Source organism: Streptomyces sp. NPDC006235, assembly GCF_040613735.1.
Classification (GTDB): Bacteria; Actinomycetota; Actinomycetes; order Streptomycetales; family Streptomycetaceae; genus Streptomyces.
Window position 1 is genome coordinate 112,666 of sequence record NZ_JBEXSR010000018.1, and the last position, 40,743, is coordinate 153,408.

Below are 40,743 nucleotides of genomic sequence, written 5' to 3' on the forward strand. Positions count from 1 at the left end.
GGAGTTCCCTGCTGGTCAGCGAGTCCACGCGTGCCACGAGCCGGCCGGACGGGTCGGCCAGGGTCAGCGAAACCGTGTCCGGACCCGTCGGCGTCAGCCTGACCCGCAACTCCGTGGTCCCCGAGGCGTGCAGGCTCACTCCGCTCCACGCGAACGGCACCCGGACCGGGCTCGTGCCGGGGGACTCGGCCAGCAGTGGCGCGTGCAAGGCCGCGTCGAACAGCGCCGGGTGGAGTCCGAAGCGGTCCGCTTCCGGCGCGTGCGACGCGGGCAGCCGGACCTGCGCGAAGACGTCGTCGCCGCGCCTCCACACCGCGTCGACCCCCTGGAAGGCAGGCCCGTAGGCGAGCCCGGCGTCGGCGAGGGCGGCGTACGCACCTGTGAGCTCCACCGCCTCGGCGCCCTGGGGCGGCCACTGGGCCGGCACCTCCCCGGGAGCGCGGACCCGACCGAGCTGCCCGGAGACATTCCGGGTCCATGCAGCCACGGACTCCTGTGGCCCCGTCTCATCCGATCGCGAGTAGACGTCGACCGGCCGCCGGCCCGAGCCGTCGTCCCGCGCTCCCACCACGACCTGGACCCGCACCCCCGCGGAACCGGACAGGACGACGGGCGACAGCATCACGAGTTCGTCCACCGTCCCGCAGCCCACCTCCTCGCACGCTCGCAAGGCCATCTCCACGAACACCGTCGCCGGCACGACGACCCTCCCGGCGACGACATGGTCCGCGAGCCACGGCTGAGTCGCGAGGGACAACAGCCCCGTCAGCACCGTCCGGTCGGTGTCCGGCACCGGGAAGGCGGGCCCCAGCAGGGCCCCGGCGCCGGGCGTCGCCGGGCGCGGCGCGTCCAGCCAGTACCGCTGCCGCCGGAAGGCGTACGTCGGCAGATCCACGCGGCGCGCGCCGGAACCCGCGTACACCGCCGCCCAGTCGACGGGGGCCCCGGCCACATGCAGGCGCGCCACGGCCGACAGGAGTGTCTCCGGTTCGTAGGCACCGCCACGGGTGGCCACGGCGAGAACGGGGCCGCTCGTGGGCGCGTCGGTCAGGCAGTCGGTGGCCGCCGCGGTGAGTACGGGCCCGGGACCGAGTTCCAGGTAGGCGGACACCCCGTCGTGCGCGAGCCGGCGCACGGCGTCGGCGAAGCGCACGGGCAGCCGGGCGTGCCGCGCCCAGTATTCGGGCGAGCAAAGTTCTGCGGGATCGGCGAGCCGGCCCGTCACGGTGGAGACGATGGGAATGCGCGGCGGGCGGAAGGTCAACTCGCTTGCCACGACCAGGAAAGCGTCGAGCATCGGCGTCACCAGGGGCGAGTGGAAGGCGTGACTCACGCGCAGCCGGACGGCCCTGCGGCCGCGTGCCTCGAAGCCGGCAGCGATCGCGAGCACGGCGTCCCGTTCCCCGGAGATCACCACCGCACGGGGCCCGTTGACGGAGGCGACGGCCACCAGCGCCTCCAACCCCGGCAGCGCTGCGGCGACTTCCTCCTCGGTCGCGTCCAGCGCCACCATCGCACCGCCGTCGGGCAAGGCCTGCATCAGCCGGCCGCGCGCGGCGACGAGTGTCGCGGCGTCCGGCAGATCGAGCACGCCGGCGACATGCGCGGCCGCCAACTCGCCGACGGAGTGGCCCACAAGCCGGTCGGCCCGCACGCCCCAGGACTCCAGCAGCCGGAACAGCGCCACTTCGAAGGCGAACAGGCCGGCCTGGGTGAAGTCCGTACGGTCCACCAGAGCCGCTTCCGGCGAGCCCGGCTCTGCGGACAGCACGGCGCTCAACGGCTGGGGGAGACGGTCGTCCAGGTACCTGCAGACCTCGTCGAAGGCGTCGGCGAAGACGGGGAAGGCGGCGCGCAGTTCGGCGCCCATCCGGGGGCGCTGGGCGCCTTGCCCGGTGAACAGGAAGGCCGTGCGGATCTCCTGGTCGGCCAGTCCTCGGACGACTCCCGGGGTGTCCCGGCCCCGCGCGAAAGCGCCCAGCTCGTCCAGCATCCGGGCGCGGTCACCGGCCGGCACGAACGCGCGGTGGGGGAGGGCCGAGCGCGACACCGCCAGCGAGTGGGCGATGTCGGCAGGTGACAGGCCCGGCCGGTTCGCCGCCTCGTCCGCCAGCCGTCGGGCCTGGGTGCGCAGGGCGGTCTCGTCGGCGGCGGAGAGCAGCCACGGAACGGCGGTGGCGAGCAGCCCGGGACCGGGCGGCGCCGCGGCTGCCTCCCGGGAGACAGCCGTCTCCTCCTCCGGCGCCTCCTCCAGAATCACATGCGCGTTGGTCCCGCCGATCCCGAAGGCCGAGACCCCCGCACGCCGGGGCCGGTCCGAGACCGGCCAGGGCCGGGGCGCGGTCAGCAGTTCCACGCGGCCGGCGGACCAGTCGACGTGCGGCGTGGGCGAGCCGGCGTGCAGGGTCCGGGGCAGTTCGCCGTGCCGCAGGGCCTGCACCATCTTGATGACGCCGGCGACTCCGGCAGCCGCCTGCGTGTGCCCGAGGTTGGACTTGACCGACCCGAGCCACAGCGGCCGCTCGCGGCCCTGTCCGTACGTGGCCAGCAGGGCCTGCGCCTCGATGGGGTCGCCCAGCCGGGTGCCCGTACCGTGGGCCTCCACCGCGTCCACGTCACCGGCGCGCAGCCCCGCGTCCGCCAGCGCCCGCGTGATCAGCCGTCGCTGTGCCGGGCCGTGGGGCGCGGCGAGCCCGTTGGAGGCGCCGTCGGAGTTCACGGCGGAGCCGCGGAGCACGGCCAGGACCGGATGGCCGTTGCGTCGCGCGTCGGACAACCGCTCCAGCAGGACGAGTCCCACGCCCTCGCCCCAGGCCGTACCGTCGGCCGCCGCCGAGAACGACTTGCACCGCCCGTCCGGCGACAGCCCGCGCTGCCGGCTGAAGGCGAGGAATGGCTTGGGCGTCGCCATCACCGTGACCCCGCCGGCCAGCGCCAGCGAGCACTCGCCCGAGCGCAGCGCCCGCGCCGCCCAGTGCAATGCCACCAGCGAGGACGAGCAGGCGGTGTCTACCGTGATCGCGGGACCGCGCAGACCGTAGACGTAGGAGATCCGCCCGGAGGCCACGCTGCCCGCCGAGCCCAGACCGAGGTGCGCCTCCAGGTCGTGGGGGCGGGAGAAGCGGGCGGAGTAGTCGCCGTACATCACGCCCACGAACACGCCGGTGTCGCTCTCGCGCACGGACGCCGGGGCGATCCCGGCCCGCTCCCACACCTCCCAGGACGTCTCCAGGAGCAGCCGCTGCTGCGGATCCATCGCGAGCGCCTCGCGCGGCGAGATCCCGAACAGCCCGGCGTCGAACTCCGCTGCCCGGTGCAGGAACCCGCCGTGTCGCGTGTACGACGTGCCGATCCGGTCGGGATCAGGGTCGTACAGGGCGTCCAGGTCCCAGCCGCGGTCGGCCGGGAACTCCGAGATCGCGTCCCGCCCCTGTGACACCAACTCCCACAAGTCCTCGGGAGAGTTCACGTCACCGGGATACCGGCAGCCCATGGCGACGATCACGACGGGATCGTCCTCGGGAGACCGGTCCGTTCCGCCGCAGGGCTGCGGGCGCGCCATGGGCCCGCCCTCGAAGAGCGCCCCGCGCAGATGCCGGGCCACCGCGGCCGGCGTCGGGTGGTCGAAGACCAGCGTCGACGGCAGGCTCAGACCGGTCAGGGCGCCGAGCCGGTCCACCAGTTCGACGACGCCGACGGATGTCATGCCGAGATCGGTGAACGGACTGTCCGCGTCGGGCAGATCGCCCGGTGCGCGTCGGCAGACCCCGGCCGTTTCGGCGAGCACCGTCTCGCGCAACGCGCGCTCCTGGTCGCCGCGCGAGAGGGGCAGAAGCCGCTCGCGCAGGGCCGCCGGGGCGGTGCCGGGCGCGGCCGGGGCGGCCGGAGCGGGGGCGGTCAGCTCGTGCCGGGCGATCTTGCCGGACGCGGTGCGCGGGACGGCCATGATCTCGCGGATCTCGGCCGGCACCTTGTAGTCGGCCAGCCGGGTCCGGCACTCGGCGAGCACCTGCCGTGCGTCGAACCCGTCCGGACCCGGTACGACGAAGGCGACCGGCACCTCGCCGAGCACGTCGTGCGGCACCCCCACGACCACGGCCTCGGACACGCCGGTGCACTGCGCCAGAGCCTGCTCGATCTCCGTGGGGTGGATGTTCTCGCCGCCGCGGATGATCAGCTCGCTGACCCGGCCGGTGAGCCGGAGATGGCCGTGCTCGACGCGGCGGCCCAGGTCGCCGGTGCGGTACCAGCCGTCCCGCAGCGCGGCGGCCGTCGCCTCGGGCTGCTCGTGGTACCCGGTCATCAGGCCGGGCCCCCGCACCCAGACCTCGCCCTCGGCCCCGTCCGGGACGTCCTCACCGCTGCGCGGATCGACGACGCGTACGTCCACGCCCGGCACGGGCGCGCCGCAGGAGCCGTCGACCCTCGGCCCGTCGGGACGGTTGACGGCGATCATGCCGCAGGTCTCGGTGCTGCCGTACGCGTCCAGCAGCGGCGCCCCGAGGGTCTCCTCCACGGCCGCGCGCAGAGCGGGACCACTCGGCGCCCCGGCCACGAGGCACAGCCGCAACGCCGGCGGGGCCTCGCCGCCCGGGCCGAGCAGCCGGTGATACGTCGCGGGGACACCGGCCAGCAGGGTGAACGGCCCGCCGAGCCCCGCGTGCGCGGTGAGCAGCTCCTGCCGCAGACCGCCCGGAGGCAGAAGGTCACCGGCGATCCGGGCGCTCGCGCCCACGGCCGTCACGCCCAGGATCGCCAGCGAGTGGCTGAAGCTGTGGAACAGCGGAAGCGGCCAGAGCAGCCGGTCGTCGGGCGAGAGACCGAAGACCGGCGCGTAGCAGGCGGCCACGGACCACAGCGCGGCCCGCTGCGTGGACAGCACGCCCTTGGGCCGGTGCGTGGTGCCGGAGGTGTAGAGCATCCAGGCCGGATCGTCGAGGCCGAGTGTGTCGATCTCCGCGTCCTCGTCGCTCTCGGCGTCGCTCTCGGCCGCCTTCCGGAACGACCGGGCGCCGTCCGGGACCGGTCCGCTCCCGGTGACCAGGGCGCCCAGGCCGTCGTACGGCGGTCCCAGGCGCCGCAGTTGTGCGAGGTGCGCGGCGTCGGTGATGACGAACGCTGCGCCGCTGTCCTGGAGGAAGTGGGCCAACTCGGCGTCGGAGGAGCGCGGGTTGAGCGGGACGCCGACCATCCCGGACCGCAGGACGGCGAGGCAGCTCTCCACCGTCTCCACGCGGTTGCCGAGACAGATCGCGACCCGGTCGCCGCGCCGCAGTCCCGTCCGGGTGAGGTGGACGGCCAGGGAGCGCGTGCGCCGCTCCAGCTCGGCGTAGGTGACGCTGCGCGCGGAGTCGGAGTAGGCGACCCGCTGCCCGGCCATCTCGGCGTGGTTCCGTAACAGCTCGGGCACCGGCCGTATCAGCTCGTCACGCCTCATGTCTCCGCCTTCCGAACCCTCGCGCCGCAACGATGTTGAGCCTATGCGAACGGGGCTACTCGTACGGTCCGCCGCAGTGACACGCGCGGCAGCAAGGAGGTACCCCCATGGCCAGCAACGGAGCACACGTGACCACCGTCGAGAACCCTGTCCCCGCGCAGGAGCTCGCCGGGATCGTCGGCCACCGCTTCATCTACACCTACGCCAACGGCTGGCAGTACGAGATGTACGTGAAGAACCCGACCACCATCGACTACCGGATTTACTCCGGCATGGTGGGCGGCCGCTGGGTCAAGGACCAGCCGGTCGACCTCGTCCAACTGGACGACGACCACTACAAGATCTCCTGGAACGAGCCCACCGGTACGTCGGTCTCCGTCAACGTCATGCCCGGCAAGCGCCGCCTGCACGGCGTGATCTTCTTCCCGCGCTGGGTCGAGGAACACGGCGAACGCACTGTCCTCTACCAGAACGACCACCTCGACGAGATGCGCAAGTACCGCGACGAGGGCCCGACCTATCCGATCTACGTCGTCCCGGAATTCGCCAAGATCACCCTCTTCGAGTACGTCGGCCCCGACGACGACACGGTCGTCTCCACGGCCCCCGGAGACCTCCCGCCGGGCTGGTCCGACCGCACCAACTGAGCCCAAGGCGTTCTCAGCGGTGGGGCGGCGGGTACCTCGGGAGTGTCGCGGATGTCCTCGGCGGTCATCCGGAACCCCTTTGGGTATGCGTCGCGCCGGGTGCGGCGGTCGGGCTCGCTCGTGCGCCACATGTACAGGCACTGCGGGCACTGCAGCACGTCCCAGACGCCCGGGACGGGGAGCTGAAGACCAGGTCGGCGCTCTGGTGGGCGCAGTGGGGGCAGACGGTGGCGGTCGGGTCGGCCATGTCCGGTGTCCTTTCCGGGTGTTGGTGCATCGGTGGTCAGCGGCGGGCGGAGAGCCGCTGCAGCCGGGTGAGCCACTCGGCGGCCTCGGGCAGGTCGTGGACCTGGGTGCTTCGGGTGCAGAGGCTTCCCCTGGCCCACGGCCTTCGCCCGCTTCTCCCGGCAGCGGTCCGGGGAGACCCCGGCGGCCTTCCGCGACCGGGCCCGGGGCGGCCCGCGATGAGGGCGCGCGCCAAGGCGCCTCAGGCAGGAGGCCGGGCGGCCTCCAGGTCGGCGATGCTGCCCGACATGATCGTGCGCACGTGCTCGGTGATGTGCTCCGCCGGCCAGTCCCACCAGGCCACCGCCAGCAGCCGGGCGACGTCCTCGTCGCTGTAGCGGGTGCGGATGAGGCGGGCCGGGTTGCCGCCGGCGACGCCGTAGTCCGGCACGTCGCCGGTGACCACGGCGCCGGAGGCGATGATCGCCCCGTGCCCGATCCGCACGCCGGGCATGACCGTCGTGCCGTGGCCGAACCAGACGTCGTGGCCGACGACGGTGTCCCCCCGGTCGGGCAGGCCGGTGAGCAGGTCGAAGTGTTCGGCCCAGGAGCCGCCCATGGTGGGGAAGGGGAAGGTCGAGGGGCCGTCCATGCGGTGGTTGGCGCCGTTCATGAGGAACCGCACTCCGGTGCCCAGCGCGCAGAACCTGCCGATGACCAGCTTCTCCGGCCCGTAGTGGTAGAGCACGTTGCGCGTCTCGAACGCCGTCGGGTCGTCCGGGTCGTCGTAGTAGGAGTACTCCCCGACCTCGATCAGCGGGGACTTCACAAGTGGCTTGAGCAGTACCACCCGGGGCTGCTCGGGCATCGGATGCAGGACTGTCGGGTCGGCGGGCACGGGCATGGGGGAGGGGTCCTCATCGGTAGCGGCTGCGAGGCATCACTCCCGGCCTACCGGGCAGGGAGACGGTGTTCCGGTCCGTGTCCATCGAACGCCTCAGGGAGCTTTCGTGTCCACAACCGACAGGGATGCAGCCGCCGCGCCGGACAGAGGGGACGACACCCCGCTGCGGCGTGCCATAGGTCCCAGACTCCTGATCCTGTTCGTCATCGGCGACATCCTCGGCACCGGCATCTACGCCACCACCGGTCAGGTCGCCGGCAAGGTCGGCGGGGCGCTGTGGCTGCCGTTCGTCATCGGGTTCGTCGTCGCCATCCTGACAGCCGCCTCGTACGTCGAACTCGTCGGCAAGTACCCGAAGGCGGCCGGAGCCGCGCTCTACACCCAAAAGGCGTTCCAGGTCCCCTTCCTGACGTTCATCGTCGCCTTCATGGTCATGTGCTCGGGCCTGTCCTCGGCGAGCGCGGCGGCCCGCGCGTTCAGCGGCGACTACCTGTCCGAGTTCACGGACTTCCTTCCGCCCACCCTCGTCGCGATCCTGTTCATCCTCGCCCTGGCGGCCCTGAACCTGCGGGGCGTGTCGGAGTCCGTGAAGACCAACGTGGTCCTCACCGTGGTCGAACTGACCGGCCTGCTCGTCATCCTCACGATCGGCGCCTGGGCCGTCCTGACCGGTGACGGCGAGCCCTCCCGGCTCGGCGAGTTCCAGGCCGAGGGCAGCGGTTACGCGCTGCTCACCAGCGTGCTGGGGGCGACGGCCCTGGGCTTCTTCGCCTTCGTGGGCTTCGAGGACTCCGTCAACATGGCGGAGGAGACCAAGGATCCCGTACGGACGTTCCCGCGCGCCATCTTCATCGGCGTCGCCGTCACCGGCACCATCTACGTCCTGGTCGCCCTCGTTTCCTCGCTGCTCGTCGACTACCGCGTGCTGGAGGACTCCAGCGGCCCGTTGCTGGAGGTCGTCAAGGCCGGCGGGATCGACTTCCCGCCCAAACTCTTCGCCCTGATCGCGCTGTTCGCGGTCACCAACTCGGCACTGATCAACATCATGATGGCGTCCCGCCTCTGCTACGGCATGGCGAACGAGCGCATCCTGCCGCGTGCCCTGGGCCGCGTACTGCCCCGGCGCCGCACCCCGGTCGTCGGCATCGTCTTCGTGTCGCTCCTCGCCATCGGCCTGGTCTCCACCGGGGAGATCGAGGGTCTCGGCGACACCACGGCCTTCCTCCTGCTGTGCGTCTTCGCCGTCGTCAACATCGCCGTCCTCGTCCTGCGCCGGGACCGCGTCGGGCACCAGCACTTCCGTACGCCGACCGCCCTGCCGGTGCTCGGTGCGATCACCGCCCTGATCCTGGCCAGCCCGCTGTCCGACCGGCCCGCGGAGGTCTACGTCCGGGCGGGCGTGCTGGTGGCCATCGGCATCGGACTGTGGGTGCTCAACAAGGTGGTGCTGAAGGTACGCGGCGAGGCGTGAACGACCGCGACCGCTCGGCCGTGTCCCGTGGAACGGCACCGGGCCACCACGGCTCCCGCGCGACGGCGGCGGGAGCGTGATGGCCCGGCAGGGGGTGTTTCACGGTGGTTCAACGGTCCGGGATGGTCAGGCCCCGGTCAGCGGGTGAACGTGACCCGGTGTTCCTTCAAGGCGCCGCAGTTGGAGCCGAACACCTGCACGTACACGTTCTTGATGCTGCCGCCCCAGTCGACGCAGTGGCCCTTGCCGTAGACGTAGGTCGGTCCGGCGAAGGACGTGAAGCGCCCGGCGTCCTCGTCGTACTCCTCGGTGTCGGGCACGGAGATCCAGGCGGACATGTCCACGGCGGTGCCGGGGCTGTTGCGGATGGTCGTGACGCAGTTCTTTCCGTTGGCGGCGTTGTACGTCAGGTAGACCGTGCCCAGGGAGCCGACGGCCGCCGAGTTCACGGTCTTGTAGGCGCTTCCGCAGACCTTCTGCGGAGTGGTGTTGGGCGCGGCGGAGGCGGGTGACGCCAGGGCGGTCGTGGTTCCCACGGTCAGCGCCGCCAAAGCCGACGCGGCCAGGACGGAACGGGTGAATCGCATATTTCCCCCTTGCAACTCTTCGAGTGGTTGCTCCTGCATGATGTGACCCGCCGGACACTCAAAGGGTTGTGCGTCAGTTCGCGGGAAAATCAGGCGAGTTGGGGAGCACGAGCGCGCGAGAATCCCGCTCGGCGGGCCGGGACCGGGTGGCGTCGAGCGGCAGGGGCCCGAGGATGCCCACGCTCGCCGCGTTTAGTCACGAGTCGCTTACAGCGCACGCGAGATCCCGAGGATCTGCTCAGGGGTGTCACACATGCTGCACATCCCCCTTCCAAAGTCTCGTTAGCGTTACGGCTCGATCCCACGTGCGAACGTGACCAGGTCGCGGCGGGCGAGCCGCCGACACAGCCAGATCGGGAAGACCACACATGGACTACTGCTCCTCGTGCCGTCGGCACCTCAACGGCGCCTTGGTCTGCCCGGGGTGCGGCGCCTACGCCCCGGACATCGACCCCGCCGCCGACGGCCGTACCGGCCCGGCCGCATGGGAGTACCCGGCCGCCTCCGGTGCGTGGCGCGCCGAGAACGTGTGGGACGACGGCAGCGTGTGGGACACGAACCGCGCCGGCACGCGGGAGCTGCCCCTCGCACACACCGGATCGTCCGGCGGCCGCCCCGAGAGCCCCGTCGCCCACCCGTCCGGCGGCCACGAGCCCCTGGGGCTCAGCTCGTCCGGCGGCCACGAGCCCCCGGCCACCGACCCGTCCGACGGACACGACGCCCCGGAGGCCGTGACCGGAACCGACGGCTACCAGGCCCCGCAGCAGGGGCGCGCGGCGCGGCGCCGTCAGATGGCCCGCTGGAAGAAGAACCAGCGCCGGGCCGTGGTGGCGACCGCCGTCGCGCTCGTCGGAGGCGGCCTCACCGTCGCCGCCATGAAGGGTGACTCGACGAACGGCGTGCCGTCGGCCGCGGCGCCCGGGGACAGGACCATGGGCGGCGCCGACGGTCAGGCGCCCGAGTACACCGAACCGACGTCCACCCGGAGCGACACCGCGCGGTCCGCGGCCACGCCCACCACTCCGCCGCACGCCGGCCGCACCTCGCAGCGCGAGAAGCCCCGGGCCACCACTGCGCGCAGCACACCGGCGGACCCGCGGACGGACGCGGCAGCAGCGCCCCGCGAGCTGCCCAGGACGACGCAGCCGAGGACCAGCGTCCCGGACACGGTCGACTCCGTCACCGGCGGCGCCGGAAAGTCCACGTCGACGGTGACCGAGCAGCGGACGACCCCGCCCGCGGCCGGCACCGGCAAGGACTCGCAGCAGGCCACGTCCCCCGACACGACCCCGGCCACGGCGAGCCCCACCCCGGCCGCGACGCCCCCCTCGAACTCCGGTTCCGACTCCAACTCCAAGGAACTCTGCCTGCTCGTCATCTGCCTGGGCTGAGTAGTTTCGGACGCATGGCAGACGAGTGCTTCCGGCATCCGCGGCTCGCCGCGGTCTACGACCCGCTCGACCCCGACCGCGCCGATCTCGAACCGTACCTGCGCATGGCGGAGGAGTTCGGGGCGCGCCGGGTGCTCGACATCGGCTGCGGCACGGGCGTGTTCGCGCTGCTGCTGGCGGAACGCGGCGTCGACGTCGTCGGTGTCGATCCCGCCGGCGCGTCCCTGGACGTGGCCCGCGGCAAGCCGGGCGGCGAGCGGGTGCGGTGGATCCACGGTGATGCGACGACCCTCCCGCCCCTGACGGCCGACCTCGCCACGATGACGGGCAACGTCGCCCAGGCGGTCGTCGATCCCGAGGACTGGCGGAGGACCCTGCGAGGGGCCCGTGCGGCCCTGCGGCCCGGCGGCCGTTTCGTGTTCGAGACGCGGGTGCCGGCCCGCCGTGCCTGGGAGGAGTGGAACCGTGAGGCGACGTACACCGTGACGGACGTCCCCGGTGTGGGCGACGTCGAGTCCTGGGTCGACCTGCTCGATGTGCGCGGGCCGCTGGTGACGTTCCGCTGGACCTATGTGTTCGCCGCGGACGGGCAGGTGCTGACGTCGGAGTCGACACTGCGCTTCCGTGAGCGGGACGAGGTCGAGTCGGAACTCGTCGCGCAGGGCTATGCCGTGGAGGACGTGCGCGACGCGCCCGACCGGCCGGGACGGGAGTTCGTGTTCGTCGCACGGCGTCCGCGAACAGCCCGCTGACGCGGGCCCTGCCGCCTCCGCGCGAGCGGAGTGGCGCCCGTACAATCCTGGCGACCAAATCGGGGGCGTCGGCAGCGGGGGAGTCCGCGTGGAAACCATCATCGTGCAGTTGCCCGGCCCCGCCCAGTGCGGCGGGGACGACCCGGGCAGGCCCGACCTGATCCATCTCGGGCCAGGGGACATCGCCGACTTCGGCCGCGGCACGTCCGGCGGGGCGGGAGTGCGCATCATGCTGACCGACCCCGGGATCTCGCGCCGCGCCGGGCAGTTGGAGGCGGCCGGGGACTACTGGCGGCTGTCCAACTTCAGCCGCAGAGTGTCGTACGTCGTGGAGAACCTGGAGGGAGCCGGCGAGTACCTGACCGTCGCCCCCGGGCGGCTCGGCGCGCCCGTGCCGTTCGAGTTCTCGCGCGTGGTGCTCCCCGCCCTGTCCGGCACCGCGGCCTTCAAGGTGTTCGCACCGCAGCACGCCTACCTCGGCGAGCAGGCCGCGCCGGGCGGCGGGGAACTGACCGTCCACCCCTTCGCCCTGGACCCGACGTCGAAGTACTTCCTCGTGCTCGTGGCCCTGTGCGAACCCCGGCTGCGCGACCCCTCCGACTCGGCGCTGCCCGGGGTCGGGCAGATCGTGGAGCGGCTGCGGCCGCTGGAGACCTGCCGGGACCTGACCCGCTCCGCGGTCAACTACCACATCGACTACCTGGCCTTCGCCAAACTGCGCCTGGACCTCGGTGAGGAGACCGCGACCGGAGCCGACGGTGGCCGCACCGGAGCCAAGCGCTCCCGGCTCGCCTCCGTCGCCCTGCGCTTCGGCCTGGTGCGCGAGGAACACCTCAGCCTGCTGCCGTCCCGCGCAGCCGGCCGCCTCACACCCCAGGAGGCCGGCGCATGACGAGACCCGACGTCCCGGACGACATGGCGGACGACCTGGAGATACCCGGGCCGCCCCGCCTCCCGGAGGGTTTCCGGATCGACGGCTGGGAGGTGGGCGCGGTCATCGGCTCCGGCGGCTGGGGGACCGTGTACGAGGCCCGCACCGTCGCCGACGGAACGCCCGTGGCCGTGAAGGTGCTCCCGACCGGCGCACTCGGGCCCGGGCAGCGCGCCGCGCTCGGTGAACTCGTCGAGCGCGAGGTCCGGTTCAGCGCCGAGGCCGACCACCCCCACCTGGTGCGGACCCACGCCGTGTGCACCGTCGAGGCACCGGAACTGCCCACCCTGGACGGCGCGTTCGCGCTGGTCATGGACCGTGCCGAGGCGAGCCTGAAGGACGTCCTGGACACCGCTGTCACCGGGGGGCCGATCGACGGCGCCGACCGCGTCCTGCGAGGGGTCGCCGCCGGACTCGCCCACATGCACGACGCCGGCTGGGTGCACGGCGACCTCAAGCCCGCCAACGTCCTGCTGGGCCCGGCCGGGCAGGTGTGGCTGGCGGACTTCGGGCTGGCCGCCGAACTCGACGGCACCCACGCCCATCTGCCGCCGCTCGGCACCCTCGACCACCTGCCGCCCGAGTGGTGGTCCCAGCGCACCGGCACCCAGGGCGCCGTCGTCCGGCCCACCGCCGACATCTGGGCGTTCGGCGTCCTCGCCCACCAGGTGCTCGCCGGCGGGCTCCACCCCTTCCCCGGCGCGACGGCCCGGGCCCGTTCCCTCGCCGCCCAGGCCTACGCACGCGGCACCGCACCCCTGCGGCTCGACGCCGGCCTCGATGACGGCCTGCGGCGGTTGATCGCCGACTGCCTGGCGCCGGACCACACCACCCGGCTCCCGCACACGGCCCGTGACGTCGCCGCCCGCGTCGAGGACCTCACCCGCGGTCCGCACCCGAGCCGGCGACGCCTGGTGCCGGCCGTGGCGGCCGGGCTCGCCGTGCTGACCGCCACCGCACTCGCCGGGGCGGCACTCCTCGGCGGGTTCGGCGACACCCAGGACGACGACCGCGACCGGGGCGCCCCCGCCCCCGTCGCCGGCACACACAGCCCCGTCCCCGGGGAGATCCCGGAGAACTCCGACGTCCCCGAGGCGCTGCGCCCCGTCATCGCCCGCGCCGCCCACCGCTGCACCGACGAGGAGATCACCCCCGCCCTCCTCGCCGCGCTGCTCAAGGCCGAGAGCGGCTTCGACGTGAACGCCGCCCGCCCGGAGAGCGAGGAGTACGGCATCGCCATGTGGACGCCGTCGGTGTTCCGGGCCTGGGCGGTGGACGGCGACGGGGACGGCGACAAGGACCACATGTCGCCGCCGGACGCGATCGCCACCATGAGCCTGTACGTGTGCTGGCTCGACCAGCGCTTCAAACAGGAGGGACTGCCGAAGAAGGACCTGCCCGCGCTGGTCGCGGCCGGCTACCGCACCAGCGACCGCACGGTCATCGAGGAGGGCGGCGTCCCCGCACGGGTACGCCCGCACGTGGACAAGGTGCTGGGCTACCTCGCCGCCTACGAGCGCTGACCTCCCGAGCCGCACTCCGTGACGTCCGGCAGGCGGTTGCCGGGTGAGCTGATGTAGATGCTGGAGACGTAGCCGCCGTACTGGGGCAGATAAGCCCACCACTCGTTGGTGTAGGGCGGCACACTGACCACCTGGCCCCGCACCTGACAGCCCACCAGCACCTCGACCCCGGCCGGGAGCCGCGTGACCCGGGCGTCGTCCGTGGCCGGGCCCTTGCGGACGTTCACGGACTCGCCCCAGGTGCCGAACCAGGTCCCCGCTGGCCGTACCCCGCCCGGCACGTTCAGCGAGCGGGTCAGCCGCCCGAGGCCGGTGTACGCCTTCCCGTACGGCGTGCCGGCCGGATGCAGCGTCAGCACGGCCACGATCGTGCGGTCGTCGGCGCCCACCGTGCCGGTGGTGTGCAGTGCCGGGCGGGTGAGGTCCACGGCGGCGGCCCTGGTCCCGGGAACGGTGGCCTTGGTCCCGGGAACGGCGGCCGGCTCCGGCTCGGCCGCCGTTTCCGAGGCGCCGCACGTCCCCTTCGCGTACTCCCCGGACCAGCCCTGCTTCACCGCCCATGGGCGGTCGAACGAGCCCGCGATGCCGAAGTGCTGGTCGAAGTGGCCCGAGGCGCAGCGTGTGGAGCGGCGCAGGTTGTCCATGACGAAGTCGCGGACGGGGGCGGGCGCCCTGTCCAGGAGGTGGCGGTAGATCGCGACGGTGTCCCGGGCCGACAGGGCGGTGTAGCCCCAGTAGCCCTCGTACCCGGCGGGCGGCGGCGCGGTGTCGCGCAGACCGAGCCGGGCCGAACACGGCGACCCCGGCGGTGACGCCGTCCGGGACCAGAGCGGCCCGTGCCGAAGGGGCGGCCGTCCCCGGCCGGGGGACCGCGGCCGCACCGCCCGTGAGCGACGCGACCGTCACGAGGGTCGCGAGCGCGGCGGCGCCGCGCAGGAGCACACGCATGGTTGCCCTTTCCGAAACGGGACGACCTGGGGGTCGACCCTGATAAATGTCAGGTGTCGCCGGCCTGGTGACCGTCCGTACGGTCACCCCTGTGAGCGATGCGCCGGCCGGACCGCCGGCTCGCCCGCGCACGACCACGACATCCGCCGACACACACGAAAGAGGGGGCTCATGAGCCGCCGATCGCTCAGGACACTGCTGGCCGCCGGGGGCGCCGCCGCGGTGATGGCGCTCCTCCCGACCGCCGCCCACGCCACGCCGCACTCGGGCGGCAACTACGGGGCCTACGGGAACGAGGGGCAGTACCCCACCATGAACTACTGCTCGGGCACCTTCCGCCAGGTCGGGGCCACCAAGTACGCCGAAGGCATGGCCCTGAAGTACTTCTACTCCGAAAAGTGCGGTTCCTTCGCCCGGATCGAGAACTCCCGGCCCGGCTGCGCCGCCGTACTCCAGCGTTCCGACAACGGCGTGGGACGGGTCGACGGCTGGGTCTCCGAGACCGTCGACTCCGGCATCACCTACGCCTACACGCAGATGGGCAACAACCTCAACGGCCGCGTCTCGCGCGCCCTGCTCTCGTGCGACGGCCACGACCTGACCCAGACCGGCTGGTACTGAGCCGCACACACGCCACAGGGGGCGGCCGGTGCTCCGGTCCGCCCCCTGTGGCGCAGGGTGCGTCAGCAGTCCGGGACTCCCGCGATCTTCTGGCCGCCCCGGATGTACAGGTTGTTCACCCAGGCGATGTCACTGCCGGCGAACTCCTGGACCGCCGTCCACCAGTTGTTGGTGCCGACGGCCGGGTCGCGCACGGTCTGGCCCTGCGTCTGGCACACGGCGTCCGCCCACCACTTCGAACGGACCGCGAGACGAGGGGAGTCGGAGGTCGGCTGCTGGCGCAGGTTGACGTCGGTGGCCCAGACGTAGACGTCGGTCAGGGTCGGGTCGCCGCCGTTGGCAGCGGCGGCCGGGGCCGCCTGGGCGGTGGTGGCGAGGCCGCCGACGGCGAGCGCGGCCACGGCGAGGCCCAAGGCGGTACGGCTGATCATTCGCTTCATGTGTCTGTCCCCCGTAGGACGATGGTGTGGTCGGGCGTGGTCATGGTCCGGGTCAGCAGCGCGCCGAGGCCGGCAGGTCGCCGTACTCGTTGCCCTTGAGGTAGACGGCGCTGACGTAGCCCTCGAGGAGCTTCACCCAGACGTCGTTGGAATAGCCGTTGTCGGTGATGCGCTCGCCGCGGGTCCAGCAGTAGGCGCCGAGCGGCTGGCCCGCCGGAACGGTGGCGAGGATCCCGTGGGAAGTGCCCGGGCCGTAGCGGACGTTGACGGCCTCGTACGGCACGACCGCGTACGGCGCGGCCATGACGCGGGCGCCGCCCTGCTCACCGGCGGCGGACGCGGCCGCGGTCCCCGCGGTGAGCGGGCCGAGCAGTGCGAGCGCCCCGGCGCCGACGAGCGCGGCCCTGGCGAAGATGCGAGTGGACATGTCGAGTTCCCCCTGAGGTGTGGCCGACGCTCAGAACTGTAGGGAGAGCAGGGGCGACGCGGTCCCTGACAATTGTCAGGGTCGCGCAGGCCAACAGGGGTACGGGCGAGGGCACTTGGGCTGCCGGACGCGAGCCGCGCGATACGGCCGAAAACCGCTCGACGACCACACCCGCCGCTGTCTACGATCCACGCGCGGCATCGCGTGTCGGTCACCGGCCGGGTGAGGCATGGAGGCGCCGCGAAGATGCCCGTGGAGGCATTCAACCGTGTCTGTCGAGTTCAATCACACCATCGTCCTGTCCCGTGACCGGGAGAAGTCCGCCCGCTTTCTCGCGGAGATCCTGGGCCTGGAGGTCGGGGCACCGGCCGGGGTGTTCCTGCCGGTGACGACCGCCAACGGCGTCACGCTGGACTTCCTCACCATCGATGCCGACATCCCCATGCAGCACTACGCGTTCCTCGTCTCCGAGGACGAGTTCGACGAGGCCCTCGCCCGGCTCGTCGCGGCCCGGATCCCGATCCAGGCCGACCCGCACGGCAACCACCCGCGCAAGATCAACCGCAACGACGGCGGCCGGGGCGTGTACTTCCTCGACCCGGCGGGCCACGGCCTGGAGATCATCACCCGCCCGTACGGCGCGGACCCGTCCTCACCGCTGAACGGCGTCACTGAGGACGTCCCCGGGGCGATCTGAGCCGGCCCGGGCCGGGGGCGTTCGCCGACCGGCGAGCTGCCCCGGCCCGGGGTCGGCCGGTCAGGCGCCCTGCGTGTGCGCGGGCCGTCTCAGCGCTGGTAGAGACCCACCAGCGTGCCGTCCGCGATACGGCGCTTCTCGACCTCCTCGTGCACCTGGTCCGCGCGGGGCGCGTCGGGCAGGACGCACGGCTCGGACAGGGCGTAGAGCCGGAAGAAGTAGCGGTGCGCGTCGTCGCCGGGCGGGGGATGCGGGCCGCCCCAGCCCCGCTGCCCGTAGCCGTTCACGAGTTCCGTGCCGCCCGGCGGGCAGTGCCCGGCCTCGACGCCGTCGCTGTGCGGGTCGATGCCGACGACGACCCAGTGCGCGAAGGTGCCCGACGGGGCGTCGGGATCCTCGCAGAGCAGGACCAGCTCGGCCGCGTCGTCCGGTACGCCGCTCCAGGTCAGCGGCGGAGAGACGTTCGGTCCCTCGTACGCGTACCGGCGCGCGATGAAGGAGTGGTCGTTGAACGCGTTGCTGCGCAGTTCGATGCCGGTCATGTGCCCCGGGGTACCCCCGCGGGACCCGGACATGCGGTTCGGGACCGATGGCCTCGGGTACCCGTGAGCCGTCCGTAACGCGCCGGAAAGAGGCAGGGGACGGAGGACCACGAGAATGTCTCCCCTGGCAGAAGACCCCGCGGCACACCCCCGGGAGGACCGCCGCGCCCCCGCCCGCACCGCACGGCTGCGCAACCGCATCCCCGAGCCCGACGAGGAGCCCGACCTCCTTGGCCAGTACCTCACGCAGATCGCGGCGACACCGCTGCTCACGGCGGAGGACGAGGTCCGGCTCGCCCGGCGGATGCAGGCCGGCGTGCGGGCGCTGGAGGAACTGGAACGGGCCGACGCCGGTGAGATCGACCTCGCGCCGGAGCGGCGCGGAGAGCTGGAGGAGGCCGCACGGGACGGGCAGGCCGCCAAGGACCACATGGTCCGGGCCAACCTCCGGCTCGTCGTGTCGATGGCCAAACGGCACGCCCACCGGGGGCTGCCCCTGCTGGACGTCATCCAGGAGGGCAACCTGGGGCTGATCCGGGCCGTGGAGAAGTTCGACCACACCAAGGGCTTCAAGTTCTCCACGTACGCGACCTGGTGGATCCGCCAGGCGATCGAGCGGGGCCTGGCCGCGCACGCGCGCACCGTACGGCTGCCGATGCACGTCGTCGAGCAGCTCCAGAAGGTCGCCAAGATCGAACGGCGGCTGCAGCTCGACCTGGGCCGCGAACCGAGCGTCGACGAAGTGGCCCGCGAGAGCGGCCTCGCCGCCGACAGGATCGGCTGGCTGCGCCGCGTCGGCCGGCAGGCCGTCAGCCTGGACACGCCCGTGGACGAGACCGGCGAGACCGTCGTCGGCGACCTCATCCCCGACACCGAGGTGCTCCAGGCCCCGGAGGTCGCCGAGTACCAGGCCCTCGCCGAGGAACTGCACGAGGCCGTCGGCACGCTCGCGCCCCGCGAGGCCATGATCCTCAGCCTCCGCTACGGCCTGCACGACGGCCACTCCCGCAGCCGCGACGAGGTCGCCCGCCGCGTCGGCCTGACCCGCGAACGGGTCCGCCAGCTGGAGAAGGAGTCCCTCGCCCGGCTGCGGGCGCCGGAGAACCGTGACCGCCTGATGGCCTGGGCGGGCTGACTCCCGGCCGAGCCACCACCCAGGTTCACCCACCCCTCAGCGTCAGCGTCAGCGAGCCGTCCGGTGCCGGTGTCACCGTCACCCCGTCGCTGATCCGGTCGAGTGTCGTCCGCAGCCATGTGCGGTCCTCGCGGGACGCGGGCTCCAGGCGCATCCGGCGGGATCGGAACGGGACCATGCGCAGGCCCGCAAGCCGTCCGCTGTCCGCCTCGACCGCGGCGAGGAACGCGAGGCGCAGGTCGTCGCGGTACTCCTCGTAGCCGGTGATGCCCTCGTAGTCGTCGATGAAGTCGCCGCAGCCGTACAGGATCAGCCGGTCCCGGTACACCTCCAGCGGGCGGGGGTGGTGCGAGGAGTGGCCGTGGACGACGTCGACCCCGCCGTCCACCAGGGCGTGCGCGAAGCGGACCTGTTCGCGGGGCACGCGGAACCCCCAGTTCGTGCCCCAGTGCACGGACACGACCGTCAGGTCACCGGCCCGGCGGGCCCGCCGGACGTGCCGCAGTACGGTGCCGGCCGCGGCGGGCGAGAGCTCGGGCACGTACGCCACACCGGGCCGGTCCGCCGTCGCCGCCCAGCCGGACGGGATGCCGCTGGAACGCGCGCCGAGGGCGAAGACCAGCAGCCGGCGGCCCCCGGGGAGTGCAACCGCGGCGGGCGCGTACGCCTCCGCGGCGTCACGTCCCGCACCCGCCGCCCGCAGACCCGCCCGGGCCAGCGCGTCCAGCGTCTCCAGCAGACCGGGGCGGCCGAAGTCCAGGACGTGGTTGTTGGCGAGGACGGTCACGTCGGGCCGGGCCACGGCCAGGGCGGGCAGGCCGGCCGGGTGCATCCGGTAGTGGATCTCCTTGTCCGGGGCGAACGTGTCCGCGGACGTCACCGACGTCTCCAGGTTCACGATCCGGGCGTCCGGGGCGACCTCCTCCAGCACCCGCAGCGCCTCACCCCACGGCCAGGACGGGCCGACGGGCGCGGGCACCGGGCCGTGCGCCGACTCCGCCAGCCGGACGTAGGACCGCGCGTCCTCGACGTACGCCTCCCGCAGTGCCGGATCACCGGGGTGCGCCAGAATCTGGTCGACGCCGCGCCCGAGCATCACGTCACCGCACAGGAACAGCGTCACGACGCCGCCGCCCACACCTCCACGGTAGGCGCACCCCGGACGGCGGGGTCAGGCGTCGACCGTCACCGCGCACGACCACCCGTACGGGCCCGGCCCGATCCGCAGCTCGTCCCACGCCACCGCCCTCGGGACCGCTCCGGTGATCTCCACGTCCGCGAGGCCGGTGACCGCCAGCCGTACGTCCAGCCCGCCGTCGGCCTCGTCCGCCTCCACGTCCACCGGCACCTGGCCGTACACCTCCAGCCGGAAGATGACCTCGTCCAGCAGCGAGGCGAGCAGGTCGTCGTCGCTGGCCTCGGCCAGCCGCACCCGGTCCACGGCGGTCGGACGCACTCCGGAGACGTCCGCGAAGCACTCCACCATCGCCAGGACGGCCTCCGCCAGACAGTGCTCCCGGCACGAGGCCCACGCCTCGATCCGGATGTTCTCCGGATGCGGCACCGCCCGGTGCCCGCACTCGCCCGCCTGCCGTCCCTGCCCGTCGTCGCCCCTGTCACCGCCCATGAACATCGACTGCCCGAGGCTGCCCCACCCATGCAGCGACCGGCCCGCCGGTGGATCAGACGGGCTCGTCCGCGAGGTACGGCGGCGCCGGGTCGTACTGGATGTAGCGCCGCACGGCCCGCGCGTGGTCCCGGCCGTGCAGCCGCCCCACCAGCCACAGCGCGCTGTCGATACCGGCCGAGACGCCCTGGCTGGTGACCAGGTTGCCGTCCACGACGTAGCGGACGTCCCGGACGACCGTCACGTCGCCGCGTGCCTCGAGGGTGTCCTCCCGGCTCCAGTGCGTGGCCACCCGCCGCCCGCGCGCGGTACCCGCGGCGTGCAGCAGGAACGTGCCGGTGCACACGCCGTGCACCCACGCGGCCCGCTGCGCCGTCTTCCCGATCCAGTCGGTGACCACCGGGTTGTGCAGCTGCGCCTCGCGCGCGCCCCGGCCGCCCGGCACGTGCAGCACGTCCAGCGGCGGATGATCGTCGAGGGTGTGGTCGGGCAGGACGCGCAGGCCCTTGTTGCAGCGCACGGGGCCGGGGTGCTCGGCGACGAGCACGGCCGAGTCGGCGCCGTCGCGGAGCATGGCGGAGACCGTGAAGACCTCCCAGGGCCCCACGAAGTCGAGCTCCTCGGCGTCCTCGAAGACCAGCAGGCCGTAGGTCGTCATACGGGTTCCCCTTTCTGTGAGACGTGGTGGGCGTTCCTACGAGACGTGGTGCGCGTCGGCGGTTTCCGCGGTGGAGCGGAAGCGGGCGCGGTAGTCCGACGGCGCGATGCCGAGCCGGCGGTGGAACGTGCGGCGCAGGGTCTCCGCGGTGGTGAAGCCGTAACGGCGGGCGATGGCCTCGACCGGTTCGTCCCCCTCGGTGAGGGCGCGCTGGGCCGCCTCGACGCGCACCCGCTCGACGTACGCGGCCGGCGGCACGCCCAGTTCGGCGGTGAAGCGGCGCTGGAGGTGCCGCGGGCTCAGCCCGGCGTGCGCGGCGAGGCCGGTGACGTCGTGCCGGGCGCCCGGATCGGCGTGGATCGCGGCGACGGCGGCCCGCACCGGGTCCGTCGCCGGCTGCCGCGACCACAACGCCACGCTGAACTGCGACTGGCCGCCCGGCCGGCGCAGGAACAGCACCAGCCGGCGGGCCACCGCGTGCGCGACGTCCCGGCCCAGGTCGTCCTCCACCAGGGCGAGCGCGAGATCCATCCCGGCCGTCACACCGGCCGACGTCCACACCGGCCCGTCCCGCACGAAGATCGGCTCGCAGTCCACCCGCGCCTCGGGGTGCTCCCGGGCCAACTGCTCCTCGCGAGCCCAGTGCGTGGTGACCCGGCGCCCGTCCAGCAGCCCCGCCGCCGCCAGCAGGAACACTCCGCTGCACACCGAGGCCACGCGCCGGGCACCGGCCGCCGCGGCGGCGATCCAGGAGACCAGCGCCTCGTCCTGCCGGGCCCGGTCGACACCCCGGCCGCCGACCACCACCAGCGTGTCGATCCCGGCCGGGCCGAGGTCCGCCACGCCGTGCCCGGCATGCATCAGCAGCCCGCCGCTCGACCTGACCGGGCCCGCCCTCGGCGCCACGACCTCGCAGGCGTAGTCGTCGCCCGCGCTGTGGAACACCTCGTGCGGGCCGGTGAGGTCGAGCGGCTGGAAGCCGTCGAAGACGACGAAGACGATTCGGCGGGACGTCATGCCCTCCACGCTCCTCCGGCCCGGGCATGGCGTCAACGACACGCACCCCACGGATCGCGCCATGCGGGCCGGCGGGGCGGGACGGCTGCCGCAGGGTGGGTAGGCGGGCGGCAGGACGAGCGAACCGGGGGAGAGGAGGCCCGCGATGATCTCCCAGACGGTCACCGTGCCCGTCGGCGGCGCCGCGCTCACCGGCGATCTGACCGTGCCGGCGGCCGCCCGCGCGGTCGTGCTGTTCGCGCACGGCAGCGGCAGCTCCCGGCACAGCCCCCGCAACCGCGAGGTCGCCGCCGGCCTGCGTACCGCCGGACTCGGCACCCTGCTGATCGACCTGCTCACCGAGGAGGAGGAACGGCTGGACCTCCGCACCGCCGAACTCCGCTTCGACATCCCCCTGCTGGGCCGCCGGCTGGTGGCCGCCATCGACTGGCTGGCACAGTCGCCCGGCACCCAGGGCCTGCCCGTCGTCCTGTTCGGCGCCAGCACCGGCGCGGGCGCGGCCCTGGTCGCCGCCGCCGAACGGCCCGACCGGGTGCCCGGGGTCGTCTCGCGCGGCGGGCGGCCCGACCTGGCCGGCGACGCCCTGGAGGCCGTCCGGGCGCCGGTGCTGCTGATCGTGGGCGGCCGGGACCGGCAGGTGCTGCGGCTCAACGAGGAAGCGGCCCGGCGGCTGCACGTCCCGCACACCCTCCACGTGGTGCCCGGCGCCACGCACCTGTTCGAGGAGCCGGGCACGCTCGACCAGGTCACCGAGGTGGCCCGGCGGTGGTGCCACGACCAGCTGCGGACCGCGGCGGGCTGACGGCGGCCCGCGTCAGCCGCTCACCGGCACGTCGATGCGCAACCGGGCGCCCTGCCGCAGCAGTTCACGCTGCACGAGCCGGTACGGCACCCCCCGCGGCCCGTGCCCGTGACGCGCGGTCAGCGCCGCGCACACCCCCGCCGCCTGCCCGGTCGCCATCGCGATCGGCATGACCCGGTACGACGAGTGCGCCACGTGCGTCCCCGAGATGCAGCGGCCCGCCACCAGCAGCCGCTCCGTGCCCTGCGGCACGAGACAGCGCAGCGGGATGTCGTAGAAGCTGCCCGCGGGCACCCGCTTCAGGACCGTCCCGGAGCCGCGCGGGTTGTGGATGTCGACCGGGTAGGCGCCGTGCGCGACGACGTCCGGGAAGCGGCGGGCGGCCAGGATGTCGTGGCCGGTGAGGTGGTAGTCGCCGACGACGCGCCGGGTCTCCCGGACGCCGATGTGCGTGCCGCTCTGCACCACGTACGACTCCTCGAAGCCGGGCACGCGGGTGCGCAGAAAGCGGTCGATCTCCGCGAGCTGGCGCCGGGCGGTGTACTCGGCCCGCGTCAGGTCCCACACGCTGGTGCCGAGCACCCTGTTCACGCGGGTGCTGTTGACGCTGACCTCGCGCGGATGCGGCGTCGCGAAGAACAGGATGTCCTCGCGCGGCAGCCGCAGATCACCGTCCGCCCGGGCCTCCTCGACCAGGTCCCACAGGCCGTGCACCCCGCGCCACTGGTCCGGGTGCTCCCGCACGTACGCCGCGAAGTCCGGCCGGGCGAAGTCCGCGACCCGGAACATCAGCGTCATCGGCTGCACCAGCCCGTCCTCCGGCCGCCCGATCTCGTACGGCGCCCCGCAGGCCGCCGCGACATCGCCGTCGCCCGTGCCGTCCACGACCACGTCGGCGTCGATCACCACCGGCCCCGACTTGGTCTCGAACACCACACGCCAGCCGTCGTCCAGGCGCAGCGCCGTGGAGGCGAAGGCGTGGAACAGCATCCGCACGCCCGCCTCGTCCATCATCTCGAGCAGGACCAGCTTGAACAGCTCCGGGTCGAAGGGGACCGTGTACCCGGTCCTCGGGGAGGGCTTCAGACAGCCGCCGCGGCCCATGAGCCGGTCCAGCAGCCGCCACAGCACACCCTGCACGACCGGCTCGCCCTCGCCGTGGTCGGTGGGCAGCAGCCGGGCGTCCTGACCGTCCTCGCTGAACGTGGCCTGCTTGTGCTCGTTGTGGAACGACATCAGCGGCATGACCAGCGCCGCGGTCGCGTTGCCGCCGAGGAACCCGTAGCGCTCCACCAGGACGACCTCGGCCCCGGCGTCGGCCGCCGCGACCGCCGCGGCGAATCCCGCCGGGCCGCCGCCGACCACCAGGACCTGCGTCCGGCCGCCGTGCTGGGCGGGCCGTTCGGGCAGGGTGACGGTGCGGGGCTCACGCGGTTCTTGCAGGATCGGCATGGGTGTCCTCCCGCGGGCGGGGCCTCGGCGCCGGCGTCACACGCCCAGCGGACGGGGTTCGGCAGTGGGCGGATGCGGTGGTTCTGCCTGGGGGTCCAGGAGGGGAGCGGTGCCGATGGCCGCCTCCGTGCCGCCGTCGACCTCGTCCAGCAGGACTCCGCAGCGTGCGCACGTCTCCAGGGCCTGCGTGGACAGCTCCCGGACGCGGGAGTGCAGCTCCTCCCGGCGCTGCGGGTACTCGTCCCACAGCCGGTCCACCTCCGCCAGCAGCAGCCCGGCCTGCTCCCGCGCCACGCCCACCAGGGCCGGAGCCCCCATCCGGCGCGCGAAGTCGAAGACCTTGCCGGAGTAGGGAAGCGGCAGCACCGGCAGCCCGGAGAGCGCCGCGAAGATCACGAAGTGCAGGCGCATGCCGACCGCCAGGTCCAGATGCTGCATGAAGCCGAGCACCTGCCCCGGGCTGTACGCGCCGTGCAGGATCCGCCCCTTGTCGGGAGCGGTCATGTGGGACAGCACGGCGTGCGCGTGCCGCACGTCGTGCCGCTCCATCGGCAGGAACACCACGTGTGCGTCCAGCCGGCGCACGAGGAAGTCGGCGACGTCGGCGAGCAGCGCGTGGTAGTCGCCCTCGTCCAGCTTCTCGGCCGCCCGGCCCGGCTCCCGCACCGACATCCCCACCAGACGCGAGTCGGTGGGCACGCCCTCGTGGCGCATCATCTCGTCGGTGAACGGCTCCGGCTCCAGCAGCAGCGCCGGGTCGGCGGTGACGACGACGTCGCGTTCGACACCGACCTCCTCCAGCACCAGCTTGGACTCCTCGTCGCGCACCACGACGTCGTCCATGTCCGCCAGCACATTGCGGACGGCCTCCCGGTCGTCGGCCTCGCGCAGCGGGCCGGCGCCGATGGCGTAGGCGAACGTGCGGATGCCGCGCTCCTGGGCGGCCCGGACCAGGCGCAGATAACGGCGCGCCTCGCCGTCGAAGAGAAGCCCGCCGCCGCCCAGGACCAGCACGTCCAATGAGGCGAGCGCGTCCAGGACGTGGTGGCGGCTGACGCCCTCCCAGTCCACGACCTCGTCGGCGCCGGGGTGATGGGCCCGGGTGTGCTCGGCGTTCCGGCTGAAGACGACCAGCCGGGCCTCGGGCCGCTGGGTGCGCAGACAGCGCAGGACGCAGGTCAGGATCGACTCGTCGCCGATGTTGAAGCCGCCGTACGAACCCAGCACGCCGATACGCGGGCCCGGCCGGGCGGGCTGCGGATGGGAAGGGGCAGTGGTCATCCGGGTGCTCCCGTCGCGTCGGAGTCTGCTCGGTGGACTGGTGCGCTGCGCCGGTGGTGCGGGGAGGGCCGGGCCCGTGCGTGCGGTCCGTGCCGCACGGGCACGGGTTGCCTGCGTCGCACCGCCGGAAACACCTCGCGTTCCGAGTGTGACGGAGGTCCGGAAGGTGTGCATCGTCCGGTAGGTGAGGTGTGCATTGTCCGGTGGGCGGGGGGTACGCGGGAGCCGGACCGGCGAAGGGTCCTCTCCGCGCGGGAAGCAGAGGTGACCGTCATGCGGTTCCGTGATCGCCGGCAGGCCGGCCGGGAACTGGCCGAAACACTGCGCACCCGGCAGAGCGCGGGGGCGCTGCCCGACCCCCTCGTCCTCGCCCTGCCCCGCGGCGGGGTCGCCGTGGCGCGCGAGGTCGCCGCGGCGCTGGACGCCCCGCTCGACGTCCTCGTCGTACGGAAGATCGGGGCGCCTTCCCAGGAGGAGTTCGGCGTCGGTGCGATGGCCGGGGACGAGGTGCCGCTCCTCGACGAGGACGCCATGCGCCACCTGGGCCTGCGGGAGGCCGCCCTCGCGCCCGTCATCGAGCGGGAGCGCGCGGAGCTGCGCCGCCGCGAGGCGCTGTACCGGCAGGGCCGGCCCGCACCCGACCTGCGCGGACGTACCGTGATCGTGGTCGACGACGGGCTGGCGACCGGCTCCACGGCCCGGGCCGCGCTGCGATTCGTCCGCCGTCAGGCGCCCGAACGGGTGGTGCTGGCCGCGCCGGTGTGCTCGCCGGAGGCGGCCGAGCTGATGCGCGCCGAGGCCGACGAGGTGATCTGCCTGTACCAGCCGGCCGCGTTCATGGCCGTGGGCCTCTGGTACGAGAACTTCGACCAGCTGACGGACCAGGACGTCCTGGAGGCGCTGCACGCGCAACTGTGATCGATTGTTCACCTGACAGGTGTGGCGGAAATCAGCCACGACGGACAACGATGTTCATCCCCACACCTGTAACAGGAGCACCAGTGAACGTCTCCCTCTCCGTATGGCTGCTGACCGTGGCAGCCCTGTGCGTGCTCGTCGCCGTCGACTTCTTCGTCGGACGCAAGCCCCACGACGTGTCCGTGAAGGAAGCCGGGACGTGGACGGTGGTGTGGATCGTCCTGGCCGTGCTGTTCGGGCTGGGGCTGTGGTACTTCGGTGGGAGCGGGCCCACGGGCGAGTTCTTCGCCGGTTACATCACCGAGAAGTCGCTGAGCGTCGACAACCTCTTCGTGTTCGTCCTGATCATGGGGAAGTTCGCGGTGCCCTCGCAGTACCAGCAGCGGGTGCTGATGGTCGGGGTCCTGATGGCCCTGGTGCTGCGAGCCGGCTTCATCGCGGCCGGCGCGGCGATCATCACCGCCTTCTCCTGGGTGTTCTACCTCTTCGGCGCCTTCCTGATCTGGACCGCCTGGAAGCTGATCCAGGACGCCCGCAAGCAGGACCACGAGGAGGAGTACCAGGAGAACAAGCTGCTGAAGATGGCGGAGGAGCGCTTCGGCGTCGCCGACCGCTACCACGGCACCAAGCTGTTCATCACCGAGAACGGCAAGCGGATCATGACGCCGATGCTGGTCGTGATGCTCGCGATCGGCTCCACCGACGTGCTGTTCGCCCTGGACTCCATCCCCGCGATCTACGGCCTGACCCAGGACCCGTACATCGTCTTCACCGCGAACGCCTTCGCCCTGATGGGCCTTCGCCAGCTGTACTTCCTCATCGGCGGCCTGCTGAAGAAGCTGGTCCACCTCTCCTACGGCTTGTCGATCATCCTGGGCTTCATCGGCGTGAAGCTGGTGCTGCACGCCCTGCACGAGTCGGGCGTCCACGTGCCCGAGATCAGCATCCCCTTCTCGCTGAGCTTCATCGTGCTGGTCCTGGCCGTCACGACGATCACCAGCCTGCGCGCCTCGAAGAAGCAGGAGGCCGACGCCGAGGAGGCGGAGCGGACCACCGGGTCCCGGTAGCTTCTCCCGGCCGAGGGCGTCAGACGACGCCGTCCGCGCGCAGGGCCGCCACCTCCTCGTCGCTGCGGCCCAGCTCGGCGAGGATCGCGTCGGTGTGCTCGCCGACCGCCGGCACGGGGTCCATCCGGGCGGGCAGGCCCGCGAGGTCGGCCGGCGGGAGCAGGGCCTCCACCGTCGCCCCCGGCACCCCGACCTCCCTCCAGCGGCCGCGGGCGGCCAGCACCGGGTGGTCCAGGAACGCGGCGACGTCGTTGACCCCGGCGCAGGCGATGCCGATGGCCTCCAGGTCCTTGAGGATCTCCTCCGAGCCGGAGCGGGCGAAGCGCGCGGCGACGATCGCGTTGAGCTCCTCGCGGTGGGCGACCCGGTCGGAGCCGGTGGCGAAGCGCGGGTCGCCGACCAGCTCCGGCCGGCCGAGGAACTCGGCGCACAGGGCCGCCCACTCCCGCTCGTTCTGGATGGAGAACAGCACCTCCTTGCCGTCGGCGGCCTCGTACGTCCCGTACGGCGCGATGGTGGCGTGCTGGGTGCCCAGGCGCGGGGGCTGGGTGCCGCCGTGCCGGGTGTAGTAGGCGGGCTGGCCCATCCACTCCGCCAGCGCCTCGAACAGGGACACGTCCACCGGGTGGGCCTCGCCGGTGACGGCGCGGGTGTACAGGGCCGTGAGAATGCCGCTGTAGGCGTACATCCCGGCGGCGATGTCGGCGACGGAGATCCCGGTCCGGGCGGTCCCCTCCGGGGTTCCCGTCAGGGACACCAGCCCGGTCTGGCACTGCACGAGCAGGTCGTAGGCCTTGCGGTCGGCCCAGGGGCCGGTCGTGCCCCAGCCGGATATCGTGCACGGGATCAGACCGGGGCGGCGGCTGGCGACGGTGGCGGCGTCCAGACCGAGCCGGCCGGCGGCGCCCGGGGCGAGGTTCTGTACGAACACGTCGGCGCCGTCGAGGAGCTCGTGCAGGATCTCGCGGCCCCGCGGATCCTTGAGGTCCAGTGTGAGGGACTCCTTGGACCGGTTGAGCCACACGAAATAGCTGGAGTGGCCGTGCACGGTCGTGTCGTACCGGCGGGCGAAGTCGCCGTCGCCCGGCCGCTCCACCTTGATGACACGGGCGCCGAGGTCGGCGAGCTGCCGGGTGGCGTAGGGCGCGGCCACGGCCTGCTCCAGGCTGACCACCGTGACCCCGGCCAGGGGATACCGCTGCACGCTCATGCCTCATGCTCCTGAACCTCGTACCGGACGACGCCCGGACAGTCTCTCCCGGCGGAACGGCTACGGTCGGGCCAGGTGCCGCATGAGCAGTGCCAGTTGCAGCCGGAGCCGGCCCTGCGGGGTGCGCACCGGCCAGCCGAGCAGGTGCTCGGCGTGGGCCAGCCGGTCCTGGAGCGTCGAGTGGTGGACGTTGATCTCGGAGGCGGCCGCCCGCAGGCTCGCCGTGGCCGCGACCGCGTGCAGGGTCGCCGCCAGCCAGGGCGTGCTCGCCGCGGCCGTCTCCAGGGCACGGACGTCCTGCGGCGGTTCCGCACCCGGTACGACGAGATCGGCGAGGAGGGCGATGCCGCCCAGCTCCTCGGCGTACACGACGCGCGGCCCGGGGTCCTGCGGAGTGCCCTCGGCGGTGAACCGCAGGGCGGTCCGGGCCTCGGCCCACGACCGGGGCAGTTCCAGCACGGGCACGGCGGGCCCGACACCGAGCCGCCCGACCGCGCCGGCCTCCGTCCCGGCGGGTACGACCCGTGCCCGCTCGTTCAGCGGGGCGAGAGCCCGGGCCGGAACGCCGGGATCGAGGCCGAGGCGGCGGGCGGCATGCAGCCGGGCCGCTTCCGGGGCCGTACCGTCGAGCAGGGTCTCGACCAGCGCCGGATCGTCGGCCGGGGCGCGCCCGCGGGTACGGTCGAGAACGAGCCGCAGCACACCGGCGGCCCGCTCGAGAATCACCGCGTCGACCACACTGGACGCGACCCGGGCCTGCCCGACGTCAACCCTGCGGGCCGCTGCCCTGGCCCGGTCGGCGCCGACCACGCGGGTCGCCGCCCCGGCAGGGTCCGCGTGCACGGCGCCGGGTGTCGGCCCGGTACGGCCGGTGTCCGCCATGTCGTGGGCCACCGCGTCTCGGTCTGTTTCCTCGGCGTGGGACGCCGCCCCGTCACGGTCGATGCCGACCAGGGGGGTCGCCGCCCCGGTACGGTCGACGGCGACCCTTTGGGATGCCGCCCTGGCGCTGTCCGCGATCACGGCGCCGGGCGCCGACTCAACGCCCTGCACCGAGCCGCCAGGGTCACCGTTCATCACGCCGGGCGCCGACCCGGCACGGTCCGCGTCCCGTACGCCGGGCGCCGACCCGGCACGGTCCGCGTCCCGTACGCCGGGCGCCGCCCGGACCCGCTCCAGCCACAGGGCCGCCGTGCCGTCCGGGGACAACCGGGCGGACGGCCAGGCGGGGTCCGGTGGCTCGTCCGTGTCCCGGCGGGTGCCGTCGGGCTCCACCCGTACGTGCACGCGGCGTTCGGGGTCCACCAGCCGGGCCGGGCAGCCGGACAGTACGGCGGCACCGCGAACGAGTGCCTCCACACCGGCCCTGGTCTCGGCCAGGCGGTCGAAGTAGGCGATGACCCGGACCGCCGCACCGGCATCCGGATCGAGCGCGGTCAGGCGCCCGGCCAGCTCTTTCATAGGCCCATGGTGCGGCATGCGGCCGCCGAACGGGCCCGGCCGTCGGCAGCCCGCCCGGGTACGACGGTCAGCCGGGCCCGGGCGGGCTGCCGGACTCCCCTCCCGTCACGCGCTCAGCAGCCTCCGCAGCCAGTTCACGTGCGCCGCCCGCGCCGACTGGGAGAGCGCCGCCTGGGGTGCGAAGCCGTCGAAGCCGTGGAAACCACCGGGCCAGACGTGCAGCTCGGCCACGCCGCCGGCCTGCCAGATGCGCGAGGCGTAGGCGACGACCTCGTCCCGGAAGGTCTCCGCGGAGCCGACGTCGAGGAACGCCGGGGGCAGCCCGGACAGGTCCTCCGCACGGGCCGGAGCCGCGTACGCCGGTACGTCGGGGCCGCCGCGACGCGAGCCCAGCAGCGCGGTCCAGCCGGTCTCGTTGGCGGTGCGGTCCCAGACCCCGAGGCCCGCCATCTGGTAGGTCGACGGCGTGTCGTTGCGGTCGTCGAGCATCGGGCACATCAGGACCTGCCCGATCGGCTGCGGCCCCTTGCGGTCCCGCGTGAGCAGGGCCAGGGCCGCGCACAGACCGCCACCCGCGCTGGCACCCGCGATGACGATGCGCTCGGGGTCGGCACCGAGCTCGGCGGCGTGGTCCGCCGTCCACAGCAGCCCGGCGTACACGTCCTCGACCGGCGCGGGATACGGATGCTCCGGCGCCAGCCGGTACTCCACCGACACCACCACCGCATCCAGCGCCTGCGCCCACGCCAGCGGGACGTCGACGCCGACCCGGTTGTTCCCGATGACCATGCCGCCGCCGTGCACGTGGTAGATCACGGGCCGCGCCCCGGCACGCGCCGGAGCGGTCGGCCGGCAGATCAGCAGCGAGATGTCGGGCTCGCCCTGCGGCCCGGGCACCCGCCGGTCCTCCACCTCGAACGTCCCGCCCGTCGTCAGGTCCAGATCGGCCGGCAGCTGTATGCCCGGGCCTTGGCGCACCTCGGCGATCTCGTCCAGGGTGAGACCCGGGCTGATCATGTCCTTGATCAGCTCCAGGGCTCCGGCGAGTTCCGGGTCGAACGGGGGCGGAACATGCGTCATGACGTCTCCTCGGGTGAGGTCGCGGCGGCTCGTGCTGCCAGGATCGGTCCCGCCGCGCCGGACCCGGGCGCCGCCGTCCGGCGGATCCTCCCCGCCGTACGGCGGGTGCCGCCCCGGTGGTGCGCGAGGGCCGCGGCCGTGAGCGCCGCGACCAGTGCGCACACCCCGAGCCAGCCGAAGCGGCCGTACGCCCGCAGGCCCAGCCACGAGCCGACGGCGCCCCCAAGATACGCGCAGGTCATGTAGACGGTGGTGAGCCGGCTGCGCACCTCGGCGCGCAGTGCCTGGATCCGCACCGTGTTGGCGACCATCCCGGACTGCATGCCGACGTCGAGCAGCAGCGTGCCCACGGCCAGGGCCGCCACCCCCGCCGCACCGCCCGCGCCGCCCAGCGCCAGCACCGAGGCCGATGCGCCCACCACCAGGAAGCACACCCGGTTGACCGCGTCCGGCCCCCGCCGGTCGACCTGGCGGCCGGCGACCCGCGTGCACAGCATGGTCACCGCGTTGACCAGGGCGAGCAGTCCCCCGGCCCCCGCTCCCATGCCGTACACCGGACCGGTGAGCAGCAGCGCCACACCCGTCCACACGGCGGAGAAACCGCCGAACACCAGGGCCTGGTACAGGCAGGAGCGGCGCAGCCCGGGTTCCGTGCGCAGCAGCCGCAGCGGTTCGGCCAGGAGCGCGCCGTAGCCCTGGGAGGAGGGCGGGGACGTCGGCGGAAGCATGCGCGCCGACAGCGCGGCCACTGCCAGGGACAGCACGGCGGCCAGGACGTACGGGGCCCGCCAGCCCAGCCAGTCGCCGAGCGCGCCGCCGGCGGTGCGCGACAGCAGCATGCCCGCGAGAGAGCCGCTCAGCAGCGTGCCGCCGGTGACACCGCGCCGCTCCTGCGGCACCAGGCCGGCCGCCAGTGGCCCGGCGAGCGGGGCCGCCACCGTCGTCACCCCCACCAGGGCACTGGCGGCGACCAGCGGCACCAGCCCCGGCGCGGCGCTCGCCGCGAGCAGCCCGAGGCCGGTGAGCGTGAGGAGGGTGACCAGCAGCGGGCGGCACGGGAGGCGGTCGCCGAGCGGGACGAGCAGGCAGATCCCGGCCGCGTAGCCGAACTGCGTCGCGGTGACGACGCCTGCGGCCGCGCCGGGCGAGACGTGCAGCCCGGACGCGATCAGCGGGCTGAGCGCCTGGGGGAAGTAGACGTTGCCCACGGCCGCGCCGCAGACGAGTGCCAGGGCGAGGAGCACCCGGGGGCTCGCGCCCGGGTGCGCTGTAGGCTGCCGTCGATCGTGATCCGTCATGGACCGAAGTCCACGCCATGGCAGGGCGGTTGCCAAAGGATGTAGCGGGGGCCTTAATGATCAGCTTCCGGCTCGACGCCGCGGACCTCGCCGACACCCGCTTCGCGATCTCGCCCCTGCGCGAGGTGATGGGCAGCCTGCGTGCCCTGCGGGCCCCCGCGCTCTACCCCCTGCACCTCCGGTGGCGCGCCACTGTGCTCCAGCAGCTCGACCCGGCCGATGCCCGGCTGCTCGCGGCGCTGGTGGGGGACACCCTGGCCCTGCCCGACTTCCTGACCCCGAGGCCGGCGTCCTTCTCACCCACTCTCGACGAGCAGCTGACCGCCGTACGCGCCACACCCGCCGAGGCCGTACGCCGTGACCTGCTCGCCGCCCACGCGCCCAGGCCCCTGCCGCCGGCCCTGCGGGCGGTCACCGCGCCCGGTGACGCTCCCGTCGCGGAGCTGCTGGAGGAGCTGTGCGCACTCCTGCGGCGGTACTGGGAGTCGGCGCTGCTGCCGTACTGGCCCCGGATGCGGCTCGTGCTGGAGGCCGACATCACCCACCGGGCACGGCAGCTGGCCACCGGCGGCGCCCGGCTGCTCTTCGCCGACCTGCACCGCAACCTGCGCTGGGACGACGGCGTCCTGCACGTCGACCGGATGCGCGGACACCACCGCGTGGACGGCTCCGGACGCGGCCTGCGCCTGGTGCCGTCGCTGTTCGCGCACCAGCCGGCGCCGCCGGTCAGCGCCGCGGAGCCGCCGATGCTCGCCTACCCCGGCCGGGGCGCCGCCACCCTGTGGGAACCGGAGCCCGAGCCGGACGCCCCCGCCCTGACGGCCCTGCTCGGCGCGTCCCGCAGCACGCTGCTCCGGCTGCTGGCCGAGCCCCTGCCGACGGTGGAGCTGGCCCGGCGCCTCGGGGTGACCCCGAGCGCCGTGTCCCAGCATCTGCGTGTCCTGCACGCGACGGGCCTGGTCACCCGCGCCCGCGACGGCCGCCACGTCCTCTACCGGCGCAGCCCGCTGGGGGAGCGGCTGGCCCGGCACGGCTCGGCCTGATCGCCCTGAGTGCTCAGTGACGTGCCGTGCCCGACCGAGCCGGAGCCGGTCCGGACGGCGGCCTGCTGCGTGAGACGACGCGTGTGCCGCAGCCGTCGGCGACCCGGACCTGGAGCGAACCGCATCCGCAGCGCGTCCACTCGGTGCGGCCTGTCGCGGTGGTGTGCCGGGACAGCACCTGGAACGGCTCGCCTGCGTCCGGCCAGCCGCAGTGCGGGCAGACGGTGCCGGTGGTGCTGGTCATGTCTGGACTCCTCGTGGGTCGTGGCTGGTTGACCGTCGCGACACAGCCAGGGTGCGTCGAAGGATCCGTACACGTCCAGGTTGACTTCGTGGACGGCATTGTGAAGCGTGGGCTTCATGATTGACCTGCGCCGACTGCACGTCCTGAGGGCGGTCGCCCACTACGGCACGGTCACCGCGGCCGCCCGGGCCCTGCACTTCACCCCGTCCGCCGCCTCCCAGCAGATCCGGCAGCTCGCCCGTGACCTGGGCGTCGACCTGCTGGAGCCGCAGGGGCGCGGGGTCCGCCTCACGCCGGCCGCCGAGAGCCTGCTCGCGCACGCCGACGCCATCCAGGCCCGCTGGGACCAGGCGGAACTCGATCTGCGGGCGGACCACGGGGCGCCGTCCGGGGTGCTGCGGGTGACGGGCTTCCCGGTGGCCATCTCGGTGCTGCTGGCGCCGATGGCGGCCCGGCTCGGGGAGCGGCACCCGCGGCTGTCCGTGCGCATCACCGAGGCGGGCGTCCCGGAGAGCTTCGACCTCCTCTTCGGGGGTGACATCGACCTGGCGATCGTCGAGTCGACCCCGCACAATCCGCCGCTGAGCGACACGCGGTTCGACCAGCAGCCGTTGCTCGACGACCCGTTCGACCTGGTCGTCCCCGAAGGGCACCGGCTGGCCGGACGGGCCCGGGTCGATCTCGCGGAGGCGGCACACGAGGCGTGGATCGCGCCGGTGGAGGAGAGCCCCTGCCGCCCGCACGTCCTGTCCGCCTGCGGCGCGGCCGGTTTCACCCCCGACGTCGTCCATCACGCCCTCGACTGGAACGTCGCCGCCCACCTCGTCGCCCACGGCCTCGGCGTCGCCCTCATCCCGCGCCTCGCCCATCTGACGCCGCATCTCCCGATCACCCGGGTCCGCTGCGAAGGCGACCCCCACCGCAAGCTCCTGACCTGCACCCGCGGCGGCGGCCACGCCCGCCCGGCGGTGGCGACGGCCCTGCGGGAACTCCGGGAACTGGCCCCGACGGCAGTCGCCTGACGCAACTCAGGGGCGCGGGGAACTGCGCGAACCCCCGTCACCGCCCGGCGCCCCCACCCGCAGCGCGTCCATCACGAGGTCCAGCAGGCGGTCGGCGCGTGGTTGCCAGTCGGTGTGCGGGTCGATCGTCCACAGGCCGCCGACGGCCAGGAAGAGATCGTCCGCGGTGATGCCCGGGCGGATGGTGCCGGCCTTCTCGTTGGCCCGCAGGAGGAGTTCGGCCGCCTCCATCAGCGGGGTGGGGGCCGGCTTCGCCGGTTTCCCCGGCCCGCCGGTGGCCTGGCGGATCGCGTCGGCCAGACCGGCCTTCGTCATGGCGAACTGCGCGCAGCGGTCCAGCCACTCGCGCAGCGCCCGGTCCGGTCCCCGGCACTCCAGCAGCGGTGCCGCGGTGTCGGCGACCTGCTGCATCTCGTACCGGTAGATCTCCATGACGAGCGCCTCACGGCTCGGGAAGTGGCGGTAGAAGGTCCCCTGCCCGACGCCCGCCTTCTTGGCGATCGCGCTCAGCGGAGCGTCCGCCGCACGCGTCAGTTCGACCAGCGCAACCTCCAGGATGCGCTCGCGGTTGCGTTGCGCGTCCGAGCGCAGAGGAACGTCCTTCTTCTGCCGCACTCGCCCTCCTCGCGGTCCTTGGCCGAAACCCGGCCCTTGTTAAGCGGACAGTTGTCCGTTACGTTTCCGGGTAACGGACAAGTGTCCGCTTGCTCCATCGTATCGGCGGGACCTCCGTGCCGACAGCCCCAGACGGCCGTGCCGCGGCCGGACTGCCCCGCATCCTGCACCGTTGCGAACCGGCCCCGCCACCCACGAACCCCCTGCCGCCCGACCTTGCGACGTGAGAAAGAAGGCTTCCATGCCCCCATCGACGTCCAGCGACCTCACCCTGTCCGTCAACGGCGAGAAGTACACGCTGACCGTCGACCACCGCACCACCCTCCTCGACGCCCTGCGCGAGCGCCTGGATCTGACCGGCACGAAGAAGGGCTGCGACCAGGGCCAGTGCGGTGCCTGCACGGTCCTGGTCGACGGCCGCCGGGCCGTGTCCTGCCTCCAGCTCGCCGTGGCCGCCGAGGGACGTGAGATCACCACCATCGAGGGCGTGGCCGAAGGCGATCGACTGCACCCGGTGCAGCAGGCGTTCCTCGACCTCGACGGTTTCCAGTGCGGTTACTGCACGCCGGGGCAGATCTGCTCGGCCATCGCCCTGATCGAGGAGCACGCGGCGGGCTGGCCCAGCGCCGCCACCGACGACATACGCCCCGACGCGGGACCGCCACCGCTGACCCCTGAGGAGATCCGGGAGCGGATGAGCGGCAACCTGTGCCGCTGCGGCGCGTACGTGTCGATCGTCCAGGCCGTGGCCCGGGCCGCCGAGACCAAGGGAGCGGCCGCATGAGGGAGTTCGGCTACCAGCGCGCCTACGACGTCTCCGGCGCCGTGGCGCTGCTCGAAGGCGACGGGGAAGCCCGCTTCCTGGGCGGCGGCACCAACCTCGTCGATCTGATGAAGACCGGCGTCGAGCGGCCCGCCCTGCTCGTCGACGTCCGTGAACTGCCCCTGAACCGGATCGAGCCGACCGGCGACGGCGGGCTGCGCATCGGTGCCACCGTCACCAACAGCGACCTCGCCGCCCATCCCGAAGTCCGGCTCCGGTACCCGGCGTTGGCGCAGGCGGTGCTGGCCGGGGCCTCCGGGCAGCTGCGCAACATGGCCACCGTCGGCGGCAATCTGCTCCAGCGCACCCGCTGCGGCTACTTCGCCGACGTCACCTCCGCCTGCAACAAGCGCAACCCCGGCAGCGGCTGCCCCGCCATCACCGGGGAGCACCACAATCACGCCATCCTGGGCGCCTCCGACCACTGCGTCGCGACGCACCCGTCCGACATGGGTGTGGCGCTTGCCGCGTTCGAGGCCGTCGTGTCCTACGAAACGGCCGACGGGCCCGGGGAGTCGTCCCTCGCCGACTTCTACCTGCCCGTGGGGGAGACCCCGCATCTGGAGACGGCCCTGCCGCCGGGCGCGCTGATCACCGGCGTCACCCTGCCGCCCACCCCGGTCGCGGCCAACTCCCGCTACCGCAAGGTGCGCGAGCGCGCCTCGTACGCCTTCGCCATCGGCTCCATCGCCGCCGCCCTCGACGTCCGGGACGGCCGTGTGCAGGACGTACGCCTGGCCTTCGGCGCCGTCGCCTCCCGCCCCTGGCGGGCCCGCGCGGCCGAGCGCGCCCTGCTCGGGGCCGCCGCTGACGCGGAGAACTTCGCGGCCGCCGCGGACGCCGAACTGGCCGAGGCGAAACCGCTGCCCCACAACGGATACAAGGTGACCCTGATGCGCAACCTCGTCGTGGCCGTGCTCAGTGAACTCGCCGAGGAGGCCGCCCGATGACCACCGCCACCCAGGGCTCCGTCGGCACCTCCCACACCCGCGTCGAAGGCCGCGACAAGGTCACCGGAGCCGCCCGCTACGCCGCCGAGATCCCCTTCGCCGAACTCGCCCACGGCTGGCTGGTGCTGTCCACCGTCGCCCGCGGCCGCATCCGCGCCGTGGACACCGAACCCGTCCTCGCCATGCCGGGCGTCCTCACCGTGCTCCACCACCACAACGCCCCGCGCGTCGACAGCGACTACATCGGCTTGCTGGGTGCCCGGCCGGACCCGACGGTCGCCCTCTTCCAGAACGACCGGGTGGCCCACAGGGGCTGGCCGGTGGCGCTGGTCGTCGCCGAGACGTCCGAGCAGGCCAGGGAGGCCGCCGAGGCCCTCGTCGTGACGTACGACGAGGAACCGCACGACGTCGCGTTCTCCGCCGAGCGGCAGACCGAGGCGTATCCGGTCGACGGCCATGCGCCGGCCGTGATGGAGAAGGGCGACCTGGAGGCCCAACTCGCCTCCTCCGCCGTCGTGGTGGACGCGGAGTACACCACTCCGGAGGAGCACCACAACCCGATGGAGCCGCACGCCGCGACGGCCCTGTGGGAGGGCGGCCGGCTGGAGGTCGTCGACTCCAACCAGGGCACCATCTGGGTCGCCGGGGAGCTCGCGAACCTGTTCTCCCTCGACCCCGCCTCCGTGCGGGTGCGCTCCGAGCACGTCGGCGGCGGCTTCGGCAGCAAGGGAGTCCGTGCGCACCAGGTGGCCGCCGTGATGGCCGCGACCGTCCTGCAACGCCCGGTCCGGGTCGTCATGACCCGCCGGCAGATGTTCTCGCTCGCCGGCTACCGCAGCCCCACGGCCCAGCGGGTCAGGCTCGGCGCCGACGCGGACGGCCGGCTGCGCGCCCTGGAGCACCAGTCCCTGAACATGACCTCGTCCGTGCACGAGTTCGTGGAGCCGAGCGCCGCCGCGAGCCGGGCGATGTACGACGCCGACGCGCATCACACGACCAGCCGGATCGTGCGGCTCGACGTCCCCACGCCGACGTGGATGCGGGCCCCCGGGGAGGCGCCCGGCTCGTTCGCGCTGGAGTCGGCGCTCGACGAACTCGCCGAGCGGTGCGGCATCGACCCCATCGAGCTGCGCGTGCGCAATGAGCCCGCGGTCGGCCCGGTGTCCGGGCTGCCGTTCAGCAGCCGCAACCTGATCGCCTGCTTCCAGGAAGGCGCCCGCAGGTTCGGCTGGGCCGACCGGGACCCGCGGCCCGGCGTGCGCCGCGACGGCCGCTGGCTGCTCGGCACGGGCACCGCGGCGGCCTCCTTCCCCTCCGGAGCCATGCCCTCCACGGCGGCCGTCACCGCCGAGGCGGACGGCACCTTCACGGTGGGGATCAACGCCGCTGACATCGGCACCGGCGCCCGGACCGCGCTCACCCTGGTCGCCGCCGACGCACTGGGCGTGCCGACGGACCGCGTCCGGGTGCGCCTCGGGGACAGCGACCTCGGTCCGGCGATGATCGCCGGTGGTTCGATGGGCACCCGCTCCTGGGCGTGGGCCGTCACGGCGGCCGCCGGGGAGCTGCGGCAGAGCCTCGCGCCGGGCGCCGACATTCCGCCGGAGGGCATCACCGTACGGTCGAACACGGCCGAGGCCATCGGTGCCCTCGCCCAGAAGGAACGGCACTCCTTCGGGGCGCAGTTCGCCGAGGTCGCCGTCGACCCGGCCACCGGCGAGGTCCGGGTGCGCCGGATGCTGGGCATCTTCGCGGCCGGCCGGATCGTCAACCCGCTCACCGCCCGCAACCAGTTGGTCGGCGGCATGATCTGGGGCATCTCGATGGCCCTGCACGAGGAAGCCGTCCGGGACCGCGCCACGGGCGGTCTCTACGGCGCCGACCTCGCCGGCTACCACGTCGCCGCGCACGCCGACATCCCGCACGTCGAGGCCGACTGGGTCGACGACCCCGACCCGGACGACCCGGTCGGCATCAAGGGCATCGGCGAGATCGGCATCGTGGGCGCCGCGGCGGCGGTCGCCAACGCCGTGTGGCACGCGACCGGTGTCCGCCACCGGAGTCTGCCCATCCGCCCCGACCGTGTCCTGATGGCGGACGGCGATGCTTGACCTCGCCGGGCAACTGCACGCATGGGCCGAGGAGGGCCGGGACTTCGCCGTCGCCACCGTCGTGGCGGTCGGCGGCAGCGCCCCGCGCCCTCCCGGCGCCGCCCTGGCCGTCCGCGCCGACGGCACGGCCATCGGCTCGGTCTCCGGCGGCTGTGTGGAGGGCGCGGTGTACGACCTGTGCCTCCAGGCCCTCCAGGACAGGGAGACCCGGGTCGAGCGGTTCGGCTACAGCGACGAGGACGCCTTCGCGGTCGGCCTGACCTGCGGCGGGGTCATCGACATCATGGTCACCCCGTACGACGCCGACGGTGCGGCCCAGACCGCCGCACTGTCGGCCGCCGCCCACGACGAGCCGGTCGCGCTCGCCCGAGTGGTCCAGGGCCCGGCCGGCCTCCTCGGCCGCTCGGTGCTCGTACGCCCCGACGGCACCCACGAGGGCGGTCTCGGCGGTCACCCCGAGCTGGACCACACGGCGATCGCTCAGGCCCGCGCCCTGCTGGAGGCAGGCCGCACCGCCACGGTCGAGGTGTCCGAGGACGGCTCGCACTGCCCGGGGGGACTCACCTTGCTGGTCGAGTCGGCCGTCCCACCGCCCCGCATGATCGTCTTCGGTGCGATCGACTTCGCCGCCGCCCTCGTGCGGGCGGGCAAGTTCCTCGGCTACCACGTCACCGTGTGCGACGCCCGCCCCGTCTTCGCCACCCGGGTCCGCTTCCCCGACGCCGACGAGATCGTCGTCGACTGGCCCCACCGTTACCTGGCGAGCACGGACACGGACGCGCGGACGGTGCTGTGCGTGCTCACCCACGACGCCAAGTTCGACATCCCCCTGCTGACCCAAGCCCTGCGGCTGCCCGTGGCGTACGTCGGTGCCATGGGCTCCCGCCGTACCCACGAGGACCGCAGCCGGCGGCTACGGGAAGCGGGCGTCGGCGAGCGCGAGCTGGCCCGGCTCAGGTCACCCATCGGCCTCGACCTGGGCGCGCGCACGCCCGAGGAGACCGCCCTGTCCATCGCGGCCGAGATCGTCGCCGCGCGGCACGGCGGCACGGGCCGGCCGCTCACCGGCGCGGACACCCCGATCCACCGGCACGAGCGGGCGGCCGGACCGCTGCCGCAGCCGGTCTGAGCGGCGACCACCCCCGCGACACGTCGGAGCCGGCGAGATGCCGAAGCCGGCGAGATGCCGAAGCTGCCGGCAGGCCGGTGTCGTCGACGGGCCGGTGCCGACGACGGGCCGGTGTTCGCCGGCGGGCGGGTGCCGACGACATGCCGGAGGGGCGCGGGCGGGCCCGGCCGCCGGCCCCCCCGGGGCGGGGGGGCCGGGGGGCGCGGCGCTGGCGGGGGGCGGGGGCGTGGGGTGGGGGGCCCGCGCGGGGGGTTTGA

36 protein-coding genes and 2 pseudogenes (1 of these 38 only partly in view) are annotated in these 40,743 nt (G+C 73.5%); 18 read left to right on the top strand and 20 right to left on the bottom strand.

The window, feature by feature from the left end:
- Positions 1-5,437 carry the 5' portion of a type I polyketide synthase gene (locus ABZ192_RS22090; RefSeq protein ID WP_356926151.1) on the bottom strand. 2,684 nt of this gene lie to the left of the window's left edge, so only the first 5,437 of its 8,121 coding nucleotides appear in the window; it begins with the start codon at positions 5,435-5,437; its stop codon lies beyond the left edge, outside the window.
- Positions 5,438-5,544: 107 nt separating this feature from the next.
- Here ABZ192_RS22090 and ABZ192_RS22095 point away from each other — a divergent pair, with 107 nt between their 5' ends.
- A complete protein-coding gene (locus ABZ192_RS22095; RefSeq protein WP_356926152.1) occupies positions 5,545-6,084 on the top strand; it encodes a phenolic acid decarboxylase in 540 nt (179 codons plus the stop codon).
- Positions 6,085-6,158: 74 nt separating this feature from the next.
- Here ABZ192_RS22095 and ABZ192_RS22100 read toward each other — a convergent pair.
- Positions 6,159-6,215: pseudogene (locus ABZ192_RS22100) on the bottom strand (hypothetical protein); the annotation flags it as partial.
- A gap of 356 nt (positions 6,216-6,571) precedes the next feature.
- A complete protein-coding gene (locus ABZ192_RS22105; protein WP_356926153.1) occupies positions 6,572-7,213 on the bottom strand; it encodes a CatB-related O-acetyltransferase in 642 nt (213 codons plus the stop codon).
- A 106-nt stretch (positions 7,214-7,319) separates the two neighbouring features.
- On the opposite strand from ABZ192_RS22105, the gene ABZ192_RS22110 reads away from it, so the two are divergent.
- Positions 7,320-8,684, top strand: coding sequence for an APC family permease (locus ABZ192_RS22110; protein ID WP_356926154.1), 1,365 nt, complete (start codon positions 7,320-7,322; stop codon positions 8,682-8,684).
- A gap of 137 nt (positions 8,685-8,821) precedes the next feature.
- On the opposite strand, the gene ABZ192_RS22115 is transcribed toward ABZ192_RS22110, so the two are convergent.
- Positions 8,822-9,271, bottom strand: a complete 450-nt coding sequence (locus ABZ192_RS22115; protein ID WP_356926155.1) for a spore-associated protein — start codon at positions 9,269-9,271, stop codon at positions 8,822-8,824.
- Positions 9,272-9,639: 368 nt separating this feature from the next.
- Here ABZ192_RS22115 and ABZ192_RS22120 point away from each other — a divergent pair, with 368 nt between their 5' ends.
- From ABZ192_RS22120 to ABZ192_RS22135, 4 genes are all read left to right on the top strand, one after another.
- Positions 9,640-10,662 (top strand): hypothetical protein, encoded by a 1,023-nt coding sequence (locus tag ABZ192_RS22120; RefSeq protein ID WP_356926156.1) that lies wholly within the window; start codon positions 9,640-9,642, stop codon positions 10,660-10,662.
- A 14-nt stretch (positions 10,663-10,676) separates the two neighbouring features.
- Positions 10,677-11,414 carry a class I SAM-dependent methyltransferase gene (locus ABZ192_RS22125; protein WP_356926157.1) on the top strand — a complete coding sequence of 246 codons (738 nt, stop codon included), beginning with the start codon at positions 10,677-10,679 and terminating at the stop codon, positions 11,412-11,414.
- A gap of 88 nt (positions 11,415-11,502) precedes the next feature.
- Positions 11,503-12,306: a serine/threonine protein kinase gene (locus tag ABZ192_RS22130; protein ID WP_356926158.1), complete on the top strand. Its 804-nt coding sequence runs from the start codon at positions 11,503-11,505 to the stop codon at positions 12,304-12,306.
- On the top strand, positions 12,303-13,868 hold the full coding sequence (locus tag ABZ192_RS22135) for a serine/threonine-protein kinase (protein WP_356926159.1): 1,566 nt from the start codon (positions 12,303-12,305) through the stop codon (positions 13,866-13,868). The genes ABZ192_RS22130 and ABZ192_RS22135 overlap by 4 nt, the downstream gene beginning before the upstream one ends.
- On the opposite strand, the gene ABZ192_RS22140 is transcribed toward ABZ192_RS22135, so the two are convergent.
- On the bottom strand, positions 13,856-14,749 hold the full coding sequence (locus ABZ192_RS22140; protein ID WP_356926160.1) for a hypothetical protein: 894 nt from the start codon (positions 14,747-14,749) through the stop codon (positions 13,856-13,858). The two genes, ABZ192_RS22135 and ABZ192_RS22140, sit on opposite strands and share 13 nt — an antisense overlap.
- 238 nt (positions 14,750-14,987) lie before the next feature.
- Between ABZ192_RS22140 and ABZ192_RS22145 the strand changes: the two genes are divergently transcribed.
- Positions 14,988-15,437: a hypothetical protein gene (locus ABZ192_RS22145; protein WP_356926161.1), complete on the top strand. Its 450-nt coding sequence runs from the start codon at positions 14,988-14,990 to the stop codon at positions 15,435-15,437.
- Between the two features lie 62 nt (positions 15,438-15,499).
- Here ABZ192_RS22145 and ABZ192_RS22150 read toward each other — a convergent pair whose 3' ends face one another.
- Both ABZ192_RS22150 and ABZ192_RS22155 read right to left on the bottom strand, forming a co-directional pair.
- Positions 15,500-15,877 carry a peptidase M23 gene (locus ABZ192_RS22150; protein ID WP_356926162.1) on the bottom strand — a complete coding sequence of 126 codons (378 nt, stop codon included), beginning with the start codon at positions 15,875-15,877 and terminating at the stop codon, positions 15,500-15,502.
- Between the two features lie 52 nt (positions 15,878-15,929).
- Positions 15,930-16,304 (bottom strand): SH3 domain-containing protein, encoded by a 375-nt coding sequence (locus ABZ192_RS22155; RefSeq protein ID WP_356926163.1) that lies wholly within the window; start codon positions 16,302-16,304, stop codon positions 15,930-15,932.
- Between the two features lie 268 nt (positions 16,305-16,572).
- On the opposite strand from ABZ192_RS22155, the gene ABZ192_RS22160 reads away from it, so the two are divergent.
- A complete protein-coding gene (locus ABZ192_RS22160) occupies positions 16,573-17,001 on the top strand; it encodes a VOC family protein (protein ID WP_020275995.1) in 429 nt (142 codons plus the stop codon).
- An 89-nt stretch (positions 17,002-17,090) separates the two neighbouring features.
- Here ABZ192_RS22160 and ABZ192_RS22165 read toward each other — a convergent pair whose 3' ends face one another.
- On the bottom strand, positions 17,091-17,543 hold the full coding sequence (locus tag ABZ192_RS22165) for a YbhB/YbcL family Raf kinase inhibitor-like protein (RefSeq protein ID WP_356926164.1): 453 nt from the start codon (positions 17,541-17,543) through the stop codon (positions 17,091-17,093).
- A 115-nt stretch (positions 17,544-17,658) separates the two neighbouring features.
- Between ABZ192_RS22165 and ABZ192_RS22170 the strand changes: the two genes are divergently transcribed.
- Positions 17,659-18,678 (top strand): sigma-70 family RNA polymerase sigma factor, encoded by a 1,020-nt coding sequence (locus ABZ192_RS22170; RefSeq protein WP_356926165.1) that lies wholly within the window; start codon positions 17,659-17,661, stop codon positions 18,676-18,678.
- A 25-nt stretch (positions 18,679-18,703) separates the two neighbouring features.
- Here the strand turns inward: ABZ192_RS22170 and ABZ192_RS22175 are convergent, their stop codons facing one another.
- From ABZ192_RS22175 to ABZ192_RS22190, 4 genes are read right to left on the bottom strand one after another with little or no spacing between them, the layout of a single operon-like run.
- On the bottom strand, positions 18,704-19,816 hold the full coding sequence (locus tag ABZ192_RS22175) for a CapA family protein (RefSeq protein ID WP_356926166.1): 1,113 nt from the start codon (positions 19,814-19,816) through the stop codon (positions 18,704-18,706).
- Positions 19,817-19,849: 33 nt separating this feature from the next.
- Positions 19,850-20,305 carry an archease gene (locus ABZ192_RS22180; RefSeq protein WP_356926167.1) on the bottom strand — a complete coding sequence of 152 codons (456 nt, stop codon included), beginning with the start codon at positions 20,303-20,305 and terminating at the stop codon, positions 19,850-19,852.
- Positions 20,306-20,360: 55 nt separating this feature from the next.
- Positions 20,361-20,963: a DJ-1/PfpI family protein gene (locus ABZ192_RS22185; protein WP_356926168.1), complete on the bottom strand. Its 603-nt coding sequence runs from the start codon at positions 20,961-20,963 to the stop codon at positions 20,361-20,363.
- 36 nt (positions 20,964-20,999) lie between these two features.
- The gene (locus tag ABZ192_RS22190) at positions 21,000-21,980 is read right to left on the bottom strand and encodes a GlxA family transcriptional regulator (RefSeq protein WP_356926169.1); all 981 of its coding nucleotides are present in this window, start codon (positions 21,978-21,980) and stop codon (positions 21,000-21,002) included.
- A 145-nt stretch (positions 21,981-22,125) separates the two neighbouring features.
- Here ABZ192_RS22190 and ABZ192_RS22195 point away from each other — a divergent pair, with 145 nt between their 5' ends.
- Positions 22,126-22,782, top strand: a complete 657-nt coding sequence (locus ABZ192_RS22195) for an alpha/beta family hydrolase (RefSeq protein WP_356926170.1) — start codon at positions 22,126-22,128, stop codon at positions 22,780-22,782.
- 12 nt (positions 22,783-22,794) lie between these two features.
- Here the strand turns inward: ABZ192_RS22195 and ABZ192_RS22200 are convergent, their stop codons facing one another.
- Positions 22,795-24,234, bottom strand: a complete 1,440-nt coding sequence (locus ABZ192_RS22200; protein ID WP_356926171.1) for an FAD-dependent oxidoreductase — start codon at positions 24,232-24,234, stop codon at positions 22,795-22,797.
- Between the two features lie 36 nt (positions 24,235-24,270).
- Positions 24,271-25,515: a polysaccharide pyruvyl transferase family protein gene (locus ABZ192_RS22205; RefSeq protein WP_356926172.1), complete on the bottom strand. Its 1,245-nt coding sequence runs from the start codon at positions 25,513-25,515 to the stop codon at positions 24,271-24,273.
- 273 nt (positions 25,516-25,788) lie between these two features.
- On the opposite strand from ABZ192_RS22205, the gene ABZ192_RS22210 reads away from it, so the two are divergent.
- Together ABZ192_RS22210 and ABZ192_RS22215 are read left to right on the top strand one after the other, a co-directional pair.
- A complete protein-coding gene (locus ABZ192_RS22210; protein WP_356926173.1) occupies positions 25,789-26,433 on the top strand; it encodes a phosphoribosyltransferase family protein in 645 nt (214 codons plus the stop codon).
- 83 nt (positions 26,434-26,516) lie between these two features.
- Entirely contained in the window at positions 26,517-27,500 is a 984-nt protein-coding gene (locus ABZ192_RS22215; RefSeq protein ID WP_356926174.1) for a TerC family protein, read from the top strand.
- A 19-nt stretch (positions 27,501-27,519) separates the two neighbouring features.
- Here ABZ192_RS22215 and ABZ192_RS22220 read toward each other — a convergent pair whose 3' ends face one another.
- The 4 genes and pseudogenes from ABZ192_RS22220 to ABZ192_RS22235 form a co-directional block, all read right to left on the bottom strand.
- Entirely contained in the window at positions 27,520-28,710 is a 1,191-nt protein-coding gene (locus ABZ192_RS22220) for a CaiB/BaiF CoA-transferase family protein (RefSeq protein ID WP_356926175.1), read from the bottom strand.
- Positions 28,711-28,770: 60 nt separating this feature from the next.
- Positions 28,771-29,451 (bottom strand): annotated as a pseudogene (locus ABZ192_RS22225) (helix-turn-helix domain-containing protein); the annotation flags it as partial.
- An 825-nt stretch (positions 29,452-30,276) separates the two neighbouring features.
- Entirely contained in the window at positions 30,277-31,251 is a 975-nt protein-coding gene (locus ABZ192_RS22230) for an alpha/beta hydrolase (protein ID WP_356926176.1), read from the bottom strand.
- On the bottom strand, positions 31,248-32,549 hold the full coding sequence (locus ABZ192_RS22235; protein ID WP_356926177.1) for an MFS transporter: 1,302 nt from the start codon (positions 32,547-32,549) through the stop codon (positions 31,248-31,250). The genes ABZ192_RS22230 and ABZ192_RS22235 overlap by 4 nt, the downstream gene beginning before the upstream one ends.
- 56 nt (positions 32,550-32,605) lie before the next feature.
- Between ABZ192_RS22235 and ABZ192_RS22240 the strand changes: the two genes are divergently transcribed.
- Positions 32,606-33,592: a metalloregulator ArsR/SmtB family transcription factor gene (locus ABZ192_RS22240; RefSeq protein WP_356926178.1), complete on the top strand. Its 987-nt coding sequence runs from the start codon at positions 32,606-32,608 to the stop codon at positions 33,590-33,592.
- A gap of 13 nt (positions 33,593-33,605) precedes the next feature.
- On the opposite strand, the gene ABZ192_RS22245 is transcribed toward ABZ192_RS22240, so the two are convergent.
- The gene (locus ABZ192_RS22245; protein WP_356926179.1) at positions 33,606-33,836 is read right to left on the bottom strand and encodes a hypothetical protein; all 231 of its coding nucleotides are present in this window, start codon (positions 33,834-33,836) and stop codon (positions 33,606-33,608) included.
- 116 nt (positions 33,837-33,952) lie between these two features.
- Between ABZ192_RS22245 and ABZ192_RS22250 the strand changes: the two genes are divergently transcribed.
- The gene (locus ABZ192_RS22250; RefSeq protein WP_356926180.1) at positions 33,953-34,858 is read left to right on the top strand and encodes a LysR family transcriptional regulator; all 906 of its coding nucleotides are present in this window, start codon (positions 33,953-33,955) and stop codon (positions 34,856-34,858) included.
- A 6-nt stretch (positions 34,859-34,864) separates the two neighbouring features.
- Here ABZ192_RS22250 and ABZ192_RS22255 read toward each other — a convergent pair whose 3' ends face one another.
- On the bottom strand, positions 34,865-35,473 hold the full coding sequence (locus ABZ192_RS22255; RefSeq protein ID WP_356926181.1) for a TetR/AcrR family transcriptional regulator: 609 nt from the start codon (positions 35,471-35,473) through the stop codon (positions 34,865-34,867).
- 241 nt (positions 35,474-35,714) lie between these two features.
- Here ABZ192_RS22255 and ABZ192_RS22260 point away from each other — a divergent pair, with 241 nt between their 5' ends.
- Genes ABZ192_RS22260 through ABZ192_RS22275 form a run of 4 tightly spaced genes read left to right on the top strand, consistent with a single transcriptional unit; the run spans position 35,715 to position 40,486 of the window.
- On the top strand, positions 35,715-36,257 hold the full coding sequence (locus tag ABZ192_RS22260; RefSeq protein WP_356926182.1) for a 2Fe-2S iron-sulfur cluster-binding protein: 543 nt from the start codon (positions 35,715-35,717) through the stop codon (positions 36,255-36,257).
- The gene (locus tag ABZ192_RS22265) at positions 36,254-37,246 is read left to right on the top strand and encodes a xanthine dehydrogenase family protein subunit M (protein WP_356926183.1); all 993 of its coding nucleotides are present in this window, start codon (positions 36,254-36,256) and stop codon (positions 37,244-37,246) included. The genes ABZ192_RS22260 and ABZ192_RS22265 overlap by 4 nt, the downstream gene beginning before the upstream one ends.
- Entirely contained in the window at positions 37,243-39,357 is a 2,115-nt protein-coding gene (locus ABZ192_RS22270) for a xanthine dehydrogenase family protein molybdopterin-binding subunit (protein ID WP_356926184.1), read from the top strand. The genes ABZ192_RS22265 and ABZ192_RS22270 overlap by 4 nt, the downstream gene beginning before the upstream one ends.
- Complete coding sequence (locus ABZ192_RS22275; protein WP_356926185.1) at positions 39,350-40,486, top strand: XdhC/CoxI family protein; 1,137 nt, start codon at positions 39,350-39,352, stop codon at positions 40,484-40,486. The genes ABZ192_RS22270 and ABZ192_RS22275 overlap by 8 nt, the downstream gene beginning before the upstream one ends.
- Positions 40,487-40,743: the final 257 nt, after the last annotated feature.

Excerpts from the sequence above, each read along its gene's own strand:
- ABZ192_RS22145 (WP_356926161.1), top strand. The coding sequence starts at position 14,988 with ATGAGCCGCCGATCGCTCAGGACACTGCTGGCCGCCGGGGGCGCCGCC.
- ABZ192_RS22150 (WP_356926162.1), bottom strand. The coding sequence starts at position 15,877 with ATGAAGCGAATGATCAGCCGTACCGCCTTGGGCCTCGCCGTGGCCGCG.
- ABZ192_RS22190 (WP_356926169.1), bottom strand. The coding sequence starts at position 21,980 with ATGACGTCCCGCCGAATCGTCTTCGTCGTCTTCGACGGCTTCCAGCCG.
- ABZ192_RS22125 (WP_356926157.1), top strand. The coding sequence starts at position 10,677 with ATGGCAGACGAGTGCTTCCGGCATCCGCGGCTCGCCGCGGTCTACGAC.
- ABZ192_RS22195 (WP_356926170.1), top strand. The coding sequence starts at position 22,126 with ATGATCTCCCAGACGGTCACCGTGCCCGTCGGCGGCGCCGCGCTCACC.
- ABZ192_RS22095 (WP_356926152.1), top strand. The coding sequence starts at position 5,545 with ATGGCCAGCAACGGAGCACACGTGACCACCGTCGAGAACCCTGTCCCC.
- ABZ192_RS22260 (WP_356926182.1), top strand. The coding sequence starts at position 35,715 with ATGCCCCCATCGACGTCCAGCGACCTCACCCTGTCCGTCAACGGCGAG.
- ABZ192_RS22105 (WP_356926153.1), bottom strand. The coding sequence starts at position 7,213 with ATGCCCGTGCCCGCCGACCCGACAGTCCTGCATCCGATGCCCGAGCAG.
- ABZ192_RS22185 (WP_356926168.1), bottom strand. The coding sequence starts at position 20,963 with ATGACGACCTACGGCCTGCTGGTCTTCGAGGACGCCGAGGAGCTCGAC.
- ABZ192_RS22235 (WP_356926177.1), bottom strand. The coding sequence starts at position 32,549 with ATGACGGATCACGATCGACGGCAGCCTACAGCGCACCCGGGCGCGAGC.
- ABZ192_RS22115 (WP_356926155.1), bottom strand. The coding sequence starts at position 9,271 with ATGCGATTCACCCGTTCCGTCCTGGCCGCGTCGGCTTTGGCGGCGCTG.
- ABZ192_RS22250 (WP_356926180.1), top strand. The coding sequence starts at position 33,953 with ATGATTGACCTGCGCCGACTGCACGTCCTGAGGGCGGTCGCCCACTAC.
- ABZ192_RS22265 (WP_356926183.1), top strand. The coding sequence starts at position 36,254 with ATGAGGGAGTTCGGCTACCAGCGCGCCTACGACGTCTCCGGCGCCGTG.
- ABZ192_RS22165 (WP_356926164.1), bottom strand. The coding sequence starts at position 17,543 with ATGACCGGCATCGAACTGCGCAGCAACGCGTTCAACGACCACTCCTTC.
- ABZ192_RS22200 (WP_356926171.1), bottom strand. The coding sequence starts at position 24,234 with ATGCCGATCCTGCAAGAACCGCGTGAGCCCCGCACCGTCACCCTGCCC.
- ABZ192_RS22205 (WP_356926172.1), bottom strand. The coding sequence starts at position 25,515 with ATGACCACTGCCCCTTCCCATCCGCAGCCCGCCCGGCCGGGCCCGCGT.
- ABZ192_RS22210 (WP_356926173.1), top strand. The coding sequence starts at position 25,789 with ATGCGGTTCCGTGATCGCCGGCAGGCCGGCCGGGAACTGGCCGAAACA.
- ABZ192_RS22180 (WP_356926167.1), bottom strand. The coding sequence starts at position 20,305 with ATGGGCGGTGACAGGGGCGACGACGGGCAGGGACGGCAGGCGGGCGAG.
- ABZ192_RS22120 (WP_356926156.1), top strand. The coding sequence starts at position 9,640 with ATGGACTACTGCTCCTCGTGCCGTCGGCACCTCAACGGCGCCTTGGTC.
- ABZ192_RS22230 (WP_356926176.1), bottom strand. The coding sequence starts at position 31,251 with ATGACGCATGTTCCGCCCCCGTTCGACCCGGAACTCGCCGGAGCCCTG.
- ABZ192_RS22270 (WP_356926184.1), top strand. The coding sequence starts at position 37,243 with ATGACCACCGCCACCCAGGGCTCCGTCGGCACCTCCCACACCCGCGTC.
- ABZ192_RS22170 (WP_356926165.1), top strand. The coding sequence starts at position 17,659 with ATGTCTCCCCTGGCAGAAGACCCCGCGGCACACCCCCGGGAGGACCGC.
- ABZ192_RS22220 (WP_356926175.1), bottom strand. The coding sequence starts at position 28,710 with ATGAGCGTGCAGCGGTATCCCCTGGCCGGGGTCACGGTGGTCAGCCTG.
- ABZ192_RS22245 (WP_356926179.1), bottom strand. The coding sequence starts at position 33,836 with ATGACCAGCACCACCGGCACCGTCTGCCCGCACTGCGGCTGGCCGGAC.
- ABZ192_RS22155 (WP_356926163.1), bottom strand. The coding sequence starts at position 16,304 with ATGTCCACTCGCATCTTCGCCAGGGCCGCGCTCGTCGGCGCCGGGGCG.
- ABZ192_RS22275 (WP_356926185.1), top strand. The coding sequence starts at position 39,350 with ATGCTTGACCTCGCCGGGCAACTGCACGCATGGGCCGAGGAGGGCCGG.
- ABZ192_RS22135 (WP_356926159.1), top strand. The coding sequence starts at position 12,303 with ATGACGAGACCCGACGTCCCGGACGACATGGCGGACGACCTGGAGATA.
- ABZ192_RS22240 (WP_356926178.1), top strand. The coding sequence starts at position 32,606 with ATGATCAGCTTCCGGCTCGACGCCGCGGACCTCGCCGACACCCGCTTC.